44 protein-coding genes and 1 tRNA gene (1 of these 45 only partly in view) are annotated in these 57,671 nt (G+C 40.8%); 18 read left to right on the top strand and 27 right to left on the bottom strand.

All coding sequences use genetic code 11. From position 1 onward, the window contains the following. Window positions 1-641: the end of an NADP-dependent isocitrate dehydrogenase gene (locus ACVCDT_RS12080; protein WP_447133038.1), read on the top strand. It extends 1,588 nt beyond the left edge of the window; the window shows 641 of its 2,229 coding nt (coding positions 1,589-2,229); the start codon falls outside the window, past its left edge; the stop codon is at window positions 639-641. 112 nt (window positions 642-753) lie between these two features. Here ACVCDT_RS12080 and cspD read toward each other — a convergent pair whose 3' ends face one another. Then, entirely contained in the window at window positions 754-972 is a 219-nt protein-coding gene (gene cspD, locus ACVCDT_RS12075; protein ID WP_447133037.1) for a cold shock domain-containing protein CspD, read from the bottom strand. A gap of 232 nt (window positions 973-1,204) precedes the next feature. On the opposite strand from cspD, the gene clpS reads away from it, so the two are divergent. Both clpS and clpA read left to right on the top strand, forming a co-directional pair. Beyond that, window positions 1,205-1,525, top strand: a complete 321-nt coding sequence (gene clpS / locus ACVCDT_RS12070) for an ATP-dependent Clp protease adapter ClpS (protein WP_447133036.1) — start codon at window positions 1,205-1,207, stop codon at window positions 1,523-1,525. Window positions 1,526-1,582: 57 nt separating this feature from the next. Then, complete coding sequence (gene clpA / locus ACVCDT_RS12065) at window positions 1,583-3,859, top strand: ATP-dependent Clp protease ATP-binding subunit ClpA (RefSeq protein ID WP_447133035.1); 2,277 nt, start codon at window positions 1,583-1,585, stop codon at window positions 3,857-3,859. Between the two features lie 124 nt (window positions 3,860-3,983). On the opposite strand, the gene infA is transcribed toward clpA, so the two are convergent. The 4 genes from infA to trxB all read right to left on the bottom strand — a co-directional run bounded on the left by infA (window position 3,984) and on the right by trxB (window position 6,738). After that, entirely contained in the window at window positions 3,984-4,202 is a 219-nt protein-coding gene (infA, locus tag ACVCDT_RS12060; RefSeq protein WP_008844395.1) for a translation initiation factor IF-1, read from the bottom strand. Window positions 4,203-4,285: 83 nt separating this feature from the next. Then, entirely contained in the window at window positions 4,286-4,984 is a 699-nt protein-coding gene (locus tag ACVCDT_RS12055) for an arginyltransferase (RefSeq protein ID WP_447133088.1), read from the bottom strand. Between the two features lie 15 nt (window positions 4,985-4,999). Further along, window positions 5,000-5,704, bottom strand: a complete 705-nt coding sequence (gene aat / locus ACVCDT_RS12050; RefSeq protein WP_447133034.1) for a leucyl/phenylalanyl-tRNA--protein transferase — start codon at window positions 5,702-5,704, stop codon at window positions 5,000-5,002. A gap of 83 nt (window positions 5,705-5,787) precedes the next feature. Continuing rightward, window positions 5,788-6,738 carry a thioredoxin-disulfide reductase gene (gene trxB, locus ACVCDT_RS12045; RefSeq protein ID WP_447133033.1) on the bottom strand — a complete coding sequence of 317 codons (951 nt, stop codon included), beginning with the start codon at window positions 6,736-6,738 and terminating at the stop codon, window positions 5,788-5,790. Window positions 6,739-7,007: 269 nt separating this feature from the next. Here trxB and yfbV point away from each other — a divergent pair, with 269 nt between their 5' ends. Next, complete coding sequence (gene yfbV, locus ACVCDT_RS12040) at window positions 7,008-7,454, top strand: terminus macrodomain insulation protein YfbV (protein WP_447133032.1); 447 nt, start codon at window positions 7,008-7,010, stop codon at window positions 7,452-7,454. An 87-nt stretch (window positions 7,455-7,541) separates the two neighbouring features. On the opposite strand, the gene ACVCDT_RS12035 is transcribed toward yfbV, so the two are convergent. The 3 genes from ACVCDT_RS12035 to ACVCDT_RS12025 form a co-directional block, all read right to left on the bottom strand. Continuing rightward, the gene (locus ACVCDT_RS12035) at window positions 7,542-12,572 is read right to left on the bottom strand and encodes a C25 family cysteine peptidase (RefSeq protein WP_447133031.1); all 5,031 of its coding nucleotides are present in this window, start codon (window positions 12,570-12,572) and stop codon (window positions 7,542-7,544) included. Window positions 12,573-13,029: 457 nt separating this feature from the next. Further along, entirely contained in the window at window positions 13,030-15,246 is a 2,217-nt protein-coding gene (locus tag ACVCDT_RS12030) for a tetratricopeptide repeat protein (protein ID WP_447133030.1), read from the bottom strand. A gap of 223 nt (window positions 15,247-15,469) precedes the next feature. Further along, window positions 15,470-15,970, bottom strand: a complete 501-nt coding sequence (locus ACVCDT_RS12025) for a SprT family zinc-dependent metalloprotease (protein ID WP_447133029.1) — start codon at window positions 15,968-15,970, stop codon at window positions 15,470-15,472. An 83-nt stretch (window positions 15,971-16,053) separates the two neighbouring features. Here ACVCDT_RS12025 and ACVCDT_RS12020 point away from each other — a divergent pair, with 83 nt between their 5' ends. Further along, window positions 16,054-16,539 carry an acyl-CoA thioesterase gene (locus tag ACVCDT_RS12020; protein WP_447133028.1) on the top strand — a complete coding sequence of 162 codons (486 nt, stop codon included), beginning with the start codon at window positions 16,054-16,056 and terminating at the stop codon, window positions 16,537-16,539. Between the two features lie 15 nt (window positions 16,540-16,554). Here ACVCDT_RS12020 and sppA read toward each other — a convergent pair whose 3' ends face one another. Next, window positions 16,555-18,414 (bottom strand): signal peptide peptidase SppA, encoded by a 1,860-nt coding sequence (sppA, locus tag ACVCDT_RS12015; RefSeq protein ID WP_447133027.1) that lies wholly within the window; start codon window positions 18,412-18,414, stop codon window positions 16,555-16,557. A gap of 156 nt (window positions 18,415-18,570) precedes the next feature. On the opposite strand from sppA, the gene ACVCDT_RS12010 reads away from it, so the two are divergent. Continuing rightward, window positions 18,571-20,598, top strand: coding sequence for an oxidoreductase (locus ACVCDT_RS12010; protein WP_447133026.1), 2,028 nt, complete (start codon window positions 18,571-18,573; stop codon window positions 20,596-20,598). A gap of 28 nt (window positions 20,599-20,626) precedes the next feature. Here the strand turns inward: ACVCDT_RS12010 and ACVCDT_RS12005 are convergent, their stop codons facing one another. The 8 genes from ACVCDT_RS12005 to ACVCDT_RS11970 all read right to left on the bottom strand — a co-directional run bounded on the left by ACVCDT_RS12005 (window position 20,627) and on the right by ACVCDT_RS11970 (window position 33,363). Further along, the gene (locus ACVCDT_RS12005) at window positions 20,627-21,817 is read right to left on the bottom strand and encodes an MFS transporter (RefSeq protein WP_447133025.1); all 1,191 of its coding nucleotides are present in this window, start codon (window positions 21,815-21,817) and stop codon (window positions 20,627-20,629) included. An 18-nt stretch (window positions 21,818-21,835) separates the two neighbouring features. Beyond that, window positions 21,836-23,434, bottom strand: a complete 1,599-nt coding sequence (locus ACVCDT_RS12000) for a serine hydrolase (protein ID WP_447133024.1) — start codon at window positions 23,432-23,434, stop codon at window positions 21,836-21,838. A gap of 113 nt (window positions 23,435-23,547) precedes the next feature. Then, complete coding sequence (locus tag ACVCDT_RS11995) at window positions 23,548-25,179, bottom strand: sulfotransferase family protein (RefSeq protein WP_447133023.1); 1,632 nt, start codon at window positions 25,177-25,179, stop codon at window positions 23,548-23,550. Window positions 25,180-25,240: 61 nt separating this feature from the next. Continuing rightward, window positions 25,241-27,667: a TonB-dependent receptor gene (locus ACVCDT_RS11990; protein WP_447133022.1), complete on the bottom strand. Its 2,427-nt coding sequence runs from the start codon at window positions 27,665-27,667 to the stop codon at window positions 25,241-25,243. A gap of 101 nt (window positions 27,668-27,768) precedes the next feature. Continuing rightward, complete coding sequence (locus ACVCDT_RS11985) at window positions 27,769-28,626, bottom strand: carbon-nitrogen hydrolase family protein (RefSeq protein WP_447133021.1); 858 nt, start codon at window positions 28,624-28,626, stop codon at window positions 27,769-27,771. A gap of 96 nt (window positions 28,627-28,722) precedes the next feature. Continuing rightward, window positions 28,723-30,567, bottom strand: coding sequence for a MocR-like pyridoxine biosynthesis transcription factor PdxR (pdxR, locus tag ACVCDT_RS11980; protein WP_447133020.1), 1,845 nt, complete (start codon window positions 30,565-30,567; stop codon window positions 28,723-28,725). A 1-nt stretch (window position 30,568) separates the two neighbouring features. Continuing rightward, window positions 30,569-31,903 (bottom strand): 4-aminobutyrate--2-oxoglutarate transaminase, encoded by a 1,335-nt coding sequence (gene gabT, locus ACVCDT_RS11975; protein ID WP_447133019.1) that lies wholly within the window; start codon window positions 31,901-31,903, stop codon window positions 30,569-30,571. Continuing rightward, window positions 31,900-33,363 carry an NAD-dependent succinate-semialdehyde dehydrogenase gene (locus tag ACVCDT_RS11970; RefSeq protein ID WP_447133018.1) on the bottom strand — a complete coding sequence of 488 codons (1,464 nt, stop codon included), beginning with the start codon at window positions 33,361-33,363 and terminating at the stop codon, window positions 31,900-31,902. The genes gabT and ACVCDT_RS11970 overlap by 4 nt, the downstream gene beginning before the upstream one ends. 98 nt (window positions 33,364-33,461) lie before the next feature. On the opposite strand from ACVCDT_RS11970, the gene ACVCDT_RS11965 reads away from it, so the two are divergent. Then, the gene (locus tag ACVCDT_RS11965; protein WP_447133017.1) at window positions 33,462-34,400 is read left to right on the top strand and encodes a LysR family transcriptional regulator; all 939 of its coding nucleotides are present in this window, start codon (window positions 33,462-33,464) and stop codon (window positions 34,398-34,400) included. Here ACVCDT_RS11965 and ACVCDT_RS11960 read toward each other — a convergent pair. Genes ACVCDT_RS11960 through ACVCDT_RS11950 form a run of 3 tightly spaced genes read right to left on the bottom strand, consistent with a single transcriptional unit; the run spans window position 34,397 to window position 36,725 of the window. Continuing rightward, window positions 34,397-35,086, bottom strand: coding sequence for a putative periplasmic lipoprotein (locus tag ACVCDT_RS11960; RefSeq protein WP_447133016.1), 690 nt, complete (start codon window positions 35,084-35,086; stop codon window positions 34,397-34,399). The genes ACVCDT_RS11965 and ACVCDT_RS11960 overlap by 4 nt on opposite strands. Window positions 35,087-35,104: 18 nt before the next feature. Continuing rightward, window positions 35,105-36,340 (bottom strand): TonB family protein, encoded by a 1,236-nt coding sequence (locus ACVCDT_RS11955; RefSeq protein WP_447133015.1) that lies wholly within the window; start codon window positions 36,338-36,340, stop codon window positions 35,105-35,107. Beyond that, entirely contained in the window at window positions 36,333-36,725 is a 393-nt protein-coding gene (locus ACVCDT_RS11950; RefSeq protein WP_447133014.1) for a BlaI/MecI/CopY family transcriptional regulator, read from the bottom strand. The genes ACVCDT_RS11955 and ACVCDT_RS11950 overlap by 8 nt, the downstream gene beginning before the upstream one ends. Window positions 36,726-36,950: 225 nt before the next feature. Here ACVCDT_RS11950 and ACVCDT_RS11945 point away from each other — a divergent pair, with 225 nt between their 5' ends. Further along, window positions 36,951-37,157, top strand: a complete 207-nt coding sequence (locus tag ACVCDT_RS11945; protein WP_447133013.1) for a cold-shock protein — start codon at window positions 36,951-36,953, stop codon at window positions 37,155-37,157. A gap of 184 nt (window positions 37,158-37,341) precedes the next feature. Here ACVCDT_RS11945 and lpxH read toward each other — a convergent pair whose 3' ends face one another. Beyond that, on the bottom strand, window positions 37,342-38,097 hold the full coding sequence (gene lpxH, locus ACVCDT_RS11940; RefSeq protein ID WP_447133012.1) for a UDP-2,3-diacylglucosamine diphosphatase: 756 nt from the start codon (window positions 38,095-38,097) through the stop codon (window positions 37,342-37,344). Between the two features lie 88 nt (window positions 38,098-38,185). Beyond that, the gene (locus tag ACVCDT_RS11935; RefSeq protein WP_447133011.1) at window positions 38,186-38,680 is read right to left on the bottom strand and encodes a peptidylprolyl isomerase; all 495 of its coding nucleotides are present in this window, start codon (window positions 38,678-38,680) and stop codon (window positions 38,186-38,188) included. Window positions 38,681-38,851: 171 nt separating this feature from the next. Here ACVCDT_RS11935 and cysS point away from each other — a divergent pair, with 171 nt between their 5' ends. Then, window positions 38,852-40,231 carry a cysteine--tRNA ligase gene (cysS, locus tag ACVCDT_RS11930; protein ID WP_447133010.1) on the top strand — a complete coding sequence of 460 codons (1,380 nt, stop codon included), beginning with the start codon at window positions 38,852-38,854 and terminating at the stop codon, window positions 40,229-40,231. Window positions 40,232-40,315: 84 nt separating this feature from the next. On the opposite strand, the gene ACVCDT_RS11925 is transcribed toward cysS, so the two are convergent. Together ACVCDT_RS11925 and gloB are read right to left on the bottom strand one after the other, a co-directional pair. Beyond that, the gene (locus tag ACVCDT_RS11925; protein ID WP_447133009.1) at window positions 40,316-41,983 is read right to left on the bottom strand and encodes a LysM peptidoglycan-binding domain-containing protein; all 1,668 of its coding nucleotides are present in this window, start codon (window positions 41,981-41,983) and stop codon (window positions 40,316-40,318) included. A gap of 96 nt (window positions 41,984-42,079) precedes the next feature. Further along, complete coding sequence (gene gloB / locus ACVCDT_RS11920) at window positions 42,080-42,850, bottom strand: hydroxyacylglutathione hydrolase (protein ID WP_447133008.1); 771 nt, start codon at window positions 42,848-42,850, stop codon at window positions 42,080-42,082. A gap of 59 nt (window positions 42,851-42,909) precedes the next feature. Between gloB and ACVCDT_RS11915 the strand changes: the two genes are divergently transcribed. After that, window positions 42,910-43,683: a class I SAM-dependent methyltransferase gene (locus ACVCDT_RS11915; RefSeq protein WP_447133007.1), complete on the top strand. Its 774-nt coding sequence runs from the start codon at window positions 42,910-42,912 to the stop codon at window positions 43,681-43,683. Window positions 43,684-43,691: 8 nt separating this feature from the next. Here the strand turns inward: ACVCDT_RS11915 and metG are convergent, their stop codons facing one another. Further along, a complete protein-coding gene (gene metG, locus ACVCDT_RS11910) occupies window positions 43,692-45,719 on the bottom strand; it encodes a methionine--tRNA ligase (RefSeq protein WP_447133006.1) in 2,028 nt (675 codons plus the stop codon). Window positions 45,720-46,039: 320 nt separating this feature from the next. Here metG and dcd point away from each other — a divergent pair, with 320 nt between their 5' ends. After that, complete coding sequence (gene dcd, locus ACVCDT_RS11905; RefSeq protein WP_447133005.1) at window positions 46,040-46,633, top strand: dCTP deaminase; 594 nt, start codon at window positions 46,040-46,042, stop codon at window positions 46,631-46,633. 132 nt (window positions 46,634-46,765) lie between these two features. Beyond that, window positions 46,766-46,842: transfer RNA gene (locus tag ACVCDT_RS11900), tRNA-Pro, on the top strand. An 84-nt stretch (window positions 46,843-46,926) separates the two neighbouring features. Here the strand turns inward: ACVCDT_RS11900 and ACVCDT_RS11895 are convergent. After that, window positions 46,927-48,834 (bottom strand): putative bifunctional diguanylate cyclase/phosphodiesterase, encoded by a 1,908-nt coding sequence (locus ACVCDT_RS11895; protein ID WP_447133004.1) that lies wholly within the window; start codon window positions 48,832-48,834, stop codon window positions 46,927-46,929. Window positions 48,835-49,095: 261 nt separating this feature from the next. Between ACVCDT_RS11895 and ACVCDT_RS11890 the strand changes: the two genes are divergently transcribed. From ACVCDT_RS11890 to ACVCDT_RS11865, 6 genes are all read left to right on the top strand, one after another. Continuing rightward, window positions 49,096-49,860, top strand: coding sequence for a substrate-binding periplasmic protein (locus ACVCDT_RS11890; RefSeq protein WP_447133003.1), 765 nt, complete (start codon window positions 49,096-49,098; stop codon window positions 49,858-49,860). 142 nt (window positions 49,861-50,002) lie between these two features. After that, a complete protein-coding gene (locus ACVCDT_RS11885) occupies window positions 50,003-52,873 on the top strand; it encodes a M14 family metallopeptidase (RefSeq protein ID WP_447133002.1) in 2,871 nt (956 codons plus the stop codon). Between the two features lie 135 nt (window positions 52,874-53,008). Further along, window positions 53,009-54,103 (top strand): mechanosensitive ion channel family protein, encoded by a 1,095-nt coding sequence (locus ACVCDT_RS11880; protein WP_447133001.1) that lies wholly within the window; start codon window positions 53,009-53,011, stop codon window positions 54,101-54,103. Window positions 54,104-54,310: 207 nt separating this feature from the next. Beyond that, window positions 54,311-55,423 carry a GGDEF domain-containing protein gene (locus ACVCDT_RS11875; RefSeq protein WP_447133000.1) on the top strand — a complete coding sequence of 371 codons (1,113 nt, stop codon included), beginning with the start codon at window positions 54,311-54,313 and terminating at the stop codon, window positions 55,421-55,423. Between the two features lie 64 nt (window positions 55,424-55,487). Continuing rightward, on the top strand, window positions 55,488-56,186 hold the full coding sequence (locus ACVCDT_RS11870; RefSeq protein ID WP_447132999.1) for an SOS response-associated peptidase family protein: 699 nt from the start codon (window positions 55,488-55,490) through the stop codon (window positions 56,184-56,186). Window positions 56,187-56,237: 51 nt separating this feature from the next. Further along, window positions 56,238-56,744 carry an ureidoglycolate lyase gene (locus ACVCDT_RS11865; RefSeq protein WP_447132998.1) on the top strand — a complete coding sequence of 169 codons (507 nt, stop codon included), beginning with the start codon at window positions 56,238-56,240 and terminating at the stop codon, window positions 56,742-56,744. A 70-nt stretch (window positions 56,745-56,814) separates the two neighbouring features. Here the strand turns inward: ACVCDT_RS11865 and ACVCDT_RS11860 are convergent, their stop codons facing one another. Beyond that, entirely contained in the window at window positions 56,815-57,654 is an 840-nt protein-coding gene (locus ACVCDT_RS11860; RefSeq protein ID WP_447132997.1) for a bifunctional allantoicase/(S)-ureidoglycine aminohydrolase, read from the bottom strand. Between the last annotated feature and the right edge of the window lie 17 nt (window positions 57,655-57,671).

Below are 57,671 nucleotides of genomic sequence, written 5' to 3'. Positions count from 1 at the left end.
CCATGGAAAGAGCGATCCGTGGACTAGATACTATTTCAGTAACAGGTAACGTATTGCGTGACTACCTAACTGATTTGTTCCCTATTTTAGAATTGGGTACTAGTGCAAAAATGTTATCAATTGTACCGCTAATGGCCGGTGGCGGATTGTTTGAAACGGGAGCCGGTGGTTCTGCACCTAAGCACGTTCAGCAATTTGTTGAAGAAGGGCATTTACGTTGGGATTCACTAGGTGAGTTTTTAGCCTTAGCTGTATCTTTAGAAGATCTTGCAATAAAACAAGATAATCAAAAAGCCAAAGTACTTGCTGTTGCATTAGATAAAGCAACAGAAAAACTACTGAATAATGGCAAGTCGCCTTTACGTAAAGCTGGGCAACTTGATAACAGAGGTAGTCACTTCTACTTGGCCATGTACTGGGCAGAAGAACTGGCGAACCAAGCAGATGATAAAGAATTAGCTGCTAAGTTTAAGCCATTATTTGAGAGCCTAAGTGCCAATGAAAGTAAGATTATTGCTGAAATTGATGCGACTCAAGGCAAAGAAGCTGATATCGGTGGATATTATTATCCTAATGATGATTTAGCGACCAAGGCTATGTGTCCTAGTGCAACCCTTAACGCAGCTTTAGCAGCTAACTAATGTTACTCATTGCGCCATCGGTTTGGTGGCGCAATAATCTTGCTAAAGTTTTATATTAGGCAAACAAAAAAGCAGACGTTATCGTCTGCTTTTTTATCTCCTAGATAAATATTTATCTGTCTGGCTCAGTTTTGAAGTCAATGTTTTCAGCATGTAAGCCTTTAGGCCCTTGCTGAACTTCGTATTTTACCTCTTGGCCTGCCTTTAGAGAGCGGTAGCCCTCCATTTGGATGGTAGAGTAATGCGCGAAAATATCTTCGCCACCATCATCGGGAACAATAAAGCCAAAACCTTTCGCATTATTGAACCATTTTACTTTGCCGACTGCCATACCTCTGCTTCCTTTTGATCCCTTGAACTAATACAACTTTGCCCCCACACTAAGGTTAGGGAAAGACGTGTTAACTACTTAATACAACCGTCGATTTAAAATGTAGGTTTTTTAACCTGTTTTTGTCAAGGTGAATTTGAAATTTCGTTTAAAATATAAACTAACTGACACCCTGGTTGGTCTAAATTATTATCAGACAAAACGGTTAAGAATATAATTATGTAAGCGAATTATGAGTAAAGATAACACCATTGATATCACACCACATAAGGCCATTGACACGGTTAAGAAAAAAGCCGCGCCACCACCTATGTATAAAGTGCTGCTAAATAACGATGATTACACGCCTATGGACTTTGTTATCGAAGTGCTTATGCGTTTTTTTAATCTAGATGGCGAAAAAGCACAACAAATCATGCTAACAGTGCACTATCATGGTAGAGCGGTTTGTGGCATATATACTGCAGAGATAGCAGAAACTAAAGTGATGCAGGTCAGTCGTTATGCTCGTGAGCATCAACATCCATTGATGTGTACTATGGAACAAGCATAATGAAATTTTTGAGAAAAGTATCATCATCGAATAGGCTAGTAGTCAGAGGGTATTCTTATGTTAAATAAAGATCTAGAGCAGACGCTTAACGAAGCGTTCATTTTTGCCAGAGAGCATCGTCATGAGTTTATGACGGTAGAACACCTGTTACTTGCCTTGTTAGACAATAACGCCGCCAGAGACGCTCTGAAGGCCTGTGGCGCCAATATTGAGTCAATTAAACAAGAACTTACCGATTTTGTGAAAGATACCACGCCATTATTATTAGATGAGCAAGGTAACGAACGCGAAACTCAACCTACTTTAGGATTTCAACGGGTATTACAACGTGCGGTTTTTCACGTGCAATCTTCAGGCAAAGAGGAAGTGACTGGGGCGAACGTGCTGGTGGCCATCTTTAGCGAACAAGAATCACAAGCCGTATATATCTTGAAGAAATCTGATGTCACCCGATTGGACGTTGTGAATTTTATATCTCATGGGGTTTCTAAAGTTGATGATGAATCAACCCCTCATGGTGAAAGCGAAGAAGAAGTCAGCGAGCAAGATGAAGCTGAAACTATGCTCGATAAATATTCAACTAATCTTAATCAGAGTGCCAAAGACGGCAAAATTGATCCGCTAATTGGTCGTGATAGTGAATTAGAGCGCAGCATTCAAGTATTATGTCGTCGCCGCAAAAATAACCCATTGTTAGTGGGCGAGGCGGGGGTCGGTAAAACTGCCATAGCAGAAGGCTTGGCCTATAGAATAGTCAACAATGAAGTACCAGAAGTGATTGCCGATGCTACTGTCTATTCGTTAGATATGGGAGCGTTGCTGGCCGGTACTAAATACCGTGGCGACTTTGAGAAGCGTTTAAAAGGCATATTAAAAGAGTTATCTGCCAGTCCAGATGCGATTTTATTTATTGATGAAATTCATACCATTATTGGTGCCGGAGCCGCATCGGGTGGGGTGATGGATGCATCAAACCTGCTTAAACCTAAGCTTAGCAGCGGTGAATTACGTTGTATTGGCTCTACTACTTATCAAGAATATCAAGGTATCTTCGAAAAAGATCGGGCTTTAGCAAGACGCTTCCAAAAAGTTGATGTGGTTGAACCTACAGTTACCGACACCACTAAAATATTAATGGGCTTAAAGTCGCGTTACGAAGAACACCACAGTGTGCGTTTTACCCATAAAGCTATTCGAGCAGCTGCTGAATTGTCGGCTAAATATATCAACGAGCGACATTTGCCTGACAAGGCCATTGATGTGATTGATGAGGCAGGGGCGAGCCAAAGATTATTGCCTGTATCTCGACGCAAAAAAACTATAGGCGTAAATGATATCGAGCATATTATCTCTAAAATTGCGCGTATTCCTGAAAAGTCTGTATCGGCCTCTGATAAAGAAGTACTTAAACACCTAGACCGTGATTTAAAGTTGGTGGTATTTGGTCAAGACGATGCAATAGAAACCCTAACAGATGCAATTCGGTTATCTCGCTCTGGCTTAGGCAATGAAACTAAACCTATAGGTAATTTCTTATTTGCCGGTCCTACTGGGGTAGGTAAAACCGAGGTCACTTCTCAACTAGCTAAAATTATGGGAGTTGAGTTAGTTCGCTTTGATATGTCTGAATATATGGAAAGGCATGCGGTTAGTCGATTAATTGGTGCGCCTCCAGGTTATGTTGGTTTTGATCAAGGTGGGTTATTAACTGATGCGGTGATTAAACATCCTTATTCTGTGGTGTTGTTAGATGAAGTTGAAAAAGCTCATAGCGATATTTATAACATTCTATTGCAAGTGATGGATCATGGCACCTTAACTGATAATAACGGCCGAAAAGTCGATTTTAGAAATGTGGTGTTAGTGATGACAACCAATGCTGGGGTACAAGAGTCGATTCGTACTTCCATAGGATTTAAACAGCAAGATCATACACACGATGCCATGTCTGAAATCAAGAAAGTCTTTACTCCTGAGTTTAGAAACAGGCTAGATGCTACAGTTTGGTTTAATCATTTAGATATTGAGGTGATTTTACAGGTTGTAGACAAGTTTATTGTTGAACTACAGGTGCAACTTGATAATAAAGGGGTGTCACTGGAAGTCACGAATTCGGCACGTAATTGGCTAGCTGAAAAAGGCTATGATAAAAACATGGGAGCTAGACCTATGGCTCGTGTTATTCAACAACATGTTAAAAAGGAATTGGCGCATGAACTACTCTTTGGTCGTTTGAGTCAAGGGGGCAGTGTTAAAATTGGCCTTAGCAATGATGCTCTTAGTTTTGAATTTTTATCTGACAGTAAGGAAAAGCCAGAGGCTTTAAACTCTTAGATAATTAGGCTAGAAAAGTGTAAGTACAAAAAAACCGATAATTTATTATCGGTTTTTTTTATTATTACGAAGATATTTAAGCTGGCAAACTAAATTCTGAGCCTAACTTAATGCCATTCGATTATTATCTAGCGCGGTAAATGATACGGCCTTTAGTTAGGTCGTATGGGGTCATTTCTACTGTTACCTTGTCGCCAGTCAAAATACGAATGTAGTTTTTACGCATTTTACCCGAAATATGTGCGGTAACAACATGACCATTCTCTAATTCAACACGAAACATAGTATTTGGAAGGGTATCCAACACAGTGCCTTCCATTTCAATACAATCTTCTTTCGCCATCTAACTCTGTTACCTCTGTTTATAAAATAAGTGTCTAAAAATGCCGCGCAGATTTTGCCCAATAAGCCAGCGAGTGTAAAGCTTTACCCTGATTTTTTTGTAATTAGTTGCCATTTATTGTCTAAAAAGCGCTCATGAGGTAAAAAATTCTGTTTATAGGCCATTTTTTGACAGGCATCGATTTGGTATCCCAAGTACAAATATGGCTTGTTTAATTTTTGACATAAGGCAATTTGTTGCAAAATTGCAAAGTGACCCAAGGAACGTTTTGCTTCGCTAGGTTTAAAAAATGTATAAAGTGCCGAAAGTGACGAAGGTAGATTGTCGGTAACTGCTACACCTATTAATTCATCAACTAAGTACATTTCGATAAATAAGGCTTGGTGCCAAGGGTTTAAAATAAAACCGTTATATTGTTCACGGCTGGCAGGATACATACTGCCATCATCATGGCGTTGGTTGATGTAAGACTCGTACAGAGGGTAGTAGCTATCTTGATTGGTTTGACTAATACGAACAGTGACATCTTGATTTCGCTTTAGCGTGCGTTTTTGGCTTTTAGAGGGAGAGAACTTACTAACTGGTATCCTAATGGATTCACAGGCTTGGCATTGAGCGCAATGAGGTCGATAGACTTGAGTGCCACTTCGTCTAAATCCCGCATGAATTAATAAATCATAATCCTGAATTTTAACTTTTTTGTCGCTCACATAAATTAAAAGTTGTTCTTGTTGCTCTGGTAGATAATTGCAAGGAGAAGCTGCTGTTATGCCAAATTTCATGCTCATATTAACGATTCACTCATCAGGAAGTTGCCTGGCTTGCCAAAGGCCAGGCAAAAAACCAGAGGTAAGCTGTTCACCTAATTTGCTTAAAAATATTGAACGCTCTATTTCTTCACAACCCAAGCTCTTTAAATGTGGGTTTTGCATTTGGCAATCAATCATTTCAGCGCCTTGGGATTTAAGTAGCCTGACTAAATGTAAAAAGGCTAACTTAGAGGCATTGGTTTGAATATGAAACATAGATTCCCCACAAAATACTTTGCCTACTACCACACCGTATAAGCCCCCAACTAACAATTCGTTGTCCCATACTTCTATTGAATGAGCATGTCCCGCTTGATGTAAGTTTTTATAGGCTTGTATCATTTCTTCTGTAATCCAAGTGCCTGAGTCGTTTCTTGGAATACTTGCACAAGCCTCAATGACCTCTTCAAACGCATAATTTAGGCTAACCTTTAGGGTAGTCTTACGGGCAAATTTTGCTAGGCTTCTACTTGGCTTAAATTGATTTAACCATAGCACCCCCCTAGGATCAGGTGACCACCACATTATGGGTTCACCTTCGCCATACCAAGGGAAAATACCATTCGAATAAGCCAATAATAATCGCTTAACCGATAGGTCTCCACCAAAGGCCAATAAGCCATTTGGTTGTTCGAGGGCTTCTGTAGGGTGCGGAAATCGCAGAGTCTGATCCAATTGAGTGAGGACAAGCATAAGTCAGTATGACACTTCCTATAGGATTAAAACTAAAAAGGTCTCTTAAGATGAGACCTTTTTTATTTCTAGTTTGTGTTTATTTATAGAGCATCTAAAAACTTTTCTGCATCTAGTGCCGCCATACAACCCGTTCCGGCTGAAGTAATAGCTTGGCGATAAATATGGTCACTCACATCACCTGCGGCAAACACACCTTCAACACTGGTTTGAGTTGCGTTACCTTCAGTTCCACTTTGCACTTTAATGTAACCGTCTTTCATTTCAAGCTCACCCTCAAAAATACCAGTGTTAGGTTGATGACCTATTGCAATAAATAGTCCCATTACATCTAGCTCTTCTGTGGCATCAGATTGGGTATCTTTAATACGAATACCTGTGACACCCATGTCATCACCTAGTACTTCGTCTAATTGGCGGTTTAGGTGCAATACCACATTACCATTTTTGGCTTTTTCCATTAAGCGGTCGGCCAAAATCTTTTCACTTCTAAAAGTGTCACGTCTATGGATAACGTGGACTTCTGAGGCAATGTTAGATAAATATAAGGCTTCTTCAACAGCAGTGTTTCCACCACCAACAACTGCTACTTTTTGGTTGCGATAGAAAAAGCCATCACAGGTAGCACAAGCTGATACCCCTTTACCCATAAATGCAGTTTCTGATTCCATGCCTAAGTATTTAGCTGATGCACCAGTACAAATGATCAATGCATCACAAGTGTAAGTACCTTGGTCACCGGTTAAGGTAAAAGGTCGTTTAGAAAGGTCTGTTTTATTAATGTGATCAAAAATGATTTCAGTATCAAACTTTTCTGCATGCTTTTGCATACGCACCATTAAATCAGGCCCAGTTAAGCCTTCAGGATCGCCAGGCCAGTTTTCTACTTCTGTGGTAGTAGTTAACTGACCACCTTGTTGAATACCGGTAAGTAACACCGGGTTTAAGTTAGCGCGGGCTGCATACACAGCGGCGGCATATCCAGCAGGACCAGAGCCCAAAATTAATAGTTTTACGTGTCTTGCTTCAGACATTTAACTCTCCAAATATTCTTACAGTGATCAAATGCTAAGCAAGCATTTGTGAAATTATCGCCTATACATGTGGGCAAGTGATAGACTTTCAACGTTGAGAAAACACTAATTGCCCTTATTTCGGCTATTATATTGATAAAGTGCAATTTTGGTAATGAGATTGATTAAATTCTACTGAATGAAAGGTCATTTGTTATAACATTTAGCGAGAAATAGACTTAAGTACTTTTCTAGTAATATCAAGAAAAGTGAATGTGGAGGTAATGCGCATGGCTAAAACAATTACATCTATGCTGAAAGACGGACAGCAGTACATGCAAACTTGGCCTATGCAATCTCAATTGTATGGCATGTTTCCAGAGTGTCGGGTGATTGCCGCAACGAAATTTTCAATCAAAGTTATGCCAGCACTAGCCGTTATGTCTGTGGCTATGTTAGTTAACTTGCAAGGTGTTGAGCGATTGCCTCAAGCTTTAGCTATTGGCGGATTTTTCTTATCTTTGCCCCTGCAAGGCTTATTGTGGTTAGGGCACCGCTCTAATCAGTTATTGCCACATAGCATTAAAAGTTGGTATTTAGATATTCACCATAAAATGCAAATGCAAGGTTGTGCACTGCAGCCGCCTAAAAATAAACCCGAATACAAAGAGCTTGCACGCTTATTAAAAACCGCTTTTGACGAATTAGATAAAGCCTTTACCAAGCGCTGGTTTTAATTTTATTAACACCTAGCAATATCTAACTGACCCACTATAAAAATCAATAATGGCGGGCAATAAAACATTGCCCGCCTAAATTGAACTTTAATCTTGCTGTGTGACTTTGCCCTCAATTACACCTTGATTGACAAGTTTACCTAATCCATTTTCAGAGGCGTTGCCTTTTACTGTGCCAGTAGGGCGTACGACTAGATCACCTTTACCGCTCTCAGTTACCTTACCGCTCACCAAACCAGAAATGAGAATATTGCCATCGTCCTGTTCATCAATTTTTATGTTGGCATTGCCTTCTTCATCTATGGTTTTGTCAACTCGACCAGTTGCTGTTATTTCAATACCACCAGCATCTGACTCCATAAGCTTTCCACTTGATATACCCGCCACTATTATCGAACCGGGGCCAGACTCAACTACTTTATTTTTCGCTATGCCTCCTTGCAAAATACGCACGCTGCCTTTACCAGTTTGAACAATCTTTTTATTGACCGAAACACCATTGCCTAATACTAAAGTGCCATCCATTATCATAATGTCTTCGCTAACATTAGCGTCTAGATAACAGAACCCAACAAGGTCATTTTGCATGCCATTATTAATATTTATAGCAGTTGCTTCCTCACAACCTTGGCCATTGACAAGGTTAATTGAAGTGAAAACATGACTCGCTTTATATACAGGGTCAGAGAGTTCTAGTGGTAAACCATAAGTGGGTATTGTGCCTAAAAATCTGGCTGTTATATCATATGAGCCAGCTGGCAAGGCTAGGTTACCTAACTTGGCTTTACCTGTATTGTCGGTAATGGTTGCGATTGTATAGGTTCCGTTCGGTCCACCTTCAAGGGTAAAATACACAGTACGCTGAAGTAGCGGGGTGCCTGCTGCATCTTGTAATTTAGCTATCACTCCTGATTGCACGCCCTCAACTTCGACTATCTGCGGACCTTGCTCTAAGGTTAAATTGGTAGAGGCCTTAATTATTTGAAATGCTTGCTCTGCAGAAGAGGCTCCAAACTCATCATTACCAGAAAAAGATGCTGTCAGTTTGTATTGATTAGGCAAACTATTTAGTGGCAATTGCACTGTGGCTTTGCCTAACGCATCTGTCTTAGCTGCTCGTCCAGTACTACCTATAGTAAATAATATATTGGCATCGGCTATGTAGCCTGATTCTGAGTTGAGGGTTGCTTCAAAAGTGTGAGTTTGGCCATATTGACCTGAAACAGGACCCACTAGGCTAATGTTACTATCGTCTAAACTTGTAGGCTTTCCATCAGAGCCTACTTCACCTTGTGCACCTGCTATGTGGTAATAGGCCCCATAGTTGTCACTCATAGTGACAAGTCCAGTCCCGCTTACCGCCTGAACAATATAATCTAGTCGAGCAAAGGAATTTGCTTGCCCTACTAAACGCCCAGTCCATTCGGTTGATTGGGTTGGATTTTGGGTAAGGTCTAGTGATTGCCATTGGCCTGTTGACGCTAAGCCTTCAGTGTAGGTAACCCAAACATTATGTATGCCAGAGGCGGGATCGCCTACCACCTTGGCAGAAAATATAATATCGTTTCCATCAACCACCGCCTGAACCCCTGATAAGCTAGGAGGACCTGAAAGAGCAGGAACATTCTGGGCATAGGTTTTAGTGTTGTCGCTGTAATACAACCTAAATTCTAGATCATTATATTGTCTTAGAATTGCGTCAAAATCCCCCACATTAGTTACCCTATGTTGAGCTGGTGTTACATGTAATATCGGCTCTTTACCTGTTAACGCGCCAAAATAATTAACTGTCGCAATGCGCATTGGAAAATTAACTTGTGAAGTAAAGGGCGTGTGTACTCCGCGTAATTCGGTAGTGGGTGCCCCAGTTAGCGGTAACACTAAACGTTCCTGCCATGCTCCACCACGTAGACCAATACCTCTCAAAGAGAGTGGGGGGCCAGTGACTCCAACCTGACGCGAGAATAATGGTATAGCTGGTTCTGCAGGGTTAGAAACCACCCCATTAGCTCCAAGTAAGTAGGTGGCAGTTAGATTTCCCCCCTCTAAATTCGCTAAAGTAACAGTACGGTCGATAGTGGCACCATCAGCACTATTAGTAAATTGCATGGGTAAATCTGCAACTTGAAGGCCTAATAGGGCGCCAGGGTTGTTAACAACAGGCTCAGGTTCGATATTTGCTACTGATGCAGGGGGAGTTATACGCTCTCCAGCAAGATCGACTTTTAACATTGGCAGACCAAAAACCGTACTAATTAAAATAGACTTACGATGTAGCCCTCTAATATCAGGGGTATCTGACAAGTATTTTTGCTTAGCTCGAACTAATGCTTGACCAACAGACACTGGGCCTAAGCCAGTACGTAATTCTTTGGCAAAGCCAACATAAAGTTTTTCACTGTATTCAACAAAGTCAGTATCCCCATATTGATAACCTGTACCTGCAATTAGGGTGGCACCTTTTTGGGCAAATGCTTGAGTCCAGTCTAGGGTCAAAGTTACGCCAGGTACGGCGTCTTCGTTGACTATGTTGTAACCTGAGTGACAACCCGCACTAAAAACAATGGAATTGGTAAAGTCTACTTCATCATCAAGTAGCTCTGTGGTAAGGGCTGTGGTTTTGTAGTCTGCGGCTAAAGTACTATTAGCGCTAAAATGGCCGGCCAAAAATACTATATCTTCACCTTCGATTATTAATTCTCGTCTTAAATCATCTGCAGTCCATGAGCGAGGATCATCTGGAGAAATATTAGCTGCAGTGATTAAAGTGTCATTACGTGCGTCTTGTGTGCCGGCGACTAGTTCATGTTGCACTTCTAAGGCCGCATCGGTCAAAAAGTCATAACCAGTCACTAAAGTAGACGAAGGCTGAGGAATCACTCCGTTAGGCGTAGAAAGATAGGCGTCTAATATTATATTCATTTCAGCCGCGGTTTCGACCAAACGACCTACAGCTAGATCAGGTATAGGGAAAGAGCCATCTCGCAAAGATAATATAGTACTTGCCCCATACTCATCTTGACCCAAAATATAATTAAGCCTTAACGCAGACTGCGATTGAGTACCATTAGCCATTGGCGGATCGTAATCTTGCTCTGGGCCTAACAAGCCCTGATCTGGATAGCGGAAAAATGGTACATGACTGTCACTGCCTAAAATGACCACATAAGATAAGCTAGGATTAGCACTACGATAATCATCAATAAGCTCTTTAATGGCAAAAGCAGTTAGATTTTCAGCATAAGGGCATGAGCTGAACTCATCTGCTTGTTCATGTAAGGCTTGAATGTGGTTTATTTGGCTAAGATCGACTATTGCCCCTTGTATTTCGGCTCTGGCGGCAAATTCGTTAAGTTTAGCTCTAAGTTGGGCTATATCAGCCGCTGAGTTGTCAGGATCTGCTATTATCCGCTCACTATCCCATAAGATAATGCTCTGATAATCATTGGCTTGGGCAGAAGTGGAGCCAGTCATTGGCACTACCCCAGTACAGTCTACACCATCGAGGTTTACCGACAGTTCAAAAGGGGTAGAGAAATCTGAAGCGCCATTTTTTCCCGACACTCGTACATAAAAATGCCCAGTATTGTTCCAAGTATCAGCTACAACCACTTCACTACCTGTACCGGTTTGTGCTGATACGGCAAGTAACGCGCGAATTTGCGCACTAGCAAAGTTTTCGCCATTAAATACAGTGGGAGAAAAAACCGATGGGCTGAAAACCGAAGGACTAAATACCGAAGGCGAAAATACCGAAGGGCTAAACACAGACGGACTAAACACAGATGGTGAAAATACCGACGGAGAAAATACTGACGGACTAAACACTGAAGGTGAGAACACCGATGGGCTGAACACTGAAGGTGAAAATACCGAAGGAGCGTAAGCATCAGGGCTAAACACCGAAGGCGAAAACACCGAAGGACTAAAAACCGAGGGAGAAAATACCGAAGGCGCAAACTCAGCACTAAGTCTATTCAGACCATCAATATCTGCATCACCTTGCAAGCTAGTAAATGCTTGTTGAATATCTTTAAAAACAAACAGATCATAATCATCAGGAAGTGATGATAATGAGATTGTGGCGCGTCCTCCAGGCTGTATAGGGAATTTATACCATCTAGATTTTCCAGGGCTATCTAAATAACCGCTTATGCTTGACTCAGCTGTTAATGTAGTAAGGCTATTAGTAAGTTCAATAGGAAGTGCTCGTACCCAAGAATCATTATCTGGACCTGCAATAATACATACTGATGGTTCACCGCTGGTTTCGTCACCTGCAATACGAGCGGTGACATAATTTGAAACAGGCTCAGTGGTTTCCACTAAGGCTGAAATAAAAGCCTCACCATTAGCGTCAAATTCGCCAATATTAAATTGTGCAAAGACTTGCGCATCTTCGCCTAAATCTCCATCAAAACAATAGGCTGAAGTCATTAATTCAATTGCCTGTGAGGTTTCACCTGGCTCGCCTGAAGCACGAAGCGTGACTGCGGCTTTGTCGCCTTCAGCATTAGCTAAGGCTTGCAATAACACGACTTCACCAAATTGTTCAGGAGTAGAGATAGTTGCACCATTAATAGTTAAGGTGCCTGTTAATATGGCATTACTATCAAAATTGCTGCCAGACAATTGAAATCCATATCTTTGCCCCGCATTGACTTGCAATATCACAGAGCCACTATAACTAAAGCCAGCTGAAGGGGTTGTGCAACAACTTTCTGGGCCTTCATTTACCAATGGAAAGGTTGAGACAGTTTCACCGTCTTCGACAAATGCTTGTAAAGACACTAACACTTGATGAAATGCATGGTGGCCTTCATAAGTATAAAACAGTTCTAAGGTGGCGGTTTGACCTGCAGTGGTACTTAACTCCCATTCTCCTCGGCCACCAGAAACAAAACCCGTTACTGGTTCATTAGTGTAAAAAAATGTTAGCCTCCCAGTTTCAGCATCTTGTGTTAATGAAGTAGTAAAAGGCGGATAACCACTAGGGGCAAAAGCTGAGCTTTGCCAAAAGTCTAACGTATCTGAATCTTGTGCAGTCGAAGTATTTAAAAAACAAAAAAAGCAATACAGTAAGGTAAAGGTCAAAATCTTGATGGAAGTGTTAATCATGTGCTTAATATCCCTGTTACAAGTTCAACCATTAATGGCCAAACCCAACGTTCAAACACCTAAATATGCTAAAAGCGATATGGTAGGTGGAACACCATATAAAAAACTTGCAAAAGCAAGTTCAAAGCACTTTCTCTTTGCAGGTGATGTAACCAAAGTTTAGGCTGGAGCATAAAGTACAGTTAAGCGAGCAAAGTAAGACTAAAGCTTGTAGGTAAATATAGGCGTCTTTAATGCAAACGCAAACATAACAACTGTATCTTTATTAATCATTTTAAGGTTAATAAAAATCTATAATTTTAAAGCTAACCCTTTAAGGAAAGAAAACTCACCAAGTGTAATGTAAGGCTACTCGATAAGATTAAATAAAAAAGGCATGCTAGTCTGTAAATGATTTATTAAATCAATGGCTTGGAAATGAAATAAAAAGTTTAGGCTCTAGTCCTTGTAAATGTTTTTACTCAATCTTTGAATCTGTCTGTGAGTAAATCAGCATGTCATTTTTATAAAATGACAAAATACGTTTTTGCGCATCTTTGGCAAAAGGACTGCCCTGAGGTCTAGTGTCAATAAATTGCTCGTAGGTTTGTTTGGCCACTTCTATATTTCCCAAGCCTTCTTGAGCTCGAGCTGTCCAGTAAGGCAGGGTAGACAAATATCTAAAGCTAGGTAAGTCATCTAAAAACACAGCTGTAGCTTGACCTTTATTCTTTTCGCATTTCACAAACTCATCCAAGGCTTCAACATAGTACCCAGCTGCAAGATAGGTTTTCCCTATTTCAAGGCGGATCAGCCATAGGTCTGCAAATTGTACAGCCGCACCTAGCGTGTCAAAGGCTTCTATGAAGTTACCTTCTTTACGTTTAATCGCACCTTTTATCATTAAGCCATAAGCGCGACTGTGTTTTTGAAGTTTGGCTGATAAGGTATTGGCTATGTCTTCAGTTTTTTCAATTAAATTACTATCTAAAAATATCCTTGCCGCACCGACTAAAATGGAATCACGAGAAGATAAGGTTAAGGCTTTATTAGCAAAGTCTAAAGCTGCTTCATGGTTGCCTGAAGCGAATTCAGTTTGCGCTAATGCAATTAATTTCACTGCAGCATGGTGTTCTTTGTTTGCCTCGATATCGCGTTTTATTGCGGGAGTTAGTATTTCTCGAGCAGCAGAAAAGTTGCCACGAAACATTTCTAAATCGGCTAAACCTAGAGTTGCTGTAGATTCTCTAAACTCAGTTAATGTTGCTTTTGTCATTTTATTGTAAGTGTCTCGAGCTTTTGCAAAATCACCAGTCGCTAAATAGCCAATCGCAAGTGGCAAATAACCGGTACCATAGTTGGGTTCGTCTTCAACTAACGACTTTGCCATTTCAGATGCTTCAGTAAATTTGCCCGAGTACATGGCATACAGCGCAAAGTTAGAGCGAAATAACGAGTTTTTTGGATAAAGATCTAATACGATTTTGCCTTCAGAAGTAGCGGTATCAAAATCTAACAAATAAAATGCCACAACAGCCAGGTTATTATGACCCGCAGTATCTGAGGGGTATTTTTTAACTAACTCTGAGAATACTTCTTTGGCTTTTTCAAAGTTTTTTGTAACACTCACATAATAAATACCTAGGGTTCTTAATCTTTCTCGCTCCGAGATCCGATTCATTCGAGATAAAGATTCTTGCCATAATTTAGCGGCTTTTTCTTCTCTACCTAAATTGGTTTCGCTAAGCGCCCATCCTGCATAAGCACGGCTAAAATTAGGGTCAAGTTCTGTGACTTTTTGAAAAAGCTCTATGGCGGCTTCATTATTGCCTTCAATGGCAAGTTGTTGGGCCTTGCTGTACAGCTGCGCAGCTTCTAGTGAAGCAGCGGTAAAGGTTTCGTAGGTTTCTAAGGATTCACTGCTAATAGAATCATCACCTAGTTTCTTACGTACATCTTGAGCTAACTTACCAATAGTTTCTAACACGTGCTCTGTAGACTTGGCCTCTTTAGAAAGAGCAAACACTTCTTCTCCAGTGACTGGCTCTATGGCTTTTATAGTGATGTTGAATTCTGACTTTTTAGGCACTATCGAGCCAAGAATAACCAAACCAATACCTTCTTGAATTGCGACTAACTGCGCAATATCTGCATTAAGATTAGGCGTGTCTTGTTGTATCGTATTTGCAACGGCAAGGGCTTCATTGCGTCTGTAAGAAGAGATATATGGCGCACTTTCGATGCCTACTATTAATGCCATTTCTAAGACATCTTTAAACACAGGATTTTGAGTTTTGTTATCAAAGTCGGCAATCAAAATAGAAACATTCTCATTGGAAACTTTTTCACTCACGTTAGTGATATTCATGCCAACAGATAAAATTAACGCAACAAGTAAGATGCCAATGATTATAAAGTCGAGTTTTCTATCCTTAAAATAGGGAATGATTTCTTCAGTAGATTCATCGTGTAATTCAACGCCTTTTTCGGTTATGTTGAAAACCCAAGATAGCACCAAAGTTACAGGAAAGCCGATAACGGCAGTGATCACTATGGCTTGCATTACCCAATCAGGTGCATCAAAAGTAGGTAAGATAATACTGGCCGCTTCAATCAGTATCCACACAATACCTACGTAAAGACCAGCAGTGCGGAATACATCGCGGCTACGTAATTTTTGTATAAAGCTATTCATATTATTTTCTTAGTTATTAAGCTCCATCTCTTACCAAAAAGTCTAGCATTAACAGAAATCAATGTTAGCTGTTTGATATTTATACAGGTTTATGAGCAATTTACATACAAATTTAACTAATAGAGCTATGAATTAAGGCAGATAATAGATTTAGCGAACTTTTTTAGCCCACTAAAGGTTATAAATGGGTAACGGTTGTAGACAATGAAAGTAATTTATCAATCTAGTGAGCGGCTTGCGTTATTTCGGCTCGAAGAACGCTTTTACACTTTCGGCAAATATATTGTTGCTGGCCTCTTTTCACTTTATTGTGCCGTCTAATACTTAATGTTAACGGGCCACAGGCACAATGATAGGTAAAGGTTTTTCCAGCAACTTTTGTTACGTTCATTTTGTGGTAGGTTTGAGGTTGTCTTTCAAATACCGTTCTCATTAAATTTTGCCATTCCTTACCATGGGGTTTAACACGTCCGAACAATTGAAATGCTAACAAGTGGCAAATTTCGTGTGGTACCACATCAGATAAAAACTCTGAAAGATTATCGTTTAACAACACAGAATTAAAACGCAATTCATGAGTTTGCAATCTGGCACTAGCAGCCACTTTACCTCTTTGATTAAAAGTAACCTGTGGCATGGCAAAATTTTGTTGTAAATACTCATTCGCATGCTGCATTAAAAGAGTAACTTGTTGAATAATTTTTTGTTGGTTTGGGCAAATCACAAAACGCCAATTGATGATTAGTTACTGACAATATTAGAATTTTAAACAATACTGGATGAATTCCAATGACTTTAGGGCATATTGTGAAAAAACAAAAAAGACGCGCATTAAACTTTCGATTTTTAGCAGAACCTACAGATGTTAATTTTGGCGGTAAGGTTCATGGTGGTATTGTCATGAAATGGATGGACCAAGTGGGGTATGCCTGTGCTGCCCAGTGGAGTGGACGCTATTGTGTGACGGCTTCAATTGGTGGGATCCGTTTTAAACGTCCAATTTTGGTTGGTCAAATGGTTACCTTAAAAGCGCAAATCATTCATACAGGTCGCACTAGTATGCATATTTATATTGGCATTGAAGCGGGTGATCCCACCGACAGTGAAAAGCATGAAACTGGGCACTGTATTATGGTGTTTGTTGCTAGCGATGAGTCAGGAAAGCCAGTTGAAGTACCGAGTTGGAAGCCAGAGTCTAAGCGCGACATTGCATTTGAACAATTTGCTATTCAGGCAAAAGATGCTGCCATAGATCTAGACAATGCGCTACTCAGGGCCAAAGCCACTGAGTAGCATCAGAAGGATTATTTAATACTCACAAGTTAAGCAGTAAGCGTAAACACCTTTAGGATCGTTTAAGGCTATGGCAGCTTCAATATCAGTACTAAATTGTTTAACTAATTTTAACAAGGCGCTAGATTTTTCTAGTTCAAACGCCCCATCTAGGTGAACTGAGGCATGTTGGAACAACTCACGCCAAAACAGCTCCTGCTTAGATAAACTTCTCTTAATATATTGAGTGTCATAAGTATCTAAGTTGGCCAATTCAGCAGCTTTTTTCACGCCATCTTCTAAATAACCTAGCTCGTCTACTAAGCCTAATTCTAAGGCTGTGTCACCAATCCAAACGCGGCCTTGAGCAATATTGTCGACTTGCTCTTTACTCATGTTACGTTTGTCTGATACTAGGCTAATAAATTGGTCGTAGCCATGTTCAATACTACGTTGAATGATAGCGCCTAATTGTGGGTCTAAGGTTTTTGCAATACTCATACCCGAAAATTCAGTGGTGCCTACACCATCTGTGCTAATCCCTAAGTAGTCTAAGCTGTTTTCAAAGGTTAAAAACATGCCAAAAATGCCAATTGAACCTGTGATAGTAGTAGGGGCCGCAATAATGCTATCTGCACCAGCAGAAATCCAATAACCTCCAGATGCAGCATAAGTACTCATTACCGCCACAACAGGTTTACCTGCAGCTTGTAAGTTTTCTACTTCTTGACGAATGATCTCTGAAGCAAAAGAGCTGCCACCAGGTGAATCTACATATAAAACCACTGATTTAACCGAATCATCTAAACGGGCTTTGCGCAATAATTTAGCTGTGCTGTCGCCGCCAATTTTGCCTGGCTTTTGGGTGCCATTTAAAATCGCGCCTTTAGCTACCACTATGGCTACTTTGTCTAATGTATTAGTGACATTGGGCAGTACAGGTTTGATGATCTTTAAATAGTTTTTAAAACTAATGGCATTGTAGCCTAAACCACTTTCATTAGTTCCCACCACTGAGGCAATCTCTTGAAAAGCTTGTTCACGGGTTTTTAACTCATCTACCCAGCCAAACTCTAAGGCGTACTTGGCAAAGTCACCTTCTACTTGTTCAAACTTTCGTAAAAATACATCCAGTTTTTCATCAAAATCTTCTACTTCAAGGCCACGGGCTGCAGCCACGCTGGTTTTATACTGCTGCCACATGCCAGACAACCAAGCTAAATTGGCTTCTTTGGCTTCAGCAGACATGTCGTCGCGAATATAAGGTTCTACAGCAGATTTGTAGGTGCCTACTTTAAACACGTGGGCTTTGGCTTTTAATTTGTCTATCGCAGATTTAAAGTAGGTGCCGTAACGTCCGTAGCCTTCAAATAACATAAAACCCATAGGGTTTAAGTAAAGGTGATCGGCGCGACTCGCAAGGTAATATTGATTTTGGCTAAAGTAGTCACCTACTGCAAAAATAGGCTTCTCACTGAGCTTAAAGTCTTCTAAGGCAAGGGCAATTTGTTCTAATTTGTCTAAACCCGCACGTCTTAGTCCATGTAAATCTAAAACTAAGGCTTTGATTCGGTTGTCTTGCTTGGCATTTTCTATGCTAAACAACACATCTTGCAGTAATACTTCTGGGTTATCGTCTTCTTCCTCAAAAGCTTCTTCAATGAATTCAGAAAAAGGATCTACCGCTTGTTTCTCTATGACTAAATCACCGTTTAGTTCTAAGATTAACGCTGAGTCTAGCGGCACTACTATTTTGTTGTCATCTTTCATCAATGCCGAAATAATAACAATACAAATAACAATGAATATAAGGTTAAAAAATAATTTGCGGCTAAAATTTAGCCCAGTCCACAAGCCCACAAATAAAGACTTGGTCCAACTTTTTCCAGAAGACATACACTCAAACTTAATTAAAAATGAAATATACTGCATCCTAACTAAAAAACGCTTCAGTGAACATTTTGAAATGTAAATTTCTGTGACTTTTTTATTCACAGACTAAATGAGTAAGATAGACTGAAACTAAATCACATTATTAAACTTGGATGCTTGATGAATACTAAACCTGCTTTTCCTCATTTATTTCAACCGTTAAATTTAGGCTTTTGTGAATTACCTAACCGCATCTTAATGGGCTCAATGCATCTAGGCTTAGAAGAGGAAAAGAATGGTTTACACAAGCTCGCAGCTTTTTATCGTGAGCGAGCAGCGGGGGGAGTAGGGTTAATGGTCACAGGTGGCATTAGCCCTAATCGTCAAGGATGGTTGTTACCTTTTGCGGCCAGAATGGCAAATAAAAAGCATGCTCAGCAGCATCAAGTGATTACCCAAGCTGTACATGAATACAACAGCAAAATCTGTTTACAAATATTGCATGCAGGACGTTACGGTTATCACCCATTTAATGTGGCCCCTTCAGCTATAAAATCTCCTATTACCCCGTTTAAACCGAGAGCCTTGTCGGTTAAAGGTATCATCAGTACCATAAACGACTACGCCAATTGTGCGGCCATGGCTAAATTAGCAGGCTATGACGGAGTCGAAATCATGGGCTCTGAAGGCTACTTTATTAATCAGTTTTTATGTCAAAGAACCAACCAAAGAACGGATGAATGGGGAGGCAGTTTTGAAAATCGTGCGCGTATTGCTATCGAAATAGTGAACGCGGTAAGGCAAAAAGTTGGTAGCGATTTTATCATTATTTTTCGTTTGTCTATGTTGGATTTAGTGGAAGGAGGCAGTCAATGGGATGAAGTGGTTGCCTTAGGTAAAATGATCGAACAAGCAGGCGCCACTTTGATTAATACTGGTATTGGTTGGCATGAAGCCCGAGTACCTACTATTGGCACTATGGTGCCAAGAGGGGCCTTTAGCTGGATCACAGAAAAGCTTAAAAAAGAAGTGAGTTTACCCCTGATTGCCACTAACCGTATTAACACCCCAGAAATAGGCGAAAAAATCTTGGCCAGTGGACAAGCAGATATGGTGTCTATGGCTAGGCCCTTTTTAGCTGATGAACAATTTGTTATCAAAGCGCAACAAGGGTGTAGTGAGCTAATCAATACCTGTATTGCATGTAATCAGGCTTGTTTAGATCATGGTTTTCAACGCAAACGCGCCAGTTGTTTAGTAAACCCTAGAGCCGGCTACGAAACAGAGTTAAATTTCACTTTAACTACCCACAAACAAAAAATCGCGGTAGTGGGCGCGGGACCGGCGGGTTTGGCTTTTAGTTGTTATGCAGCTGAACGAGGACACCAAGTCCATTTATTCGAAAAAAGTACAGATATTGGCGGGCAATTTAACTATGCCAAGCTTATTCCAGGTAAAGAAGAATTTCACGAAACCCTGAGGTACTTTAGCCATAGGTTAAAACAAACAGGGGTGAAGTTACATTTAGCTAGCGAACAAAGTGTGTCTTCTCTGGTTGATGGCAAATTTGATCAGGTCGTATTAGCCACCGGAATTAAGCCAAGGCAAGTGGATATTCCCGGGATTGAACACCCAAAAGTCATGACCTATCTAGAGGTATTGCGCGATAAAAAAACTGTTGGTAAATCCGTGGCTATTATTGGCGCTGGGGGCATAGGTTTTGATGTGGCTGAATATTTAGTTGAGGGCGAATCATTAACCACTCAACCCGAACTTTGGTTAAAAAACTGGGGAATAGATAAAGATTTTTGCCACGCCGGCGCACTGACAGAGCCACAAGTTTTGCCTCCTGCACGGCAAGTTTATTTGTTACAACGCAAAACCTCTAAAGTTGGCAAAGACTTAGGTAAAACCACAGGTTGGATCCATCGAGCTAGTCTTAAACACAAACAAGTTGCAATGATGGCTGGAGTGGAATACCTCAAAATTGACGATCAAGGCTTACACATTCAAGTAAATGATAAAAGCCAAGTGTTAGCAGTTGATAACATTATTTTATGTGCAGGCCAAGAGCCATTGCGCGCCTTGCAAACAGGCCTGCAAGAACATGGCATAAAGGTGCATTTAATTGGCGGGGCAGATGTTGCCGCAGAGCTTGATGCAAAACGGGCGATCCGCCAAGGGGCAATCTTGGCCTCAGAAATCTAGGCCAAGATAATTTATTGCCCATGGCCTTTTATTTTTTAACCACTAGATCAAGCTGTCTGGCCGGAAAATAAACCACAGTGGCGCATAGTATTAATGCTGCGCTGGCGAGGTAAATGATAAGCTGATAGTTGTCATTACCTAGTACTAAAGCGGCCACCATAGGGCCAGAGGCTAAGCCCATCTTAGACGCAAAACCCCCTAAGGCCGCCAATTGGCCGGCTTTGTCTAATTCAGAGCAAATGCCAAACATATAGGGCAAGGCAAAAGCCCAAGTAATGCCAATCATGATATTAGCCAACAAATACACCATGGAAATTTCACTAAATATAAGCACCCAACTACAAAGTGCAGTTAGTAAAATAGCCATTACTAAAGGACCAGTACGCCCCAGCTTAGTGCCAATTAAAATCACCAACATTGAGCCCAATAGGGCCACCCAACTTGCGCTAGCCAAGGCTGGGCTCATAAAGTCCATGGTTAATCCTTCGGCTTTGCCTAAACCAATTACATAGGCAAACAAGCCCATATTGGCTGCTTGAAACAAAAAGATTGCAGATAAATTCATATACAAAGGTAATCGTTTTACTTTAGGGGGCAGGGCGGCTAATGGATCAACCACTGCGACTGGGTAATGAGGTAAAAAAGGCAGCATAACTAACGAAATAAAAGTAAAAGCCATAAGCGACACAAACAAAGCGGTGGTGCCAAATTCAGGTACCATAGCTGGTAAATACATAATACCTAAGCCCCCTAAGCCCCATTGGATCAACAACAGATAACCAAAGGTTTTATCAGGGTTTTCGGTACGAGATATCACCGCAAAGCCAATGCCTACTAACAGTCCCCCTACTAAGCCATGCAAACCTCGAATAAAAATCATTAGGCTGGGCGAGTCAATAAAAATGCAGGCAAAATCTACGCTTAAAATACAAACTAGTAGCCAGTAGGCCCATTTTTTCCAATCGATATGTTTAACTACAAATACAGCTAACAGCGCTCCTGCTGCAGCACCATACAAGTTAGCTGAACTAACAAAACCCGCTTGTTGATTGGTAAAGTTTAAGCCTTCTTTTAAACCGCTAACTAAGGCAGGCATGATGTTGATATAAAATATCCCTGCGGTGGTTAAAAAGGCTAAAAATATACGTGCCAGCGCTCCGTTAGCCTCAACTTTATAGGTATTTACCGGGGCGGCATGTGAAGATAGGTCATTTTCCATTTTATTCTCCAAAGTAAACTAGACCCCAGTAGGGGCAGTAGAGTGGCGGCAGCTTGATTGTAATTTTTGTAATTCAGGCAAGGCTTCTGACCAATCATATTGATGATTGTCGCTAAAGTAATACACACCTTGAGCATGACCTAGTAGTACCACTGAGATCCCTCCAAAACCCGACATAAATGGTAGCCATTGGGTCTGGTTGCAATTGGCATGGGGTGGGAATTTTCGAGCCCAAAAGCCATACTGATAACGCAGATAGTCATAATCAGTAAGCATGCCCTTAGACTTAGGCTCTAATTGTAAAGCAGCCTTAAGTGGGGCTTTAGCTAATTTGCTTTGCGCCTGTTTAGCTTGAACTTGCTGATCAATCCAAGCTATCAGTTTGACTAAGTCGCCTGGGGTAAAAAATAAGCCGTATCCCACATAAGCTTGCTGTTCGTGATCTAGTGTTCGTCGACTAACAGTGCTGACCTGACTTAAAGCTAAGGGAGTAAAAATCTGAGCTAAAATCACATCTTTAAAAATATCTGCTGAATGGCCTAATTTTGATTTTATATAAGCATTTAATCCAGCTCCTAATAAATAGGTTTCTGAAGTATGGTAAACAAACTGTTGGCCAGCTGGGCTTTTACGAGCATAGTGCTGGCAGGCAAACCTCAGCCTTTGTTGATGGGTTTGGGCATTAAAAAATGCCAATTTATCTGCCGAGCCTTCGTCCTCGGCATAAGTGGCTGAATGATAGTTGCCTGAACTCATGTTTAACAAGTGCGCAAAAGTCACACCTTGCCATTGTGCGCCTTGGCATTGTTTGACCCACTTGTTGATAGGTTGCTCAAACACATCAGCATATTGCTGCTCTAGATAAAACATGGCTAACCCAGCAAACAGTGATTTAGCCGTTGAATAAGAGGGAAGCACTAGTTGGTCGCAAAATGGATAGTTGCCAGCTCTTGTGTAACAACTGGATAAATAATGTATCCCCTCATATAACGCTCCATAAACCGTCATGTCTTCAGTGGCTATTGATTGAGATAGGGCCAGTTTAGTTAAGTCAATATCAGGCCTTATTGCCGCGAGCTTTGCAAATGGCAAGCTCTTAATAGTGCGATTTTTATACTCTTGATATTGTTCAATGGTTTGGCTGGCCTGGATTTGTGCAGAAGAAAATTCTGCCTTACCTGTTCCCCAAAAGTCGGCCTTAAAATAGGCACAGGTTTCGCTGCTGATCTGATAATAAAACTTGGCGTTTGGCTTGTTTTGCGGATTGTCTAGTACTAATAGACCATTGTGTACACAGTTTTCATTTTTTTCTACTAAGGCAAATGGCAGGGTGATAAAGGCCGATGGATCTTGGGTATTCGCCCTTGGCCAAGCTTGGCCTACTCCCACTATATAATCCCAATTGGGATTGTCTGTGAGTTGTAAATGGCGGCTAGTAGGGATCACTTCACCTTCTTGGGTGATCACGTAGTCAATTTGCATATTGGGTAATAATGCCCGAGCGTCTGAGTTTGTTTGGGGCTTGTCTAATTGTCTTAGCTTAGCTGTAGCTTGTTGGCTAAGTAGTAACACACTACCTATTTGAATCTGCGAAAACTTAGCTGGCTGGCTAGGCATTAAGGCCACCATTGGTAGAGGCTCAGAGGGTAACTCATTTGTTTGAGAAAATAGTTTAAGTTGTGGCGCGCCAAACGCTAAATGGCAGATCAGATAAAAAAGCCCCCCCAGTATTACTCGCAAGGTATACCAGCCTGTTCAAATAAGCTTTTTACTGGTGCTAATGCTTGGCTAAAATGTTTCCACTTGCCAACTGAGCTGCTATACACAGGCTGCCTTACTTGCGAAGCACTGGCAGTGGTGGCGGCACTGGAATTTTGTTCAAATTCACAGCACTGATCTTGCCAAGGTAGCTCACAGTAGTTGAGTAGTGCCTGAGTTTGTTTGCTTAAATCTGCCACTAGGTTTTCGTAACTAATGTTATGGATCACGCCAGGTAACACCTGTTGCCAATGTGCCATCAATTTATAATGGGCAATTTGATAGCGCGCTAACTCCTCTAAATCATAAGAAAACGGATAACCTTGAGTAAATATTTGTTTAAACATAGCCAAACAACTGTCCATAGGGTGGCGCTGAACATAGATAATTTTTGCCTTAGGCAAGGCTAAGTGGATAAGACCAATGTAAAGCGAGTTTAGCGGAAGCTTGTCGATAAACCTTTTATAGCCTGTGGTGTCTGGGCGAGTGCTATTAATATAGTTTTTACCTAAAGTGGCAAAGTCGAGGTTTTTAGTTGCGCTAATTAATTCTAGTTTATTGGCGGGTGGCTGATTAAATTGCTTGCGCACCAATTGCATCATCTCAAGAGCAAAATTGTTTAACTCACCAGCACTAAATACATCAGAATGACTACTAATGATCCTTTCTACTAAAGTACTGCCGGTACGTGGCAGGCCTACTATAAAAATCGGTTGGCTATCGTTATACCCAGCGAGATTTTGTTGAAAAGTTTGGGCATCAAATACCTGAGCAATTTTCTCTAAGGTCGCTAAATCATTCTCTACTGAATATTGCATATGGCGGCGACGCACTGACGCCCCATTTTGCCAGGCATCAAAGCATTGTGGGTATTGTTTTAAATCCTCTAATTCTTTGCCTAGGGCATAATAAAGCTGCGCTTTAGGCAAGGGAGAAGTGGTTAAAGTTAAGGCTTTTTGTAGCTCAGCAATATGGTTAGCGTTTGGAGTTTGCTTAAGCAAACTTGAACGCAATAACCAGGCTTCACTATCTTGCGGGTTTAATTGAATTAACTTGTCTAAACTTTGTTGGGCCTCAACAAGCAGCCCCATAAAACGTTGTAATGAAGCCAAATTAAACAATAGCTGGGCATTATTAGGCTGAATGCTTAAGGCTTGTTGATACCAGTCTAAAGATTCTTGATGCAGGCCCAGCTTATTTAACAATAGGGCCAGTTCAGCGCAATAGGCCACTGAATCAATAGGCGTTTGTGATAACTCTATGGCTAATTGGCGTGCAGCTGAGCGTTGCTGACAGATAAACAACAAACGCGCTTTATCTAACAACCAATGCCTGTTGTCTGGCTGTATATTTAAGGCATTTTGAATATAGTTTAAAGCACTCGTGCTTTGGCCTAGTTGCATTGCTATTACACTCGCTACCTGCCAACCAGCGGCATATTGAGGGTAATCTTGGGTAAGCTTTTGACTAAGCAAGCTTGCTTGGTCTAATGATTTAAGGCGCACTAGGCGCCAAACTTCTTCAATTAACTGTTGCGCTGCGGCTTGTCCCTGATCTGTCATTAACAAAACATCATTATTGGTAATACTTGGGTGACTTAGCATAACAAGCGATCCTATTTAAAAGGAAACCTTTTGCAGGCTTTCACCTGCAAAAGGGCCTAGATTAGAATCGATAATTAAATGCCACGCCTAGGGTTCTAGGTAAGCTGATGTAATCTTTAGAAGAATTACCATAAAAGTTTTCATCAGGATCTGTGCCCATGTAAGCTTCTGGGATCAAACCTGTTACCCCATCTTCATTAAAGATATTTTTAATGTAGAAAGTGATATCCCAGTCATCACTGCTAATTTTAGAGGTGGCATTAACTAAAGAGAATCCGTCTATATCAGCTTGCAAGGCAGCGCTGTCGCCTAAATAGTTAAGAGAATCTGATTGATAATACACATTGACCTGAGTAACCCAGTACATGTCATTGTCTAGTTCGTAGGTATAATCTAAAGCTAGACTGATAGTTTGTTCTGGTGAAGCTGGTAATTTGTCTCCGTCATAGGCCTGAATGCGTGTAGGTGAGTCAGCTGTTACACCTGTTGGTACAATAAAATCTGCGGTCAATTCTGCATTGATATTGGCATAACCAAGTACGTAGTGAATATTCTCAGACAAATAACCTTGTAACTCTAATTCTATGCCTTGAGTTTTGGCTGATTCGCCATTCGCCACAGTGAAAAAGCCCCAAGTTGACGCTGTATTTAGCTGCGGATTATCCCAATCTAAGCGAAAGGCCGACAGGGTATAACTATGTTTGTTACCGCTTAGATAACCTTTTACCCCAAACTCATAATTGACTATGCTGTCTGAATCATATTGCTGCCATTCTGGCCTTTCTGCCAAGCTACCAGTAAGCGGCACCGCATTGGCTCCTCCACGTCTGTAACCTTCAGAGATAGTGCCGTAAAACATAGTATCTTTGTCTAAGTGATAGGACAGGTTCATCTTAAACAGGGTATCGCTTTCGTCTGTTTCAAAGGTTGGCTCAGCCCCTAAAAATGGCCAAATAGGTAGCACTAATTCTGTGTCATTAACAAAGGTATTGTTAAAGTGGCGTACACCTATAGTGCCTTGTAGCGCATCTGAGAAGTGATAAGTTAACTCACCAAATAGGGCTTTATCTTTAAAGTTTTCATTGCGTACATAATGAAAGTCATTATCTGTGTAGACCATGCCAAAGTCGGCCATAACTGGCCACCAAGAAAATGCAGCCCCCGCCCATTCTTGATAGCCAGGCATAAAGCTATCTTGGGTGGCAACATTGTCTTGATCCATATAATAAGCGCCCAATACCCAATCGATATTGTTTTTTGTTTCATTCGACACTAAACGGATCTCTTGCACAAAAGCTTGCTCATCATACCCACGAAAAGCTTTAGCTAAAGGTCTGGGCGAGCCGTAATACAAATCGGCAAACCAGTTTTGCTGAGCGTAAAATCCGGTATTGTCACTGACCGAATTCCCTTTATGATTATATTTTGAAGTACTAGAGGTGAGGGTGGCAAAACCCAGATCCCATTCTGCTTCGAGCGAGGTAAGGTCTACTTCACGATCAGATGGCTCAAGTATTACTGCGCCATTTTCGTACTCAGCATAAGCTTGCTCAGTGCCATTTACCCAGTTATTGCCGCGCGTTACTTGACGGCGACCGCCAATTTCGTCGTTTTGTTGCTGATAGGCTAGGTTAATTCTTAAGTCAGCACTTGGCTCCCAGTATAAAGAGAGTCGGCCATAGTCAATATCTACAGTATCGGCATCTTCAACGCTGCGAAAGCTAACGCCTCCTGCAGCCAGATCATTATTTTGTGCAGCAGGTGCGTAATTGTTGCTATCTAACACGTAGACATTGGTGTAATCCACTATACCTGCGTTGTCGATTCGTCCTACATTCGCTCGAAACGCTAGGTTGTCGGTAATGGGGATGTTGATCAAGACATCCATATTTTTATTAAAGCCTTCTGAGCCTTGGGTTTGACTTAAAGATCCGCCAACGCTGCCATAAAACTCATCGGTTTCAGCTTTTTTCATGCGATATTTAACTGTGCCTGCTAAAGAGCCAGAGCCGTACAAGGTACCTTGAGGACCTCTTAATACCTCAACCATATCTACATCTTTAAGAATAAAATTGGCATTTAAAGGGGTGTCATCAACATAGGCAGCCACAGTTGAAACCGCAGATAAAGCCACATCGCCTTGCGAGCCGCTGTCAACATTAACGCCTCGAATCACCACGCCACTAATCACCCCAGAATTACGGTAACCGCGATCAACAACAGTAGCGCCTGGAATATTACGTAGCATTTCATTGGAATCAATTATGTTGCCATCTAACAATTCTGCACCCGACATGGCGGAAATATTGTATGGCACATCTTGAATGTTCTGAACGCGTCTATTGGCTTTTACTTCAATGCGTTCAATGGTTTTTTCGTTTTGGGTCGAACCTTCTTGCGCCGAGACTTGTGCCACAGGTGCGCTTAAAATTAAAGCGCTAGTAATGGCTTGGGCGATGGAATGTTTTTTAAACGTCACAGCATGCATAGTATTACTCCAGTTTGCGTTTTTTTTATTCTATTGTTCGAGATTAGAGCACCCTTTGCCTGACTCATAGAACCAGATTGGTGCCAGCTATTGGTCCAGAATTAGTTGTCGCTATTATTTTTACTCGGTAAGGCTAATGGGCCTAACGAATCTAAAAACTGCTTATTAGTGTTTTCTGTTAAACCATGAATTATTGAGCGGTTATCTCTAAAGCTTTTTAAAGGTTGCCCTAAGTTATGCAGGCCACGTTCGCGATCGCGGCGTACCTGAGCAAAATCTATTTCAACTGGGATCACTTCAGGTAATTCACCGGCTACATATATTTCATTGCCTTGCGGTCCCACTACTATGGATTGGCCGTTGCCTAATTCACCAACAGTATTGATTGCCATGACATAACATTGATTCATAGCCGCTGTGGCTTTGGTCATGTTGAGCTCTATTTCACGGTCGATAGTGCCTGTCATAGTGGGGTAAATGAGTAATTCAGCCCCTGCACAAGCCATACTGCGAGCCACTTCTGGAAACCATAGGTCATAACAGATGGCTAGCCCAATGCGCCCTTGAGGTACGTCAAATACTAAAATATCTTGTCCGCTAGTTACGTCAGTTTCATAAGGGCAAAAAGGAAAAATCTTGCGATAACGGGCAACTACTTGGCCTTGGTTATTGATAACCACAGCGGTATTAAAAATTTTATCTTGGTGTTTTTCGTAGTGACTACCAGGGATAAGCCATACATCTAGCTGTTTAGCTAGGTCACAATAAAACTGTTCAGTGGGGCCGGGCATAGGCTCGGCATATTTCTTTTCAGGGCCAAAACTGTTGAGCTCTCCTAATACCAACATATCTAGCCAAGGAAAACGTTTCTTACAATTAACTAATTGTTCAGAAATGTACTGAAGATTATTGTTACAGGAAGAATTTAGTTGTAAACCAGCAATGGCAAAATGACTCATTAGATCCCTCGCGGATAAATATTAACTAATTGATGCTAGTGTTAAGCTTACTCTAATGGGTCCAGAGTGGAGGGGATAGTACCAGATTGATGTTAGTTACTGGTCCAGAATGACGGAGGCATTTTTTAGTTCGAGTTGGCGTACAAAACAATAGTTTTGGTCAAACCATTTCATTTGTTGTCCATCCATGATCACATAAAAGCCTTTGATTTCACCATAACTCCATAACTTCCATTGACGCCAATACATGCCATTTTCAATCCACCAACGGCCTGTATCAGTTTCGCTGTCTATGCCACCAGTATGTCCAATCATTTGGCCATCGGGCAATAAATCTATAGTACAAGGCACCCCATAAACCATTTGGCATTCTAGTTGTGCACCAGGTAATAATTGATGTAAGGCGTCTTCTGTTAGGAGTTTACCGCTGGCGTTGTCGAGCTTTTCTTCGTATTCAGCGGTAAGTTGGTGAATAAGCTCGGCCAGCTTACTAACCCCTGCACGAATTCTATTGTTAGGAATACTGGTAATGCCCATGCGAAAACAATTTTCTGGGTGGTTATTTTTAGCAAAGTAACGTTTTACCGGTTCAATTAATATCCCAATTTGTGCGGCTTTTTCTCGTAAGTTTTCACCATCTAATTGCTTAGGGCCGGTTATCCAATAAGCCGTTCCCCCTTGTATGGGGCCAGTATCAATGCAATTGGGTAAATAAGTATTTAACGCTTCACGTAAGGTTAACCAACGCTCAAAAAAGACCTTATGTAACTGCCACATAAAGGCGTCGTAATAACCTAGGGCTAGAAAGTGTGCTACTGCCCTTTGATTGTTTAACGGTGGATTACGCATGGTCATTTTGCGTAGCTTTTTTAATTCGTTGATCACCCCAGAATCAGCCACAATAAAACCAATCTGTATGCCCGAGGCCAACACTTTGGAGATGCAGGAAATATAAATCACCCGATTTTTGTCATCTAAACTTCGCAGGGCGGGGTGAGGTTGGCGTAAAAAGTTACTTTCAAACTCAAAATCATCTTCGATGATCAATAGGTCTTCTTGATTGGCTTTTTTTAATAAGTCGTGACGCCGGCTCATAGACATAGTCACACTAGTAGGCGTTTGGTGGCTAGGGGTAGTGTAAACAATGTCGCATTGATTTAAGTTTTCGTCTACTTGCATACCATTGTCGTCAACTGCTTGGTACACCAAGTTGGCTCCACAATATTGCATTAGCTCCCTAACTTCGGGATAACCTGGCTCTTCTACCGCCACAGTTACACTTTTATCCACAAAAAGTTGAGCGACTAAATGCAAGGCTTGTTGGGTACCCACAGTAATTAATATTTCGTTACTGCTAGCGTGAATACCACGCCTAGGTATGACTTTAGTGCGAATTTGCTCCACTAACATAGGGTCATCACCTATACCCTGAAGCTGAGACCATTGGTTGATTTCACGTGTCACATTGGCTTGTTGATTGGCTTCTCGCCATTCTTTTACTGGGTATAAAGACGCATCAAATTTGCCATCAATAAAAGGGTAGGTATATTTTTGCCAATCGGGAGGACAAGCTGTGTGATTAGTGGTTTGCAATACCCCTTTAAATCTATGCTGATTGTCACTGGCTTTTGGAGTAAAAGCTGGCTGGCTTTGTTTATCGTTTACCCAGCCTTGATGAATTTTATCACTGACGTAGATCCCACTGCGCTCTTTGCTAACTATGTAACCTTCATCTTGCAAAGTTTGGTAAACCAACACCACAGTGTTGCGGGCCACACCTAATTGTTCGGCCAATTTGCGCGATGAAGGTAATCGGCTGCCTAAAGCGAATGATCCCACCAAAATGCCTTCCACTAATTTATTGCGGATCTGACTTTGTAAACTCTCATCAAGAGAAGTATCTATATGGATCAATCGCTTAAGCATTGTTTTTTCGATCACATTAATGGCTTTTTATATCCTGTAACGAAACCACATCCTGAAATAGTTGTTTAAATTTAGCAATACCTTGCAGCAAAATTTCCTCTTCAATTGTCAGAGGCGGTAGAAAACGAATGACATTTCCGTAAAACCCACAAGCTAACAAAATTAACCCATAATCAGCCGCTTTGGCTATCAGGGCTTGAGTGAGTTGAGTGTTAGGTTGAGCAATGTCGCCGTTATTAACCAGCTCTATGGCTAACATGCCGCCAATTTGACGTACATCAATAATAAAGCCTGGGTATTGGTCTTTTAATTCATGTAAATGTTGCGCAAATAGCTCTCCCATAGCTTGGGTTTTGGCTAATATATTGTCATTTTCTATTATGTCTAATACTGCTAAGGCTGCGGCACAAGCCACCGGAGAGCCACCATAAGTGCCGCCTAAACCGCCAGGCAAAGGGGCATCCATAATATGGCTTTTGCCAACTACTACTGCCAGCGGCAAACCACCTGCAATGCCTTTGGCCATAGTGATGAGATCAGGCTCTACCTCTGCGTATTCAAAACAAAACATTTTACCGGTACGCGCAAAACCCGTTTGTATTTCATCGGCTATAAGTACTATGCCGTGTTGATCACATACAGCTCTAAGCTCTTGCAAAAAGGCTACAGGAGCCCGGTAAAATCCGCCTTCACCTTGTACAGGCTCAATTATGATGGCGGCCACATCTTGGGCCGCAATACTTGTTTTAAACAAGGTATTTATGGCCAATAGTGAATCTTCAACTGATATTCCACGAAGTGGATCAGGAAAAGGCAGATGATAGATGTCGGAAGGGAAGGGCCCAAAGTCCTGTTTATATGGAGCAATCTTTCCTGTTAACGCCATGGCCATATTGGTACGCCCATGAAATCCACCATTAAAAGCAATGACCCCACGTCTTTTGGTATAGGCCCGCGCGATTTTAATACAATTTTCAACTGCTTCGGCGCCAGTACTGACCATCATGGCTTTTTTCTCTGACTCACCTGGGGCAATTTTGACTAGCTTTTCGGCTAATTCAACCGCCACTTCATAGGGATTAACCATTAAACAACTATGGCTAAACTTTTGCATTTGCGCCTCTACAGCTACCATCACTTTAGGGTGACTATGCCCGGTATTACATACAGCTATGCCAGATGCAAAATCTATATAACGATTGTTTTCTACATCCCATACTTCTGCATTTTTGGCATGGCTAACAAAAACCGGATAGACATTGCCTTGGCCTCTGGCCATTACTGCGTTTTTGCGTGTTTGTAAGTGCTGATTGCTATTCATTGTTGGTTGAGTAGATTGTTTTAAGCTCATGCTGTTTGCTCCATTGACCCTAAACATAGGTATTTAATTTCTAAGTAATCGTCTAGTCCGTAACGCGAACCTTCGCGGCCATTGCCTGATTGTTTTATGCCGCCAAAAGGCGCAGCAGCATTGGAAATAATGCCTTCATTAATGCCAATCATGCCAAACTCCAAGGCTTCTGCTACGCGAAAGATGCGGCCTATATCGCGGCTATAAAAATAAGCGGCTAAGCCGTATTCAGTGGCATTGGCCTGCAAAATGGCATCTTGTTCATCGGTGAAACTAATAATGGGTGAGACAGGGCCAAAAATTTCCTGGCTAGCAATAGGCATAGAATTAGTGACTGAGGTTAAAACAGTGGGTAAATAAAAATTATCACCTAACTCACTGCGCTGTCCTCCAAGGGCTAAATGCGCACCTTGAGCAATAGATTGTTGGACCAAATCATCTACATCACTGGTTGCTTGGGCATTGATCATTGGGCCTATGTCTGTGCCTTGTTCAAGTCCGTTGCCCATATTTAATTGTTTGACTGCAGTGATGAATTTGTCGCAAAACGCTTGATAAACCTCTTGCTGCACTAAAATACGATTGGTACAAACACAGGTTTGTCCGGCATTTCGGTATTTAGATACCAAGGCGCCTTGAACTGCAGCGTCTAAATCTGCATCGGCAAATACTATAAAGGGCGCATTGCCGCCTAATTCCATAGACACTTTTTTCACTGTGCTGGCACATTGAGCGATTAACTTTTTGCCCACATTGGTAGAGCCAGTAAAGGTGAATTTAGCTACTTTAGGATGTTCAGTTAACACCTTACCTATAGCTTGTGCATCTTGACCTACTACCACATTAAATACGCCAGCTGGAATGCCAGCTCTTGCGGCTAGCTCTGCCATAGCAAGGGCTGATAAGGGAGTTTGGGTGGCGGGTCGCACCACAAAGGTACAGCCTGCTGCTAATGCCGTTGCCGCCTTTCGGGCGATCATAGCGTTAGGAAAATTCCAAGGGGTGATAGCACTGACAACACCTACGGGTTGTTTAATAACAATAATGCGTTTGTCACTTGACGGAGCGGGGATAACGTCACCGTAAATGCGCTTGCCCTCTTCAGCAAACCATTCAATAAAGGCAGCGCCATAGGCTATTTCGCCTTTTGCTTCGGCTAAAGGTTTACCTTGTTCTTGAGTTAAAATCTGCGCCAAATCGTCTTGATGTTGCATAATTAAATTAAACCAAGCTCTGAGCAACTCAGCGCGTTGTTGGGCACTTTTGGCAGACCAGTTGGCCAATGCTTGGCTAGCGGCCAGTACTGCATCTTCAGCTTGTTGTGGACTGGCGTCACTGATTTCTACTAACAGCTTATTTGTTGCTGGATCAGTCACCGCTATTTTATTGCTATTGGTTACCCAAGCACCGTTAATATACGACGCAGTTTTGATTAAATTTGGATCGTTTATATTTTGCACTTTACTGCTCCTATCAGAATATTTGGCTATTGAAACCTAAATGCATTAGGCTTTAAATATTAAACATTCAACCTTTACGTTTAGGCTGGTAAAACTTAATGAATCGCTCAAATTTGATCCCTAAGCCTGTTACTGAATACGATTTACGTCTTTTACGCATCTTTAAGTCTGTGGTAGAAAATGGCGGGTTTTCCGCTGCAGAAGCAGAGCTAGGTATAACTCGCTCAACTATTAGTGTGCATATGGGGAATCTAGAAAGCCGCATGAAACTTAAGTTGTGCTTGCGTGGACGGGGGGGCTTTACTCTGACCGAAGTGGGGCAAACGGTTTACCATGCCTGTATTGAATTATTTGATTCGTTAAATGACTTTTCTTTGTTAGTTCGCTCACTTAATAGTGAATTAAGTGGCGAGTTAGTGATTTTATGTGCAGACCAATTAGATTGGGTGAAACAAAGAAAGCTGGCAGAAGTGATTCAGCAGATCCATCAGCAAGCGCCTAAATTACAATTAGTGTTAGACGGTGATTCAATTGAAAATATTGAAAAGTCTCTGTTAAAAGACAAAGCCCATGTTGGCTTATTTCCCAATTATAAACAGGTTGATGGCTTGCAATATTCGCAAGTGTTTAGTGAACAAATGTATTTGTGTTGTGCTAAAGGTCATGCGCTTTTTGAGATCAATGACCAAGACATAGACGAAACTTTATTGGCTAATTATAGTGCCATTCACCCAGGCTTAGATGTGGATCAAGCGGCTAGAAGTCAGCTACAAAAATTAAAACTTGAAGCCAAAGCCTATCAATTTGATACCCGCAAAACGTTAGTTTTGTCTGGTGCTTATATTGGTTATTTACCTTTAAGTTATGTAGAGCGTGAAGTGCAACAAGGTGATATTCGACTAATTTGTACGGATACTTGCCACTACGACTTTAAAATTTCATTAGCCAGTAAAAAAACACCCAGAGAACAAGCAAAAATTGCCCTGATCCAACAGGCGTTTTTGGAACTATCTGAAAGTGAAGGCAAGGTGGTTTAACTTCTAAGACCATACTTAAAGCTGCAGCCGCCTAAAAACGAATAATTGCTTAAGGCAATTAGCTCTGTTATCTGGATTTCACTAATTTGATCATTAGTTTTATATTGTTGTAATTCAAAAAACATTGGCCAATTGTCATCTATAGAATATAACGCCAAATAGGGAAATTCAGTGATTTGCCAGCTTCCCTGAGTAAGTTCTGCATCTATTTGGTGATCCCCTGATGTGTGGATTTTATATTGGCCATTTTTATCCAGATGAATACTAATAGTTAGCTCACAGTTTTCACTGCTATATTGATTGGCAATATCTTGGCTGGAGTTTTTGCGTTGTGGATCAACCTCTGGCGGCACTAACATCAAAGCAAGGGAGTTTTCTTTGTACCAATGATTATCTACAAACAGCATACTAGTGTGATGGATAGGCCAGCCTATGTTTTGCATTGCATCGAGCACTTTACGCACTGCATTAGGGTCGTCAATAACAGGTGAATAAGTTAATGAGGAATGAGTAATGGAAGCGGGAAAAGCCAAGTCGTTAGGCTTAACTTGCATATTGTTTGCGCTTAAGACTTGTTCGATTTGCGTGACTTGGTCTTTTGTTAAATAACGGGTATACAAATGCACTGTTGGGGTTTGGCTACAAGCAGCTAAAAGCAGGGCCACAATAATCATAATTAACTTCATCAGTATGGCCCGTACTAGTTAGTGCTGTACTTTAATTTTTTCGATAGCAGCCGTACCAGCTGTTTGCCCCTGGTATGGTGCATCTAATCTGTAATCCAACTGTACTTTTACCCCAGTTTGTCTTTGTGCTTGTCCACCTTGAATTCTAGGTTTGTAGGTCCATTGCTCTAAGGCAGCAATTGAAACCTTATCAAAGACTTGAGCTGGAAAAGATTCGATGACTTCAATGTTGTCTGTGCTGCCATCTTTAGCAATATCAAATTGTAAAATGACTGAGCCTTCTTGTTTATTTTTTGCCGCTTCTACTGGGTATTTAGGTTCGATTCTAATAACAGGTCTCGCATCTTCACCTTTTTCAACTGTATAGGCTTTGTCAGCCATATTGGCAAAAGCGACGCCGGCCAACATTGTGCTACCAAGGGCGATACATAATCCGACTAAGGCTGGTTTGATTGTAGCTGGGTGCTGAATACTGTTGATACGTTTTAGCATGTTGTTTTTTTCTCCGTAGGGTGAATAAATTGAAAAGCTGTGTAAGGCATGTTCGGCACATTGCACTAGTGCTCGGCTATATGTGATTTTGTCTTGTTTGTTTGCTTGTTGCAGTACAGCTTGATCACAAGCCAGTTCTTGGCTACGTCTAAAAGCACGATAGGCCAACCAAGCGATGGGGTTAAACCAAAAAACGGCAACAAAGATTAAGGCTAAGAGGTTAAACAGATTATCGTGACGGCGTAGATGCACTAATTCATGGGCAATGATTAAATCTTGTTGGCGTTGACTAAATTGCTCATAAAAATCTTTTGGGATCAGCAAAGTAGGGGTAAATATGCCGGTTAACACTGGGCCACTAAATTGCTGGTTGGATACCACAGATAAAGATTTTGGCAGCTTAGCCTTTAACCTCAGATCTTGCTCGCCAAGTTTGCTTATTCGATGGATTTGCCATTGTGTCACTGTAGCTATTGTTAAAATAGCAAGGCATCCAGCAATCCAAAGCATGTCCCAATTAATACTAAACTCATTAACTTGGTTGACTGAATTGACTTTAACGAGGTAGCTGTAGATTGACTGATCTGACACCGCAATTACATTTTGCGGCAGGTTGGTGGCGATTAACAATAAAGGTACCAGTAGCCACAATGCATAAACTATATTGGCGCCTAATTTTTTAATGCCTTTAGCTTCTAATCCTATCAATACCAATAACAAAAGACTGATAGGCAACTGTTGCTCAATTAACCAGTTAATCATTTTCTTGCTCCCATTTTTTAATCAGGGATTTTAATTCGTTAACATCGTCTTTTGATAAAGATCCTGAACTGGCAAATCCCGCTACCAAAGGCGCGACTTTGCCGTCAAATAGGCGGCTAACAAAACTTTTGCTTTCTTTTTGGGTGTAAGTGCTTCGTTCAACCAATGGAAAATACAAATAGCTGCGTTGTTGTTTATCAAAGCCTATTACTTGTTTTTTAACTAAGCGGTTAAGTAAGGTTTTGACGGTTTTGTCGTGCCATTGTTTGAATTGATTGAGGGTTTTAATGATTTCATTCGCACTTGCCGGCGAGTTATCCCAAAGCACATTTAATACTTCAAATTCGGCTTTGCTGATGTCTACTTTTAGTGGGTCATTTGGCATAGCTTGTTCTCTATATAATTTAGATTACATTTGTAATTTATATTTAGATTACACCTGTAATCTTGTTTTTCAAGCTTTATTTTTAGCTAAATTTGATTCTTGGTTAAAATAAACTCGAATAAATCCGACTTTAGGCTATTAACCTGTTAAGCTGGACCAACTACTAACGTGATAGTGATAGCGCTGGTGGAATTAAATTATTCACTTACATAAAGAGAGCACAACATGAGTAAAGGTACAGTTAAGTGGTTTAATGCCGACAAAGGTTTCGGATTTATTGCGCCAGAAGACGGCAGCAAAGATTTGTTTGTTCACCATTCAGAAATTCAATCTGGTGGCGGATACGCAACATTAGCCGACGGTCAAGCTGTTGAGTTTGAAGTAGGCGAAGGGCAGAAAGGTCCTTGTGCAAATAAAGTTATCCCTTTATAAGCATTACTTTTACTAGCAATTTTGGCTCATTTAATGGGCTGGGTTTTAGCGATAGTTGGCTAAAATCCTTGCTAGACACCGCAAGTCTTAGTTAGTCATTTCCGCATTTTATTCTAAGTTTTATCTATAGTTGTTTTTCAGTAGAGTGGTATTTTAGAGGCGTGGCCAAACGGCTGTTTTTCAGTTATCTTGCTGCACTATGATCAACTGCTTCAAAGTCTAGTTGTTGTAATTCAAAATCTTGTTTTGTTACTTTCAGTACACTGCCTTGTTCATACCAGTCGCCTAATACTATGCGCTGTGCAGCTTGGCCATTTAACTCGAAGTGATGGATATTAGGCCTATGTGTATGCCCGTGGATCAAGGTGCTTACCTGATAACTTTGCATCACCTTATGCACTTCTTCTGGCGTCACATCCATAATCTGGGCTGATAATTGTTTTTGTTTTTGTTTACTGGTTGCTCGCCCTTTTGCGGCGATTTTTTTACGTAAACTTAATGGCAAGCACAGAATTAACCTAGGCCACCACCAACTGCGGGCTTTTTTGCGAAATGCTTGGTATTCAATATCTTGAGTACAAAGTTCGTCGCCATGCATGATAAGGCAAGCTTTACCATATAAATCAACCACAGTTTGCTCTGGCAATAGGGTCATGCCGGCTTTGTTGGCAAATCCTTGGCGTAATAAAAAGTCGCGGTTTCCGTGAATAAAATAAATAGGAATGCCAGTTTCACTTAAGGCTTTAAAGGCTTTGGCTATGCTCAGGGTAAAAGGGTTGAGATCATCATCACCTATCCATACTTCAAATAAATCACCTAACACATAAAGTGCTTCGGCTTTTGGCGCTTGTTCACGCAAAAATCTAAACAGACATTGATTAATGTCATCTCTGTCGGCAGAAAGATGAAGGTCGGCGATAAAATATGTAAAAGCAGTCAAAGGCGTAGTCTGTTGGTTATAAAAATCTATTGGGGAAAGCCTTTAGGCTGCATTTTAGCTTGGGCACTCAATGCAGCCTAAAATGAAATTAGTCGATAATTTCAGCTTTTTGGATCACAACATCTTCAACCGGAACATCTTGATGATATCCAGAATTGCCGGTTGTCACACCTTTAATTTTTTCTACTACATCCATGCCGTCTGTAACTTCAGCAAACACACAATAACCCCATCCATCAGTGCTTTCACTGCGGAAATTTAAAAAGCTATTGTCGCCTACATTTATGAAAAACTGCGCGGTAGCTGAGTGAGGCTCATTAGTACGGGCCATGGCTACTGTGCCAATTTTGTTAGCTAAACCATTATTGGCTTCGTTAACTATTGTGTCTTTGGTTTCTTTTTGTGTCATGCCGGGTTCAAAGCCCCCGCCTTGGATCATAAACCCATCTATTACGCGGTGGAAAATAGTATTGTCGTAGAAACCTTCTTTCACATAATCCAAAAAGTTGGCCACAGTAACCGGGGCTTTGTCGGCAAACATTGACAGTGTAATAACGCCGTAATTTGTATGGATTTTAACCATTAAGTCGTTCCTTAATTTAGCTACGAAAAATTTAATCAGCGCATTCTAGCTTAATACTGGGATCTTTTTAAGGATTAAAGGCTGATTCACTAATGCAGGGTGAGTTTCTCAGTGTTAGAATTGCGGCTTTGAGCTTAACAACTACACATTTTGGTAACAGGAACTGAATTAATGCTGCAAATTTATAACACCTTAACTCGTCAAAAAGAGCAATTTAAACCATTGCAACCTAATAAGGTGGGACTATATGTATGCGGAATTACAGTGTATGACGTGTGTCATGTTGGTCATGCTCGTACTTACCTAAGCTTTGACTTAATGGTGCGGTATCTGCGCTCGCGTGGCATAGAGGTGAAATATGTGCGTAACATCACAGATGTTGACGACAAAATTATTGAAAGAGCCAATGAAAAAGGCTTAAGCACAGAAGCCTTTACCGAACAAACTATTGCCAGAATGCATGAAGATTTTGCCGCAATAGGGTTAATTGAGCCAGATGTTGAACCTAGGGTTACCACTCATATTGAAGAAATTATTCAGGTGATCCAACGTTTAATTGACAAAGGTTATGCTTACCAAGCCGCCAGTGGTGATGTGTTATTCGAAGTTGCCACTTATGCTGATTATGGCAAATTAGGTCGCCAAGATTTAGAGCAGTTAAACGCAGGCGCTAGGGTAGAAGTGGCTGCAGAAAAGCGTGATCCCTTAGACTTTGTGCTGTGGAAGTCAGTGAAGCCGGGCGAGCCACATTGGTCTTCGCCTTGGGGCAATGGGCGACCAGGTTGGCATATCGAATGTTCGGCCATGAACCATAAACATTTAGGTGAGCACTTTGATATTCATGGTGGCGGGTCAGATTTGATTTTTCCTCATCACGAAAACGAAGTGGCGCAATCTTGCTGTGCATTTGATACACCTTATGTAAATTATTGGGTGCATACTGGCATGGTGCAGGTTAACCAAGAAAAGATGTCTAAATCTCTTGGAAACTTCTTCACCTTGCGTGATGTGTTAGATGTATATGATGCTGAGACGGTTCGTTATTTCTTAATGTCTGCGCAGTATCGCAGCCAGTTAAGTTACTCAGACAGTTTTATTCAGCAAGCACGTGCGTCTTTAGAGCGTTTGTATACCGCCCTTAGAAATGTTGAGCCTAATAGACAGGTTGATATAAGTTTAGGCGGCTACCAAGAACGTTTTAATCAGGCTATGGACGATGACTTTAATACCCCAGAAGCATTTGCTGTGTTGTTTGACTTAGCTAAAGAAATTAATAAGTCTGAAGGGCAACAAGCGGCTGACTTAGCCGGTGTAATGATAAAACTTGCTGATATTTTAGGGATTTTACAGCAAGCACCTGATCAGTTTTTACAAGGCTCAGGGGCCGAGGATAGTGAAGAGGTTGCTAAAATCGAACAACTAATTAAAGCCCGCAACGATGCCCGAGCTAACAAAGACTGGGCCGCAGCAGATGCCGCCAGAGATGCACTAAATGCGCTCAATATAGTATTAGAAGACAGCGCGTCAGGGACCACATGGCGACGAGGTTAATACCAAATTAAAAGAACAAAGGCAGCTTACTAAGCTGCCTTTTTTATTGGGGTAAACAAACTTTTAGGTGTTTATTGCGGTTAATTAAGTGCGAGTCACGTCTACAAAAATTTGTAGTTTTTGCCCAGGTTGAAGATATTTTTTCAATTTAGATTGATTCCACTTTTGTAAATCACTGAGCTTAACCTTAAATTTATTGGCAATTTTTGCTAATGAGTCACCGTTTCTTACCGTATAGGTAAGGGTGCGCATGACCGCGTCTTGGCGTTGATTGCTACTAACATTATTCACCCAAACAACGAGCTTTTTGCCGGGGCGCAGAGTGTCGGTTGGCGCCATGCCATTCCATTTAGCCAATTGTCTTAAATTCACTTTATAAGTGCGGCTTAGATCCCAAAAGGTGTCTCCACTTTTTACCGTATGCTGTAATTTGTAGCTACCACTTTTGCGGGCTTGGGTTTTAGCTAAGCGCTGCTCTTGCGACAGGGAGTAAGATTCTAGGGATTTTAAGGCGACCGGAATAATTAAATAATCGCCCGCTATTATCACACTAGATTTTAGTTCATTAACATTGCTAATGATCTCTGTGGTGGTGTGATATTGGTTGGCTAATTTTAATAAACTATCTCCGCTTTTTACTTTATGCCTTACCCAATTTAGTCTTTGTTTATCATCAGTTTTTTCTAAGGCTTCGGTAAACTGCGAAACTTTGTTAATAGGTAGCAATAAATTAAACGGGCCGTTTGGATCGGTTGCCCAGCGGTTAAAGCCTGGATTTAAGGCATGTAATTCTTTTACGCTTAGGCCAGCCATATCAGCGGCTAAGGCTAGATCGATTTGTGAGCCAATAGTAACTTCTTGGGTAAAAGGCACATTTTCTATTTTCGGCCAGTCAAAATTGTAACTCTCGCTGTTGGCTAGTATATCAGCCAAGGCTAATAACTTAGGCACATAAGCGCGGGTTTCTTTGGGCAGATCTAAGGCCCAAAAGTCGGTGGATTTACCGGCTTTTTTATTCTTTTTTATGGCTCTTTGTACACGGCCTTCACCACTATTATAGGCAGCTAGGGCATGTAGCCAATTGCCATCAAACATTTGCTGTAAATAGGTTAAGTAGTTAATGGCCCCCTGTGTAGAGGCAAGTACATCGCGTCGTCCATCGTACCACCAGGTTTGTTTCATTCCAAAACGTTTACCTGTAGATGGAATAAACTGCCACATACCAGCAGCACGACCATGGGAATAAGCAAATGGGTCAAAGGCGCTTTCGACTATAGGTAACAACACCAATTCCATTGGCATATTATGTTGTTCTATTTGTTCAACTATTAAGTGTAAAAAAGGTTTGGCACGCTTAGCCACTCTTTGCATATAACTAGGGTGTTTTAAATACCAGTTTCGTTGTGCAGCAATACGAGGGTTGTCGCTAATCTCAAAACTTAATTGGTTGCGCACGCGTTGCCAAATATCTTTAACTTCTACCTCAGCTACGGCTTGGCTAAGTTGTTCTGTGGTTTCTTCTATTACATCTATTGGCTCAACCGGGTGGGTGACAGGAATAGTGCCTGATTGTGCTGATTCGCACTCTAAATGGTCTTCACTTTGGGCAATGAGTTGGTCACAGGCTTGAGTAACCTGTTCGGCTATCTGTTGTTCTTCTTCTAATTGCGCAACATGCTCGCTAGGCATTAACGAGGAACAAGCTGTTAACGCGCTGGCAAAGGTAAGGGCAATAATATGATTTAAACGCAAGGTGTTTCCTTTTTTACTATGACTAGATGCGGGTTTAAACCAGCCTAGCTTTGTTAGGCTGGCCTAATGCAAGCGTGAACTGCGCTATTCTACCCGTTAAAAATTATCTTTCCAGCTTCTTAAACTGGCAAATACCTCACTCGCCTCAGTGCAATAGTTAGCGGCTTGTTTATTTACACTAGTCATCACACTGGCTGTGTTGCAGCGAACAAAAGGATTAATGCTTAATTCCTTTTGAATACTTGACGGCAAAGTAGGGCGTTGATTGTTACGTTGGCTAATTGCCCAACTTTTGTAATCTTGCAAGGCTTTATTGTTAGGCTCTACTTGCTGCGCAAAGTTAATATTGGCTAAGGTATATTCATGGGTACAATAGACAGCGGTTTGCGCAGGAAGTGCCGTGAGCTTAGCTAATGATTGATGCATTTGTTTGGCTGTACCTTCGAAGAGCCGACCGCAGCCAGCAGAAAGCAGTGTGTCGCCACAAAATAGGCCAATTTCGCCGTAATAGGCAATGTGATCTAGGGTATGCCCTGGTACCTCAAGTACTTTAAATTCTAACGCGAGGTCGGGTAAGCTAATTGTGTCTGGCTCAGACAGTCTATGGGTGATCTGGCTAATGTTGGGATTTTGTGGGCCATAAACCCTTATGTTAGGAAACGCCTTGAGTAAATCATCTATGCCATTGGTATGATCCCAATGATGGTGGGTGATTAATATGCCAGTAAGGCGCAAACCTTGGTTTTTACAATAAGCTAAAACCGGCTCGGCATCACCTGGATCAACCACAACTGCTTGCTGTTGATTATGCAGGCACCAAATATAATTGTCTGAAAATGCCGGAATGGGAAAAACTTCTATTGCCATTTTATACTCCTTAGCAGAAACCATTAACACTGTTCTGCTTTTAGCGTACCATAAAGTGTATGAAAACTGCTTTAATCAAAACCCAGCCAGCCAAACCTGAAAACTGGCAATCTTTGCCTTTAGGACACGAACTAAAACGTTTGTTAGAATCGAGCTTGGCTGAAACTAGCCGCAAAATATTTGGTTATCACTTAGTTAGGCTAGGGTATTTAAGCAGTCAAATTAACTTGCCAGAATGCCCAATTAAACACCAAGTGAATGTTACCGCTAAAGTACAAAACTTTACTAACATGCAAGCTATGGCCAGTAGTTTGCCCATTAGTGAAAATAGTGTTGATGCATTCTTGTTGGCCAACGAATTAGATTTTTCACAGGACCCACATCAGGTTTTACGTGAAGTTGATCGTACTATTATGCCTAATGGTTATCTGATCATTAGTGGCTTTAATCCCTTTAGTTTGTGTGGGCTATTTAAATATTTACCTTTTAATCAAGCTAGCTTGCTGCACCAAGCGCGCTTTTTTAGTTGTGCCAGAATTAAAGATTGGTTGCAGCTTTTAGGTTTTGAAATAACCGAGGTACAACATTTGTTATTTAACGAGTTATTTTTGCAACGCAAACTTAGCCGTCCAACTAAATGGAATACTTGGTGTCAGCGTAATTTAGCTGGGTTTAGTTCAATTTATGTGATTGTTGCTAGAAAGCGCGAAATACCTTTATCAGTGATAAAACCAAAGTGGCAAACTAAAACTAAATTTTCTACTGTGGGTGCTAGTGTAAGAACCGGTTTAATGCAGAGTGAAATTGGCCCTAAAACTAGGGCCAAGACTTAAACTATTTGTTATTTAACTTTCATGCCTGGTTGTGCTCCAGCATGTGGCTCTAGTATCCAAAGATCTTGGCCTCCTGGGCCTGCGGCTAAAACCATGCCTTCAGATAATCCAAAGCGCATTTTACGTGGTGCTAAATTAGCCACCATGACAGTCAACTTGCCTTCTAAATCTTCAGGCTGATAGGCTGATTTTATACCTGCAAATACCTGTTTTGTTTCGCCGTCTAAATCTAGTTCTAAGCGCAACAGTTTGTCGGCTTTTTCAACATGCTCGGCTTTGGCTATACGTGCTATGCGCAGGTCAACTTTAGCAAAATCTTCAAAACTAATAGTTTCGCTAATGGGATCTTTGGCTAACGGACTATTAGGATCGAGTTTTACTGTGGGTTCTAGGTTTTCTTTAGAGTCTTCAATCATGGCGTTGACTTTGTCCATATCTACACGCTGCATTAGCGCTTTAAATTTATTTATCGGGTGATTGGTTAATACGCTTTGCGCACTGTCCCAGTTAAGCTCATCATTTAAAAAGGCTTCTGACTGACTCGCCAGTGTGGGCACAACAGGTTTTAAATACACCACTAGAATGCGGAATAAATTAATACCTAGTGAACATACATCATGAGTAAACTGCTGTTGGTTTTCGTCTTTAATGGTTACCCAAGGCGCGTTAGCATCGATAAATTGATTGGCTTTGTCAGCAAGGGCCATAATTTCGCGGATTGCTTTATGGTACTGACGATTTTCAAAGGCTGTGGCTATGCTAGCTTCGGCTTGATGAAACTCTGCAACCAGTTCTGGTTCAAGCACATTGTTAGATAACTTGCCGTCAAAACGTTTAGTAATAAAGCTGGCGCAACGGCTGGCGATGTTGACCACTTTACCCACTAAATCAGAATTTACTTTTTGCGCAAAATCTTCAAAGTTAAGGTCAATATCTGATACCGCATCACTTAATTTAGACGCAAAGTAATAACGTAAATATTCAGGGTTAAGGTGATCTAAATAAGTACGGCCTTTAATAAAGGTGCCTTTAGATTTAGACATTTTGGCGCCGTTAACGGTCACAAAACCATGTACATTAACCCCAGTAGGTTTTCTGAAACCGGCACCTTCAAGCATGGCAGGCCAGAATAAACAGTGGAAATAAGTAATGTCTTTACCAATAAAGTGATACAGCTCGGCGTCTGAGTCTTTGTTCCAATACTCGTCAAAATCTAAGCCGTTTTTATCACACAGGTTTTTAAAGCTGGCCATATAACCCACAGGGGCGTCTACCCAAACATAAAAGAACTTGCCTGGTGCATTTGGAATTTCAAAACCAAAGTAAGGTGCATCACGACTGATATCCCACTGTTGCATGCCTTCTTCAAACCATTCTTTTAGTTTGTTGGCAATTTCTGGCTGGATCGCGCCGCTTTGCAACCACTCTTGCAACATGTTTTGGAACTGAGGTAAATCAAAGAAATAATGCTCAGAGTCTTTTAATACTGGCTCAGCACCAGACACCACAGAGCGTGGATTTTTTAATTCGGTTGGGTCGTAAGTGGCGCTACACACATCGCAGCTATCGCCATTTTGATCTTCTGCACCACATTTAGGGCAAGTGCCTTGTACAAAACGATCGGGTAAAAACATTTGTTTTTCAGGATCGTATAACTGGCTGATAACACGTTTGCTAATATAACCGGCTTCGTCTAAACGGTTGTAAACTAGCTCGCACAGCTCTTTGTTTTCATCTGAATGAGTGACGTGGTAGTTATCATAATCTACCCCAAAGTCCATTAAGTCTTGATGATGCTCATCACGGGTTTGCGACACCATTTGTTCTGGTGTGATACCTAATTGTTGAGCTTTAAGCATAACAGGGGTGCCGTGCGCATCATCTGCACACACGCTATAACACTGATGGCCACGCATTCGTTGAAACCGAGTCCAAATATCGGTTTGAATATGCTCTAAAAGATGGCCTAAATGAATTGAGCCATTGGCATAGGGCAGGGCACTGGTAACGAGAATTTTGCGAGTATTTTGCGGCATGGTCACTAATGATTAATTGAAATTTTAAAAGGCCGCAAATAGTAGCGAAAATAGCTGATCATTGCATTACGAAATTAACCCTAAGCTTAATAAAATTACCTAAAACTGAGGTTTTAATGGCTAATTTAACTGAAACCAAAACAAACCTAAGCTTAGTAATAATAATTTCGTGGCTAAGTGTAGATTGAGCTATCGACAAAAAATCTTAGTCGCGGCAAAATATTATTACTTATATCTGGTGTAAATAGCGTAAGCTCTTGGCACAAGAACAAAAATCCATTGCACACTAAAATCAACTGTAACCACAACGAGCCAACTTTATGCGTTTATGTGACAAAGATATCTATCAACATTTACAAGACGGTAAAATCAAAATTACCCCTCAACCTAGTTATGACGACATCAGTGGCGTCACTGTAGATATCCGTTTAGGCAACAAATTTCGCGTGTTTGAAGATCACCAAGCGCCTTATATTGATTTAAGTGGGCCTAAAGCCCAGGTTCAAGATGCACTGAATAATGTAATGAGTGACGAAATTGAAATCAGTGCTGATAAAGCCTTCTTTTTGCACCCTGGCGAGTTAGCTCTGGCCGTAACTCATGAGTCAGTCACGCTACCAGCAAATATTGTGGGTTGGTTAGATGGACGTTCATCTTTAGCTCGACTTGGACTTATGGTGCATGTCACTGCTCATAGGATTGATCCGGGTTGGTCGGGCAATATAGTGTTAGAGTTTTTTAATAGTGGAAAACTGCCGTTAGCGTTAAAACCCGGTATGAAAATAGGGGCGATTAGTTTTGAGTTATTATCGGATTTTGCAGAAAAACCTTACAACGCTAGAGTAGACGCTAAATATAAAGACCAATCAGGCGCAACCGCTAGTCGCATTAGTGCTGATGATAAATCCACCTAATTCAAAATTTAACCTAAGTCTCTCATAAAACCCTAAAAAGCCCATTCTTGGCTAAGGAATGGGCAAACAACAGAAAATTATAGATTTGCCATTGCAAACAAATTTAATTTGAGTAAACTGCGCAGCTTCGGTCGGTGTGTAGCGCAGCTTGGTAGCGCACTGTCATGGGGTGTCAGGGGTCGGAGGTTCAAATCCTCTCACACCGACCAACTTCCTTATCCCCTCATCTAAGTATTATCAAATCAAATAAAATCGGTATTCGCCGTCAATTCGTTTTAAGATTAATTAACAGATTATGTTATTTGTTGAGGCTTGTTATGAGCTTGCAAGTATTGCCCTGCTTGGCTTTTAGTTAAGGGCTTAGACCAATAATACCCTTGACCAATATCGCAGCCTAAAGACAGCAGTTTAGCTAAGGTTGCTTCGTCTTCTATGCCTTCAGCCACAGTTTTTAATCCTAGGCTATTGGCCATTTTGATTATGGCTTTTACTAAGGGTTCATTTTGTTTGTTATTGCACAAGGCAGTAATAAAAGAGCGGTCGATTTTTAAAGTACTGGCAAAAAAATGGTGCAGATATCCTAGATTAGAGTATCCGGTTCCAAAGTCGTCTATTGCTATGGCAACCCCTAAATCACTTAAGGTTTTTAACTGAGATTTAATATGACTTGTTTCATTAATTAACAGTGATTCAGTTAATTCCAACTCTAGCGCTTGGGCTGGTAAATTGGCTTGTTCTAATGCTATTTTTACTATTTGGCTAAGTTGACCATCAATAAATTGGTTGACCGACACATTCACTGCTACACGCAAATCTGAGATACCTTGTTGGCGCTGTTCAGCACAAAATAGACAAGCTTGTTGAATAACCCAAGCACCTAATTCGTTTATTAACCCGCTACTTTCTGCAAGTGGAATAAATTTATCTGGGGGGATCATCTCACCGTCAGCTTGTGGCCATCTTAATAAAGCTTCTACTGTCTGAATGTTATTGTCAGCTAAATTAACCAGCGGCTGATAATAAAGTTCAAATTGTTGCTCTTTAATGGCAGGGCGTAATAGTTGCAGTAACTTAAACTTGTCATCACTGGCTTTATCTAAACTTTCATCATAGTAATAATAGGTATTGCGACCAGCCTGTTTAGCTTGGTACATGGCAATGTCTGCTTTGCGGCATAATTGTTTGAAATTGGTACCATGTTTTGGCGCACAGGCTATACCAAGTGAGGCTGAAATATTAATTCGCGTGTGAGAAATAGAAAATTCCAAAGCACATTGTTTAATGATGGTTTCGGCGAGTTGGTTTAACTCATTGCTTTGTCTTTTTATAGCCGCTAATAAAATAAATTCATCGCCGCCAAAGCGAATTAGATGCTGGTTGGGCTTAAGTACTTTGCTGAGTCTTTGGGCCAGTTGCTCGAGCAACAAGTCACCCGCAGCATGGCCTAACACATCATTTACAGGCTTAAAGTTATCTAGGTCAAAAAATAAAATGCCTAGTTTACGTTGCTGGCTTTCACAGTAACTCAAAGCTTGGCTGAATAGCTTTTCGCCGTAGAGCCTATTGGGTAGGTTAGTGAGTGAATCGTGATGGGCTAAATGTTGAATTTCAGCTTGGGTTTGTTGCACCTTGGCGTTTTCTTTTTGTAACGACAGCATCAAATGCTTTATATCGCTGACTAATTTAAATACGCTAAATCCAGTGACTGTGAAGATAACCAAAATAAACAAAAGATGGTTCCAGTCTAAGCTAGGTAAGTTAGGGCTAATAGTTTCCGAGATTTGCAACCAAGTAATAAGTACGCATTGGCCTATTACAAGTAATAAAATAAAAATAAATAAGCCTAATCCGCCTAAAACGCCGGCAAAAATCAACAAGCCAGGATATGCAAGCAAAGCTAAATCAAATATGCCTGCTCCAGTTAGAGATAAAGCAAACAGCATGAAGGATAGTGAGCTGAGTAGAATGTAGGCTGAAAGGGCGACTTTATGAAAGTAAGCTAAAATCGAAGCAATTAACAAAAAGCCCAAGCCAAAACTAAATATGTGATAGGTAACCCCTCTAGCTACAGACAAAGACGCGAGTAATCCTAATGCAATGACCAAACACATTTGCATGAGTCGGTAGCGACGTACCTGTTTAAGGACATCCTTTTCAGTAATACTATCAGGTGTAGGTAAAGTGTTTGGGTTGACGCTCAACTTTTACTCATGTTGTTTAAGTATGATGACTTATTTTACCGCTTAACTGATGAAAAACCAGTCAATTGCAATTTTTTGACCTTTTTAGAGTAATTTTTTAAATAGCAAAATTGACATTGTTGCTCAAACTCTAAGGTTCAGCATAGCAATAACAATAGGGTAAACTTTGCTACTCTTTTGGTTGTTTATTTTTCAATTGTAGCTTTTCTTTTCGATGCGGTTTAAGGTATAGCTGACTTTACATAACTTTATTTAAATTAAATGCTTAGGTCTAAATATAACAATAAATTACCCCACATTTTGTGCATCTTGCTCTGTGGGTTATCTAGTACCCTAAGCCAGGCTGAGTCTATCCGTTGGGTAACTGAGTCATGGCAAAATTATACCAATAAAGATGGTACTGGTTTATATAACGACATTATCAAAGCGGTATTTAAAGAGCACCAACTACAGGTTGACCATGTGTCTTGGAAACGCTCACTGTTAGAAGTTAAAAACGGCTCGGCTGATATGACTGGAGCGACTAGTGTAACCCAAGGCTATCTAAGCCCAAATAATGCTATTTTGGCTCCGCCAATTAGTATTCTTTTGATAAAAGATCGGCTCGACTTTCAAGATATGGGCTCTTTGCAAAATTACGTTGCGGTTTGGGCTAGCCCCTATGAAGAAGAAATCATTCCTAAGCATTATAAAAGTTTAATTAAAGGCTTTTCGGTATTGGAGCGTAAAACCGCATATAAAATGTTGCTTTCGGGTAGAGCAGATTATTTTGTTGATACAAAAGCGCTGCATCAAGCCTGGTTAGATAACTACCAAACTGAGCCTAATGAGCTAGCTGAGCGTAAAGAATTTGAGTTGCATGACATCAGTTCCCTCAAGCTTTATATGATATTTACTAATAATCAAAGAGGTCAAAAATTAAAGATCTTGTTTGATCAGGGCATGAGAGATTTAGCCAAAAACGGTGAACTAAGCAAAATTTACGCTAAATATCATTTTTTAGCGCAAATGCCACAGATAAACTAAAGCGTTTAAAAAACATTAGAAGGTTATAAAGCGCATCTTTTAACTTTTTATTAAACAACAAAATTTGTATTTATATGCATTTCATACCATTTTTACTCTTAAATTCACGGAAATAATAAACAAACTAACAACAGGACCTAACATGCGATTTTTATTGTGTTTGCTCAGTGTTTTATTAACAACGGCTGTACAAGCCAGTTTATTGATGAAACCTATCAGTGATCCAGATTTACAATACTCTGGCACTTTATTAACAGATGAATATGCCAGCGAGATAACTCATCCTGATACTATTTTAGGCTTTGCAATTGGCCAGCGTGTGGCATCACCAGCACAAATTAGTGAAGCCATTAACCTGTGGAAACAGCAAAGTAATAGGTTAAAAGTCATTGAATACGCTAAAAGCCATGAAGGACGTCCGTTATTTGCGGTGATTATTTCTAGCCCCAAAAACTTAGCAAATTTAGAGCAAATTAAACAAAAATTGAATGAGCTAAGTGATCCTAGAAATACTTCTTCTGCTAAAGCTAAAAGTATTATTTCACAATTACCAGCAGTCGCTTGGATGGCCTATTCTATTCACGGTAATGAAACTTCTGGTGCTGATGCAGCTTTAACCACTATTTATCATTTAGCCGCGTCTCAGTCAGACAAGGTCAGCGAGATGTTAGATAACATGATTGTGATCATCGACCCCATGATGAATCCAGATGGACGTGCAAGATTTGCTAAATCTCTTGAGCAATACAGAGGTACCGCGCCAAATGTTGATGACCAATCATTGTTACACAATGGCGATTGGCCTTACGGACGTACTAATCATTACTTTTTTGATTTAAATCGTGACTTTTTCTACTTAACTCAGCCTGAAACCATAGGTCGGGTAAAGTTAATTAATCAATGGCGTCCGCAGTTGATGATTGATGGTCATGAAATGGGCTCGCAAGATACCTTTTTGATGGGACCGCCAAGACAACCTTTAAACTTTAATATTGATCCTAGTGTGCAAAAGTGGGCACAAGTATTCTCTGATGAGCAAAGCTTAGCCTTTGATAAGCGTGGTTGGCGCTACTACACAGGTGAGTGGTTTGAAAACTGGTATCCAGGTTATTCAAATTATGCAGAGTACCGTGGCAGCGTACATATTTTGTATGAACAATCTCGTATGGCAGAAGATGGCGTAAGGCGCCCAGAAGGAACAGTGCAAACTTACAAAGAGTCGGTTCATCATCAGTTTGTTAGTACCCTTGCCAATTTAGAGACTCTAGCTAGTTATAGTCGCGAAATGTATCAAGATTATTGGCAACAGCGTCAAAATAACGTGGCCAAAAAAGGCCCTTATGCCAACCGTAGTTTTGTTATTTTGGCAAATCAAAATAAATCTCGTACTCAAGGGTTAGTGGAAAAGTTATTGGCTCAAGATATAGAAGTCTTTGTGGCTGATAAGAATATAAAAGTTAAATCGGCAGTTAATCAATTGGGGCAAAAGCTAAGCGATGTCACGCTACCGGCAGGCAGTATAGTGGTTCCCAATCGTCAACCAGAAGCGCGCTTATTGGCAGCTATTATGGAGTTTGAAGCGCAAATTCACCCTCAAACCTTAGAAAAAGAGCGTCAAAAAATTCTTAGAGAAGGTCGCTCTATTATGTACGATACCTCTGCATGGAACCTGTCTATGATGTATGGGCTAGAAGCCTTAACCGTGCCAGAGCATCTAACTAAAAACTTAACCCCTTATCAATTACTGGCTAAGCAGCCTAGTTTAAATCAAGCTAAGTCTAATGCTATTGCATGGGCTGTAAATGGCAATGATGACAACTCTGTAGCCTTTGCTGCTAGGTTAATGGAGCAGGGAGTAGTGGTGCGGGTGCTGGATAAAGCCAGTCAGTATGAAAACATAGGCGTCACAAGAGGTTCAGTTTTGGTAACTGTGACTGATAATCTAGGCAACAAAGATTTAATCAGTATTTTAAATAACACTGCATCAGAGTTGTCATTAGATATTCAGTCTTTAACCCGAGGCGCTGGGGTAGGTGAGATGCCTGATTGGGGAGGCAGTCATGTGAAACTACTGACTCGTCCACAAATTGGATTAATTAGTCACGATGACGTTCGTAGCTATGATGTGGGCGCGACTTGGTGGGGCTTAGATACTTATTTAGGTATTCGTCACAGCCAATTAGATAAAGCCCGCTTAAACTATACAGATCTTAGACGTTACAACGTGTTGATTTTACCTAGTAGTTTTAGTTTGTCTGATGGGCAAAAGAAAGCGTTAACCGACTGGGTAAAACAAGGCGGTACCCTTATTGCTCACGACTCTTCTTCAAAGGCATTAGCAGCTGAAAAAGGCATAGGTAAGGTTAAGCTAGTCGACAATATTTTGGCCAAACCACAAAGTTACGATATAGCCTTGCAAAGACAATGGTTAGCCGAGCAAAAAGTAGATCCGCAACTACTATCTATGCAGTACGACTTACAAACTGATCTTGCTTATCCTTGGGATGATGCCCCAGAGAAACGTAAAGAAGACGAGTTAAAACAACGAAATGCTTGGCAAAAACTGTTTATGCCATCTGGAGCTATGGTGGCAGGTCGAGTTGATCAACAGCATTGGTTAAGCTTTGGGGTTAACTCAACCTTACCTTTGTTGTTTGCTAAATACCCAGTATTGATGGCGCCAGAAAGTGCTGATGCAGTTGTAAGGGTAGGGGTTTATACAACGCAAGAAAAGCCCTCAGAGCAAGATAGCAAATCTAAAGCTCCAAGTTGGTATACCTTACCTAAAGGCCAAGAGTTAAAAGTTAGAATGAGCGGATTACTCTGGCCAGAGGCTGCGCAACGTATTGCGAATGGGGCTTACCTAACGCGTGAAAGAATAGGCAGGGGCCAGATAATATTATTTGCTGGCCAACCAAACTTTAGGGGCGCTACTCGAGGAACTAATAGGTTGTTGTTAAACGCCATAGTTTATGGACCAGGTTTAGGAACTTCTGCCAAAGTGAACTTATAATTTAAGTGGTAATTTTGTTTATTGTAACTAAGCCGAGCGTTTTGCTCGGCTTTTTTCTTTTTTAAGGGAAAATGCCAGACTTTTCAATTCACTAAAATAGGCTATGATGGCTTTTTTACTAATTTTATGATCAAGATGTTTGAACAATTCCAAAATTATATCACTCCCTATTTAAGTACCTTTGGCCAACAACCTTGGCTGCAAGCCTTGATGGTAGTGTTGTTGTCTTTTGCTGTGGCTTCGCTATTTAAATATGGCCTAGTTGCCGGGTTAAGGTACTTAGTAAAACGTGCACATTACCAATGGGCAGATGGGGTGTTAGATTTATTACATAGACCAATTTACTATTCAGTATTTTTAATTGGGTTAACCAGTGCGTTGTTTATTATTCAGCCTGAACAATTGTACTTCTATATTTTTACTTCTCTGTTTAAAAGCTTGGCGGTGATTATTTGGACTGTGTTTGTATTAAAAGGCAGTCAGGTATTGTTGCAAAGTTTAGTTATTCACCCTACGCGTTTTAATAGCTTTAACCATAAAACTCGGCCTTTATTTCAAAATCTACTTAATATCATCATTATCATTTTTTCGGTGTATCTGATTTTTACTACCTGGGATGTTGATATGACAGCTTGGTTAGCATCGGCTGGCATTGTTGGTATTGCTGTGGGGTTTGCGGCAAAAGATACCTTAGCTAACTTGTTTTCTGGGGTTTTTATTATGGCTGACGCCCCTTATAAAGTGGGGGATTATGTGGTTTTGGATTCTGGCGAACGTGGTGAAATTACCCATATTGGCATTCGTAGTACCCGCATGTTTACCCGCGAGCACATTGAAATAACTATACCTAATTCTGTCATTGGTAACGCTAAAATTATCAATGAATCCGGTGGCCCCCATGAAAAGTCGCGTTGCCGTATTCCAATTGGAGTTGCCTATAACGCTGACATTGATTTGGTTAAACAAGTACTAATGGATATAGCCTTAAATGAACCTTTGGTGTGTGAAGATCCAGAGCCTAGAGTGCGATTCAGACGTTTTAGTGGCTCGGCTTTAGATTTTGAATTGTTAGTGTGGATAGAAAAGCCTGAAACTAGAGGACGAGTAATAGATATTCTCAATTGCCAAGTGTTAAAACAATTTAGAGTTCACAATATTGAAATTCCTTACACTAAGCAGGATCTTTATATTAAAGAGTGGCCAGAGCATAAAAATGACAATGAAAACTAAAGCTAATTTAAGCCTTTTAGTTTTTGAATCTTAAGTGAAAGTAGACTAGGGTTTAATTAACTTCATGGCTAGCTTAATGAGTGCTTGAATGAAGATTTATCAGGTTGTTTTTATTCAACTTTTTTAAAGTTGACACTGATGATTTAATGTCAGTAGTTGGGCAAAATAGTACGCCTTCATCTAACTATTTTTATTAAGAATATTATATTGATTAAACAAGATAAAGCGATTCAAAAGCGTATTGATATGGATTTATTAAGGCGGTCGAAAACTGGCATAGTGGTATATGCACTCATGTTACCTGTGGTTTTTTGGCCTTTTGAATTCCATCTTATGCAACCCGATCTGAGTATAGTGTTTGCACTTAGCATGTTTGCAATCAGTACCTTGCGGGCGATTCATTGGTATTTTACTCGCCAACTTTATTCCTACTCTGCCAATTTATGGCGCAGGCTTTTTGAATGCTTATCCCTAAGCCATGCAGGGGTGTTAAGTGTGTTTTTTGCTTTATCTATTTATGATCAGCGATTTGATACATTAATAAATGTGACTATGTTAGCTATTGGTGGCATTTGCAGTGGGGCGGTGGTGGCCTTGATCCCAAGAATGAAATTGGCCCTAACAAATCTTTGCGTATTATTAGCCCCTTCTATCATTGCTGGTATTGTCATTGAGGATAAATTGCCATTTGCCATGATGATTTTGGTGTTTATGGGGTTTATTGCCCTAATGGGGATAAGAGCAGGAAAGGAATACACTCGTGCCTTTGAAGTTGAGTTAATGTTAGACGAGCAAAAGAAGCAACTTGAAAAACAAAACTCAATTGACGCACTTACTTCTATTTATAATAGAGGGTACTTTAATCAAGAATTAGAAAAACAATGGGACTATGCCAGTCGGTTAAACCTTAAACTTTCATTGTTGTTAGTCGATGTTGATCATTTTAAAACCTTTAACGATAACTATGGCCATTTGTTAGGTGATGCTTGTTTGGTGCACGTGGCTGACATCATTAACCAAACCAGTAAACGTAAAACCGATCTAGCTGCACGTTTTGGTGGTGAGGAATTCGTGCTGTTGTTAGTCGAAAAAGAGCCTCAGGATGCTGTGGACATTGCTGAGCAGTTACGAAAAAGTATTGAAGCACAGCCATTTGTTTCTGAGGGTAAGTCCTATCCCGTTACTGCCAGCATAGGGGTGTCTAGCATTCAACCTGATCATAAAATGGATCCTCGACAACTAATAGAGCAAGCTGACTTGGCTTTATATAAAGCTAAAAACCAGGGCAGGAATAAAGTTGTGGTACACCAAAACCCCTAATGCTGTATTAGATACTTAAATGTCGTTGTCTAAATCTTAATTTGTCTAAAGAGAACATCTCATCATGTGCGGGTATATAGAAGTAAACGGAGAGCGAGCATTACCTATAATGCAGCTTCCAGAGCGAGAAATTGCCAATCAATTTTTGCACCCAACTTTTAAACGTTATTACCCTGCCTTTGGGCAAGATAGTAGCCGAACCATAGATATTGTGATTGAAGAAGAGCAACAATTAAAGCAAGTATCTGCGACTTGGTGGTTTGATTGTAGCTATTCTGACGGTGGACTTGCGGTGGGTAATCGCACAACTTTCAATGCACGCAACTTAGACAGTCCCTATTGGCGCCATGCCGTAATGCATCAAAGGGCCATAGTCTTAGCAACAGGGTTAGGGGAGTCTAAAAAAGTAGGAAAAACTAAACATCAATATTATATGCAAAGTGATGATGTGTTTGTATTAGGTGCCTTATATCAAAAATTCCCCAATGGACAATATAGTTGTGCAGTCATCACTCGTGATGCCCATGAAAAAATGCAGCCTTATCACGATAAGGCTTTTCCAGGTTTTTTACCCCCAGATGACGGGTTTTTAAAGCTTTGGTTAAGTAAAAATGTGCAACAACATAGTGCCATTGAGCAGGTATTAGCAGTACCTACACTGTACCCAAACTTACAAGTGCAAAGAGTGAAAACCTATAAAGATAAGGTGCCTTTTAGGAGCTTTGAACCCGTATTTTTAGCTTCTGATCTAAGTAAGCAATAATGCCATTTTTTAGTTAATATAGAAGGCTATTGTTAAGTTAATGAGTCAAGCATGAAAACACTCACTCTAAAGGCGCAACCTTTAACTAAAGAAGCCTTTGCAGCATATGGTGATGTTATAGAAACGTCAGGCGCCGAACATTTTGGAATAAATCAAAACACTGTAGAGCGTTATCACAACTTAGCCGTTGCTGATGCCGATTATGTTGACGGAGGGCGCACTATTATCAGTCTGGCCAGTGTTAAGCAGCCTTGTACTTTACCGCATCTATTTAATTTAATAGAACGTCATCCCAAGGGAAGTCAGGCCTTTATTCCTATGTTTAATACACCAGTTTACACTGTGGTTGCGGCCAAAGGCGACTCGGTTAAAGCTGAAGATTTACAAGCTTTTGTGACCAATGGAAAACAAGGCTTTAGTTACCATAGGGGAGTGTGGCATATGCCAATTATGGCTGATGAAAAGGGCAAAATGTTTGTAATGATAGACAGAGCAGGCCCTGGCAATAACTGTGATGAATATAGTTTTGAAGATTACCAATTTAAGTTAATTGACTGATAATGTCTGATTAAACAAACTTGAGATAGATAGGCTAAGGCAAGTGTTAGTTGCCCTAGCTAACTTAGCTTTAGTGTTTAGGCCTGATGAAAGGCATGTGGCGATTCACATCTTTGTATAATAAGTATCGAAATGGCCCTGGACCGCCTGCATAACAACTTTGTGGGCAAAACGCCCTTAACCACATAAAGTCTCCCGCTTCTACTTCAACCCATTCTCCATTTAAATGATAAACTGCTTTACCTTCAAGCACATATAAACCGTGCTCCATCACATGGGTTTCATCAAAAGGAATCACCCCTCCTGGTTGAAACGTTACTATGTTCACGTGCATATCATGGCGCATGTCTGATTGTTCGGTAAAACGAGTGGTTTTCCAAACGCCATTGGTATCTGGCATGGCAATGGCCTCTACTTCTTGATCACTGGTAACAAATGCCTCTGGTGGCTCTATACCTTCAACATATTGGTAGGCTTTACGTATCCAATGAAATTTTGCTTTATCGCTGGCATGATTATGAATAGTCCATTGGCATTTGGGAGGTAAAAAGGCATAACCTCCAGCGGATAAATTGTGCTCTTGGCTTTCAATCGTAAGGGTAATTTGCCCTTCAACCACAAAAATAACCCCTTCTGCTTGTTGGTCTAATTCGGGTTTATCTGATCCACCTCCAGCTGCTAACTCAACAATGTATTGTGAAAAGGTTTCAGCAAAACCGCTAAGAGGGCGAGCTATAACCCACATACGCATACCTTGCCAAAAAGGTAAGTAGCTAATCACAATATCGGTTAATACCCCTTTAGGAATAATGGCATAGGCTTCAGTAAAAATAGCCCGATCTGATAATAATTGGGTTTGGGCAGGCAAGCCGCCTGGAGGAGAGTAATAATGGTTTTTTTTATTCGACATTTTTGTTCCTTGCGCCA

Source organism: Paraglaciecola aestuariivivens, from assembly GCF_052983255.1.
This window is presented reverse-complemented; position numbering and strand designations above follow the sequence as displayed.

Coding starts and splice junctions, on each gene's coding strand:
- cspD (WP_447133037.1), bottom strand. CDS start 972: ATGGCAGTCGGCAAAGTAAAATGGTTCAATAATGCGAAAGGTTTTGGC.
- clpS (WP_447133036.1), top strand. CDS start 1,205: ATGAGTAAAGATAACACCATTGATATCACACCACATAAGGCCATTGAC.
- clpA (WP_447133035.1), top strand. CDS start 1,583: ATGTTAAATAAAGATCTAGAGCAGACGCTTAACGAAGCGTTCATTTTT.
- infA (WP_008844395.1), bottom strand. CDS start 4,202: ATGGCGAAAGAAGATTGTATTGAAATGGAAGGCACTGTGTTGGATACC.
- ACVCDT_RS12055 (WP_447133088.1), bottom strand. CDS start 4,984: ATGAAATTTGGCATAACAGCAGCTTCTCCTTGCAATTATCTACCAGAG.
- aat (WP_447133034.1), bottom strand. CDS start 5,704: ATGCTTGTCCTCACTCAATTGGATCAGACTCTGCGATTTCCGCACCCT.
- trxB (WP_447133033.1), bottom strand. CDS start 6,738: ATGTCTGAAGCAAGACACGTAAAACTATTAATTTTGGGCTCTGGTCCT.
- yfbV (WP_447133032.1), top strand. CDS start 7,008: ATGGCTAAAACAATTACATCTATGCTGAAAGACGGACAGCAGTACATG.
- ACVCDT_RS12035 (WP_447133031.1), bottom strand. CDS start 12,572: ATGATTAACACTTCCATCAAGATTTTGACCTTTACCTTACTGTATTGC.
- ACVCDT_RS12030 (WP_447133030.1), bottom strand. CDS start 15,246: ATGAATAGCTTTATACAAAAATTACGTAGCCGCGATGTATTCCGCACT.
- sppA (WP_447133027.1), bottom strand. CDS start 18,414: ATGTCTTCTGGAAAAAGTTGGACCAAGTCTTTATTTGTGGGCTTGTGG.
- ACVCDT_RS12010 (WP_447133026.1), top strand. CDS start 18,571: ATGAATACTAAACCTGCTTTTCCTCATTTATTTCAACCGTTAAATTTA.
- ACVCDT_RS12005 (WP_447133025.1), bottom strand. CDS start 21,817: ATGGAAAATGACCTATCTTCACATGCCGCCCCGGTAAATACCTATAAA.
- ACVCDT_RS12000 (WP_447133024.1), bottom strand. CDS start 23,434: ATGCCTAGCCAGCCAGCTAAGTTTTCGCAGATTCAAATAGGTAGTGTG.
- ACVCDT_RS11995 (WP_447133023.1), bottom strand. CDS start 25,179: ATGCTAAGTCACCCAAGTATTACCAATAATGATGTTTTGTTAATGACA.
- ACVCDT_RS11990 (WP_447133022.1), bottom strand. CDS start 27,667: ATGCATGCTGTGACGTTTAAAAAACATTCCATCGCCCAAGCCATTACT.
- ACVCDT_RS11985 (WP_447133021.1), bottom strand. CDS start 28,626: ATGAGTCATTTTGCCATTGCTGGTTTACAACTAAATTCTTCCTGTAAC.
- gabT (WP_447133019.1), bottom strand. CDS start 31,903: ATGAGCTTAAAACAATCTACTCAACCAACAATGAATAGCAATCAGCAC.
- ACVCDT_RS11965 (WP_447133017.1), top strand. CDS start 33,462: ATGAATCGCTCAAATTTGATCCCTAAGCCTGTTACTGAATACGATTTA.
- ACVCDT_RS11960 (WP_447133016.1), bottom strand. CDS start 35,086: ATGAAGTTAATTATGATTATTGTGGCCCTGCTTTTAGCTGCTTGTAGC.
- ACVCDT_RS11955 (WP_447133015.1), bottom strand. CDS start 36,340: ATGATTAACTGGTTAATTGAGCAACAGTTGCCTATCAGTCTTTTGTTA.
- ACVCDT_RS11950 (WP_447133014.1), bottom strand. CDS start 36,725: ATGCCAAATGACCCACTAAAAGTAGACATCAGCAAAGCCGAATTTGAA.
- ACVCDT_RS11945 (WP_447133013.1), top strand. CDS start 36,951: ATGAGTAAAGGTACAGTTAAGTGGTTTAATGCCGACAAAGGTTTCGGA.
- ACVCDT_RS11935 (WP_447133011.1), bottom strand. CDS start 38,680: ATGGTTAAAATCCATACAAATTACGGCGTTATTACACTGTCAATGTTT.
- cysS (WP_447133010.1), top strand. CDS start 38,852: ATGCTGCAAATTTATAACACCTTAACTCGTCAAAAAGAGCAATTTAAA.
- gloB (WP_447133008.1), bottom strand. CDS start 42,850: ATGGCAATAGAAGTTTTTCCCATTCCGGCATTTTCAGACAATTATATT.
- ACVCDT_RS11915 (WP_447133007.1), top strand. CDS start 42,910: ATGAAAACTGCTTTAATCAAAACCCAGCCAGCCAAACCTGAAAACTGG.
- metG (WP_447133006.1), bottom strand. CDS start 45,719: ATGCCGCAAAATACTCGCAAAATTCTCGTTACCAGTGCCCTGCCCTAT.
- dcd (WP_447133005.1), top strand. CDS start 46,040: ATGCGTTTATGTGACAAAGATATCTATCAACATTTACAAGACGGTAAA.
- ACVCDT_RS11890 (WP_447133003.1), top strand. CDS start 49,096: ATGCTTAGGTCTAAATATAACAATAAATTACCCCACATTTTGTGCATC.
- ACVCDT_RS11885 (WP_447133002.1), top strand. CDS start 50,003: ATGCGATTTTTATTGTGTTTGCTCAGTGTTTTATTAACAACGGCTGTA.
- ACVCDT_RS11880 (WP_447133001.1), top strand. CDS start 53,009: ATGTTTGAACAATTCCAAAATTATATCACTCCCTATTTAAGTACCTTT.
- ACVCDT_RS11870 (WP_447132999.1), top strand. CDS start 55,488: ATGTGCGGGTATATAGAAGTAAACGGAGAGCGAGCATTACCTATAATG.
- ACVCDT_RS11865 (WP_447132998.1), top strand. CDS start 56,238: ATGAAAACACTCACTCTAAAGGCGCAACCTTTAACTAAAGAAGCCTTT.
- ACVCDT_RS11860 (WP_447132997.1), bottom strand. CDS start 57,654: ATGTCGAATAAAAAAAACCATTATTACTCTCCTCCAGGCGGCTTGCCT.